The organism is Paenibacillus plantarum (genome assembly GCF_013141695.1).
Lineage (GTDB): Bacteria > Bacillota > Bacilli > Paenibacillales > NBRC-103111 > Paenibacillus_E > Paenibacillus_E plantarum.
The window spans coordinates 115,343-173,013 of record NZ_WHNY01000093.1; the positions used below are offsets into that span (position 1 = coordinate 115,343).

General features: G+C 47.6%; 43 protein-coding genes (1 of these 43 cut by a window edge). 13 read left to right on the plus strand and 30 right to left on the minus strand.

Annotated elements, in window-relative coordinates:
- Positions 1–114: 114 nt before the first annotated feature.
- The 3 genes from GC096_RS37465 to GC096_RS37475 all read right to left on the minus strand — a co-directional run bounded on the left by GC096_RS37465 (position 115) and on the right by GC096_RS37475 (position 4,386).
- Complete coding sequence (locus GC096_RS37465) at positions 115–1,164, minus strand: BMP family lipoprotein (RefSeq protein ID WP_171638262.1); 1,050 nt, start codon at positions 1,162–1,164, stop codon at positions 115–117.
- A 299-nt stretch (positions 1,165–1,463) separates the two neighbouring features.
- Positions 1,464–2,720: a threonine ammonia-lyase IlvA gene (gene ilvA, locus GC096_RS37470; RefSeq protein WP_246303273.1), complete on the minus strand. Its 1,257-nt coding sequence runs from the start codon at positions 2,718–2,720 to the stop codon at positions 1,464–1,466.
- Positions 2,721–2,883: 163 nt separating this feature from the next.
- Positions 2,884–4,386: an MDR family MFS transporter gene (locus GC096_RS37475; protein ID WP_171638264.1), complete on the minus strand. Its 1,503-nt coding sequence runs from the start codon at positions 4,384–4,386 to the stop codon at positions 2,884–2,886.
- Positions 4,387–4,599: 213 nt separating this feature from the next.
- Here GC096_RS37475 and GC096_RS37480 point away from each other — a divergent pair, with 213 nt between their 5' ends.
- The gene (locus GC096_RS37480) at positions 4,600–5,211 is read left to right on the plus strand and encodes a TetR/AcrR family transcriptional regulator (protein WP_171638266.1); all 612 of its coding nucleotides are present in this window, start codon (positions 4,600–4,602) and stop codon (positions 5,209–5,211) included.
- Between the two features lie 99 nt (positions 5,212–5,310).
- On the opposite strand, the gene GC096_RS37485 is transcribed toward GC096_RS37480, so the two are convergent.
- Both GC096_RS37485 and rluF read right to left on the minus strand, forming a co-directional pair.
- Positions 5,311–7,683, minus strand: coding sequence for a YcdB/YcdC domain-containing protein (locus GC096_RS37485; protein ID WP_171638268.1), 2,373 nt, complete (start codon positions 7,681–7,683; stop codon positions 5,311–5,313).
- 224 nt (positions 7,684–7,907) lie between these two features.
- Complete coding sequence (gene rluF / locus GC096_RS37490) at positions 7,908–8,621, minus strand: 23S rRNA pseudouridine(2604) synthase RluF (RefSeq protein WP_171638270.1); 714 nt, start codon at positions 8,619–8,621, stop codon at positions 7,908–7,910.
- Between the two features lie 125 nt (positions 8,622–8,746).
- On the opposite strand from rluF, the gene GC096_RS37495 reads away from it, so the two are divergent.
- Positions 8,747–9,367: an NAD(P)-dependent oxidoreductase gene (locus GC096_RS37495; RefSeq protein ID WP_171638458.1), complete on the plus strand. Its 621-nt coding sequence runs from the start codon at positions 8,747–8,749 to the stop codon at positions 9,365–9,367.
- A gap of 741 nt (positions 9,368–10,108) precedes the next feature.
- Here GC096_RS37495 and GC096_RS37500 read toward each other — a convergent pair.
- The 3 genes from GC096_RS37500 to GC096_RS37510 form a co-directional block, all read right to left on the minus strand.
- The gene (locus GC096_RS37500) at positions 10,109–10,420 is read right to left on the minus strand and encodes a hypothetical protein (RefSeq protein WP_171638272.1); all 312 of its coding nucleotides are present in this window, start codon (positions 10,418–10,420) and stop codon (positions 10,109–10,111) included.
- Positions 10,421–10,522: 102 nt separating this feature from the next.
- A complete protein-coding gene (locus GC096_RS37505) occupies positions 10,523–12,628 on the minus strand; it encodes an ABC transporter ATP-binding protein (protein WP_171638274.1) in 2,106 nt (701 codons plus the stop codon).
- Positions 12,629–12,690: 62 nt separating this feature from the next.
- Positions 12,691–14,442 (minus strand): ABC transporter ATP-binding protein, encoded by a 1,752-nt coding sequence (locus tag GC096_RS37510; protein WP_171638277.1) that lies wholly within the window; start codon positions 14,440–14,442, stop codon positions 12,691–12,693.
- Positions 14,443–14,987: 545 nt separating this feature from the next.
- Here GC096_RS37510 and GC096_RS37515 point away from each other — a divergent pair.
- On the plus strand, positions 14,988–15,161 hold the full coding sequence (locus tag GC096_RS37515) for a hypothetical protein (RefSeq protein WP_171638279.1): 174 nt from the start codon (positions 14,988–14,990) through the stop codon (positions 15,159–15,161).
- Between the two features lie 104 nt (positions 15,162–15,265).
- Here GC096_RS37515 and GC096_RS37520 read toward each other — a convergent pair whose 3' ends face one another.
- Genes GC096_RS37520 through GC096_RS37545 form a run of 6 tightly spaced genes read right to left on the minus strand, consistent with a single transcriptional unit; the run spans position 15,266 to position 23,680 of the window.
- On the minus strand, positions 15,266–16,858 hold the full coding sequence (locus tag GC096_RS37520; RefSeq protein ID WP_171638281.1) for a helix-turn-helix domain-containing protein: 1,593 nt from the start codon (positions 16,856–16,858) through the stop codon (positions 15,266–15,268).
- Positions 16,851–18,653, minus strand: a complete 1,803-nt coding sequence (locus GC096_RS37525) for a sensor histidine kinase (protein ID WP_171638283.1) — start codon at positions 18,651–18,653, stop codon at positions 16,851–16,853. Before GC096_RS37525 ends, GC096_RS37520 begins: the two co-directional genes overlap by 8 nt.
- Positions 18,654–18,689: 36 nt before the next feature.
- Complete coding sequence (locus GC096_RS37530; RefSeq protein ID WP_376769558.1) at positions 18,690–19,535, minus strand: carbohydrate ABC transporter permease; 846 nt, start codon at positions 19,533–19,535, stop codon at positions 18,690–18,692.
- Between the two features lie 11 nt (positions 19,536–19,546).
- Complete coding sequence (locus tag GC096_RS37535; protein WP_171638288.1) at positions 19,547–20,446, minus strand: carbohydrate ABC transporter permease; 900 nt, start codon at positions 20,444–20,446, stop codon at positions 19,547–19,549.
- Positions 20,447–20,450: 4 nt separating this feature from the next.
- Positions 20,451–22,274: an ulvan lysase-like protein gene (locus GC096_RS37540; protein ID WP_171638290.1), complete on the minus strand. Its 1,824-nt coding sequence runs from the start codon at positions 22,272–22,274 to the stop codon at positions 20,451–20,453.
- Positions 22,275–22,330: 56 nt separating this feature from the next.
- Positions 22,331–23,680 (minus strand): ABC transporter substrate-binding protein, encoded by a 1,350-nt coding sequence (locus tag GC096_RS37545; protein ID WP_171638292.1) that lies wholly within the window; start codon positions 23,678–23,680, stop codon positions 22,331–22,333.
- A 230-nt stretch (positions 23,681–23,910) separates the two neighbouring features.
- On the opposite strand from GC096_RS37545, the gene GC096_RS37550 reads away from it, so the two are divergent.
- The 3 genes from GC096_RS37550 to GC096_RS37560 all read left to right on the plus strand — a co-directional run bounded on the left by GC096_RS37550 (position 23,911) and on the right by GC096_RS37560 (position 26,474).
- Positions 23,911–24,588 carry a GntR family transcriptional regulator gene (locus GC096_RS37550; protein WP_171638294.1) on the plus strand — a complete coding sequence of 226 codons (678 nt, stop codon included), beginning with the start codon at positions 23,911–23,913 and terminating at the stop codon, positions 24,586–24,588.
- Positions 24,589–24,684: 96 nt separating this feature from the next.
- Positions 24,685–25,695: a zinc-dependent alcohol dehydrogenase gene (locus GC096_RS37555; RefSeq protein ID WP_171638296.1), complete on the plus strand. Its 1,011-nt coding sequence runs from the start codon at positions 24,685–24,687 to the stop codon at positions 25,693–25,695.
- Positions 25,696–25,712: 17 nt separating this feature from the next.
- Positions 25,713–26,474, plus strand: a complete 762-nt coding sequence (locus tag GC096_RS37560; protein ID WP_216626384.1) for a glucose 1-dehydrogenase — start codon at positions 25,713–25,715, stop codon at positions 26,472–26,474.
- A gap of 132 nt (positions 26,475–26,606) precedes the next feature.
- Here GC096_RS37560 and GC096_RS37565 read toward each other — a convergent pair whose 3' ends face one another.
- From GC096_RS37565 to GC096_RS37590, 6 genes are all read right to left on the minus strand, one after another.
- On the minus strand, positions 26,607–28,802 hold the full coding sequence (locus GC096_RS37565; protein WP_171638298.1) for a HAMP domain-containing sensor histidine kinase: 2,196 nt from the start codon (positions 28,800–28,802) through the stop codon (positions 26,607–26,609).
- A complete protein-coding gene (locus tag GC096_RS37570) occupies positions 28,780–29,481 on the minus strand; it encodes a response regulator transcription factor (protein ID WP_171638300.1) in 702 nt (233 codons plus the stop codon). The genes GC096_RS37565 and GC096_RS37570 overlap by 23 nt, the downstream gene beginning before the upstream one ends.
- Positions 29,482–29,761: 280 nt before the next feature.
- Entirely contained in the window at positions 29,762–30,016 is a 255-nt protein-coding gene (locus tag GC096_RS37575; RefSeq protein ID WP_171638302.1) for a hypothetical protein, read from the minus strand.
- A 102-nt stretch (positions 30,017–30,118) separates the two neighbouring features.
- Positions 30,119–30,700, minus strand: a complete 582-nt coding sequence (locus GC096_RS37580; protein ID WP_171638304.1) for a DUF2231 domain-containing protein — start codon at positions 30,698–30,700, stop codon at positions 30,119–30,121.
- Positions 30,701–30,841: 141 nt separating this feature from the next.
- Positions 30,842–31,681, minus strand: a complete 840-nt coding sequence (locus tag GC096_RS37585) for a M56 family metallopeptidase (protein ID WP_171638306.1) — start codon at positions 31,679–31,681, stop codon at positions 30,842–30,844.
- A 2-nt stretch (positions 31,682–31,683) separates the two neighbouring features.
- Positions 31,684–32,100 (minus strand): BlaI/MecI/CopY family transcriptional regulator, encoded by a 417-nt coding sequence (locus GC096_RS37590; protein WP_171638308.1) that lies wholly within the window; start codon positions 32,098–32,100, stop codon positions 31,684–31,686.
- A gap of 173 nt (positions 32,101–32,273) precedes the next feature.
- Here GC096_RS37590 and GC096_RS37595 point away from each other — a divergent pair, with 173 nt between their 5' ends.
- From GC096_RS37595 to GC096_RS39250, 3 genes are all read left to right on the plus strand, one after another.
- Positions 32,274–33,062: a pirin family protein gene (locus GC096_RS37595; protein ID WP_171638310.1), complete on the plus strand. Its 789-nt coding sequence runs from the start codon at positions 32,274–32,276 to the stop codon at positions 33,060–33,062.
- Between the two features lie 583 nt (positions 33,063–33,645).
- Positions 33,646–34,464: a (2Fe-2S)-binding protein gene (locus GC096_RS37600; protein WP_171638312.1), complete on the plus strand. Its 819-nt coding sequence runs from the start codon at positions 33,646–33,648 to the stop codon at positions 34,462–34,464.
- 80 nt (positions 34,465–34,544) lie between these two features.
- The gene (locus GC096_RS39250) at positions 34,545–34,676 is read left to right on the plus strand and encodes a hypothetical protein (RefSeq protein WP_281366877.1); all 132 of its coding nucleotides are present in this window, start codon (positions 34,545–34,547) and stop codon (positions 34,674–34,676) included.
- Between the two features lie 455 nt (positions 34,677–35,131).
- Here the strand turns inward: GC096_RS39250 and GC096_RS37605 are convergent, their stop codons facing one another.
- The 9 genes from GC096_RS37605 to GC096_RS37645 form a co-directional block, all read right to left on the minus strand.
- The gene (locus GC096_RS37605) at positions 35,132–37,654 is read right to left on the minus strand and encodes a trypsin-like peptidase domain-containing protein (RefSeq protein ID WP_246303274.1); all 2,523 of its coding nucleotides are present in this window, start codon (positions 37,652–37,654) and stop codon (positions 35,132–35,134) included.
- 95 nt (positions 37,655–37,749) lie between these two features.
- Complete coding sequence (gene fdhD / locus GC096_RS37610) at positions 37,750–38,559, minus strand: formate dehydrogenase accessory sulfurtransferase FdhD (RefSeq protein ID WP_312886425.1); 810 nt, start codon at positions 38,557–38,559, stop codon at positions 37,750–37,752.
- A gap of 2 nt (positions 38,560–38,561) precedes the next feature.
- Positions 38,562–40,919, minus strand: coding sequence for an FdhF/YdeP family oxidoreductase (locus GC096_RS37615; protein WP_171638316.1), 2,358 nt, complete (start codon positions 40,917–40,919; stop codon positions 38,562–38,564).
- Between the two features lie 232 nt (positions 40,920–41,151).
- Entirely contained in the window at positions 41,152–41,520 is a 369-nt protein-coding gene (locus GC096_RS37620) for a Na-translocating system protein MpsC family protein (RefSeq protein WP_171638318.1), read from the minus strand.
- A 204-nt stretch (positions 41,521–41,724) separates the two neighbouring features.
- Entirely contained in the window at positions 41,725–43,494 is a 1,770-nt protein-coding gene (locus tag GC096_RS37625; protein WP_171638320.1) for a methyl-accepting chemotaxis protein, read from the minus strand.
- Positions 43,495–43,713: 219 nt separating this feature from the next.
- On the minus strand, positions 43,714–45,927 hold the full coding sequence (locus GC096_RS37630; RefSeq protein ID WP_171638322.1) for an alginate lyase family protein: 2,214 nt from the start codon (positions 45,925–45,927) through the stop codon (positions 43,714–43,716).
- 12 nt (positions 45,928–45,939) lie between these two features.
- Entirely contained in the window at positions 45,940–46,809 is an 870-nt protein-coding gene (locus tag GC096_RS37635; RefSeq protein WP_171638324.1) for a carbohydrate ABC transporter permease, read from the minus strand.
- Between the two features lie 14 nt (positions 46,810–46,823).
- Positions 46,824–47,741, minus strand: coding sequence for an ABC transporter permease (locus GC096_RS37640; protein ID WP_216626385.1), 918 nt, complete (start codon positions 47,739–47,741; stop codon positions 46,824–46,826).
- Between the two features lie 55 nt (positions 47,742–47,796).
- Positions 47,797–49,353 carry an extracellular solute-binding protein gene (locus GC096_RS37645; RefSeq protein ID WP_171638326.1) on the minus strand — a complete coding sequence of 519 codons (1,557 nt, stop codon included), beginning with the start codon at positions 49,351–49,353 and terminating at the stop codon, positions 47,797–47,799.
- A 230-nt stretch (positions 49,354–49,583) separates the two neighbouring features.
- Between GC096_RS37645 and GC096_RS37650 the strand changes: the two genes are divergently transcribed.
- Positions 49,584–51,389 carry a sensor histidine kinase gene (locus GC096_RS37650; RefSeq protein WP_171638329.1) on the plus strand — a complete coding sequence of 602 codons (1,806 nt, stop codon included), beginning with the start codon at positions 49,584–49,586 and terminating at the stop codon, positions 51,387–51,389.
- Complete coding sequence (locus tag GC096_RS37655) at positions 51,376–52,989, plus strand: response regulator transcription factor (RefSeq protein ID WP_171638332.1); 1,614 nt, start codon at positions 51,376–51,378, stop codon at positions 52,987–52,989. Before GC096_RS37650 ends, GC096_RS37655 begins: the two co-directional genes overlap by 14 nt.
- 32 nt (positions 52,990–53,021) lie before the next feature.
- On the opposite strand, the gene GC096_RS37660 is transcribed toward GC096_RS37655, so the two are convergent.
- Positions 53,022–54,251, minus strand: coding sequence for a helix-turn-helix transcriptional regulator (locus tag GC096_RS37660; RefSeq protein ID WP_171638334.1), 1,230 nt, complete (start codon positions 54,249–54,251; stop codon positions 53,022–53,024).
- Positions 54,252–54,431: 180 nt separating this feature from the next.
- Here GC096_RS37660 and GC096_RS37665 point away from each other — a divergent pair, with 180 nt between their 5' ends.
- Positions 54,432–56,750, plus strand: a complete 2,319-nt coding sequence (locus GC096_RS37665) for a glycoside hydrolase family 2 protein (RefSeq protein WP_171638336.1) — start codon at positions 54,432–54,434, stop codon at positions 56,748–56,750.
- Positions 56,751–56,830: 80 nt separating this feature from the next.
- On the plus strand, positions 56,831–57,671 hold the 5' portion of the coding sequence (locus GC096_RS37670) for an MFS transporter (RefSeq protein ID WP_171638338.1). Its footprint extends 572 nt past the window's final position; 841 of the gene's 1,413 nt are visible here — the first part of the coding sequence; its start codon is at positions 56,831–56,833; its stop codon lies off the right edge, out of view.

The window sequence follows — 57,671 nt, forward strand, 5'->3', positions numbered from 1 at the left end:
TATTATTTGTTTCCTATTTCCCATTAAAACTAAAGAACAAGGCTAGTTAGTATAACTAGCCTTGTTTGTACAGAAGCAAACCTATCGTTCTACCAAGTAACGTCAGTTCGACGCTTATGGTTTTTCAGGAACTTTGATTTCGCCGCTAATAATTTTGGCTTTGTACTCGTCAACCTTTTTCAAGATGTCAGCAGAAACGTTTTTCTTGGATGTTTCAGGAAGGCCTACACCATCGTCTTTCAGACCCAACGTAACAACTTTGCCACCTTGGAATTTACCTGAAATAACATCTTTGGATACACGAAGCACCGCGGAGTCAACACGTTTCAACATGGACGTTAGTGTAACTTCGTCGCCAAACTCAAGGGATTGGTCTTTATCTACACCGATAACCCATACTTTTTTACCGTTTTTCGCGCGATCTTTCGCTTCGTTGAATACACCGTTACCTGTGGATCCAGCTGCGTGGAAAATGATATCAGCACCATCGTTATAGATCGTTGCTGCAGCCGCTTTACCAAGATCAGGCTTGTCGAAAGCACCTGTGTAGTTGATTTGAATCTTAGCATCTGGTTTTACCGCTTTAACGCCAGCTACGAAACCAGCTTCGAAACGTTTGATAACCGGAATATCGATCCCGCCAACGAAACCGATTTTATTCGTTTTTGTTGTAAGACCTGCTACCACACCAACAAGGTAGGAACCTTCTTGCTCGGAGAAAGTAACGGACTCTACGTTTGGAGCTTCTACTACGTTATCAATGATCGCAAGTTTTGCGTTCGGGTTTTGAGTTGCTACCGTTTTAACTGCGTCACCCATCAAGAAACCAATACCCCAAGTCAGGTTGTAGCCATCTTTAACGAATTGATTCAAGTTAGGCGTGTAGTCTGCATCGCTTTTACTTTCAAGGTTTTTCACGTTAGCGCTTGTTTGTTTCTTCAGTAGTGTCAAGCCTTCCCAAGCGCTTTGGTTAAAGGATTTGTCGTTAACCCCACCGATATCTGTAACCATGCCGATTTTGAAGTCCTTGCCTGTGTTGTCGCTAGCTACTGCACTTGCTGCTGGTGATGCGGATGAACCTGTCTCTTCTTTTTTGGCACAACCGGAAATCACTAATGCAGAAACCGTTACAGTCATCAGAACTGTTAAAAAAATCTTCTTCATCGATTTTACCCCCATCGTATCATCATTTAATTGAAACTATGAAGCCCACACTGTAGGTTGACCAAATTCAGTTAAATTATGTAAGTTGACTTCAAATTAAGTGTATCATTTTGATTCCAAACAGAGAAGCAAATCTAGCAACGATTCACGTAATTCGTCATGTCACACAAGTTAACATGTCCATTTTGTTTTTGCCGACAACATAGGTTCTAAGCCCCAATTATTGATTATACAACCAGTGGTTAATAAAATCTAGATTGCTCCATGTTAATTTTATGACACTCACGTGTCATAAAATCCTAGATTAGCAAATTAAATAGTTTTGGATCTTTATTGATCTCAATATAGCCGTAATCCTTACGAGAAAGGCGCTCGATAAGCCCTGCGTAATCGTCTTTATTCTTAAGCTCGATCCCTACCAGCGCGGGTGCATCGTCACGATTATTCTTCTTCGTATACTCAAAACGCGTGATGTCATCGGATGGCCCTAGCACTTCCTCCAAAAATTCACGCAAAGCTCCTGCTCGTTGGGGGAAATTCAAGACGAAGTAGTGCTTCAAGCCTTCATAGACAAGGGATCTCTCCTTGATCTGCTGCATCCGGTCGATGTCATTGTTTCCACCGCTGATGATACAGACAACGTTCTTGCCGCGAATTTGTTCGCGGTATGCATCCAGCGCTGCCACTGGAAGCGCCCCTGCAGGCTCGATAACAATCGCGTTGCTATTGTAGAGCTCCAGAATGGTTGTACACTCTTTGCCAGAAGGAATGATGACGATATCCTCTAGCTTTTCTTTACAGATGTCAAAAGTCATCTCACCCACTTGTGCGACAGCTGCACCGTCAACAAACTTCTCAATGGAAGGCAGTTTGACGACCGCGCCTTGTTTCAGTGCTTCCGTCATGCTGGCCGCACCCTCTGGCTCTGCGCCAATAATGCGCGTCCGGGGTGAAACGCTTGCCACATAAGTCGCAACTCCGGCAGCTAGTCCACCTCCGCCAATCGTGGCAAAGATGAAATCCGGTGTTTCCGGCATCTGATTCATAATTTCCAAGCCAACAGTCCCTTGCCCCGCAATCGTACGCACATCATCGAACGGGTGAATGAACACTTTATTCTCTTTCAGGCAGTACGCCTTGGCTTGGGTCGAAGAATCGTCAAAGGAATCGCCAACGAGGATGACTTCCACGAACGAGCCTCCGAACAGCTTCACTTGCGAAATCTTCTGACGCGGTGTCGTAGTCGGCATGAAGATCTTGCCCTCAATGCCTAGCTGCTTACAGGAATAAGCTACACCTTGTGCATGGTTGCCTGCACTTGCACACACAACCCCTGCTGCGCGTTCCGCTTCCGTTAAGCTCTGAATCACATTGTAAGCTCCACGAATTTTGAACGATCGCACGATTTGCATATCTTCACGTTTAAGATAAACGTTACATTCATACTGGTTAGAGAGCAGCTCATTGCGTTGCAGCGGCGATGGTTCAATCACCTTGCTGAGCACATGATTGGCTCTAATAATATCTTCCAAACCCACTTTACCAGATACAACCATCTTCTCAAACACCCTTTCTTTGATGAAGCTTCTTTTAAGTTTTAACATCAATTGTAACATATGTGGTGCGTTCTGTACGCAAATATCGTAGTCAGCAAAAAAGCCGCCCCCCCTAGTCAATTGACCTTGAGGAGCGGCTCCTATATACGTCCAAATTTACGGATTAATGACCAATCATCATCGGAATTTCAGCCGTATTCTCTGAATCGCCTTCAATTTTCTTAGGCTTCTGCAGCATCAAACCAAGCAGACCACCAACAACAGCGATACACAGCAAAATGAGGAACGTATGTCCGAATGCAGAAGCATATAAGCCTACATCTGGTTTTTGTGCGCCTGATTCAACCATCAAATCCTTAAACTTCGTACTGAAAATCGTCATCAAGATCGCAATCGCGAAAGACATCATGACTTGCTGCGCCGCGTTCGTCAAGGACGTTACACGACCAACCAAATTCTGTGGTGCCGATTGAATCAAGTGATTGTTCAGCGGCATCATGAATAGTCCCATACCCGCTCCCAGAAGCGTAAGCGGCAGCATAACCGTACCCACTCCGGAATCACCGGAAATATTGGAAAGCAAGAATGCCGAAATCGTTGTTAGTACCATTCCCGCTACAACGAGCGGACGAGAACCGAAACGGTCGGACAGCTTACCCCCGATTGGCATGAACAATCCGGAAGCCAAAGCTTGAGGAAGCATGATCAATCCTGTTTTCAATGGGCTGTAACCATGTGCTTGTTGTAAGAATAGTGGGACAAGGAACATCGTACCGAACATGGCAATTTGTGAAATCCATTGTACGACAATCCCTTTAGTGAAGTTCCCTGAACGGAATACGCGAAGCTCCAAAAGAGGATTCTTCTGTTTCAATTCAACAATAATGAATAGGATAAGTGCAATGACACCAACGCCAGAACCGATCAGCGTATCTGCATCTGTCCATGTGGATTTCCCCGTAATTGGATCAATACCACCGTTGGAAACACCATAAACAAGTGCCGCGAAAGCTAAAGGCCCTAACAACATACCCAACAAATCTAGAGAAGCAACGCTTTGACGCTGCATATTTGGCAATGTACGAATACCTAAAATAATACCAATAACACCAATAGGCAAATTAATAAGGAAAATCCACTGCCAGCTGTGATACTCAACTAACCAACCTGCAATAACAGGACCAAGAGCAGGACCCAGTAGAATCGGAATCCCCATCATCCCCATAACAGTCCCTACTTTACCTGGAGGAGATAGACGATAAATGAATGCCATCGCAATCGGCACAACAACACCGCCGCCTAAGCCTTGAATGATACGGTAAGCAATCAACATTTCAACCGAGTTCGCTAGCGCACATAGACCAGAGCCTATTGTGAAGAGACCTACGGAAATCAGGAAAATTTTCTTGGCACCGAAACGATCCGATAACCAACCTGCCAATGGAATAACCGCGGCTTGTGCTAAGGCATAACCAATGACCGTCCACTGAACGAGTGATAAGTTCAACAGATTGAATTCTTCTTGCAGCTTAGGAAGTGCAACGTTGACCGCTGTTCCGTCCAAAATAACCATGAAAATACCTACGACAATCGCGATCAGCGGCCCCAGAATGCTGCGCATTGAGAACGGGGCTTCTGTTTCTTTCGATGTTGCTTGTGAAGACATGTAATCCCTCCATCCTTTTAATTTCTCTCTTTTTGTCTATCGTTGACCGTATATAGTATACCCTGTACAATACAATAGTGGCAGACATACACGAACATCAATAACTTCCGTTGTAAACGGACAAATGTCCGTTTACATTCCTGATGCTAACAGAAATTTCGTTTCTTTGTCAATACGAACACAATAAATTCACATCTAAAGAGGTGGTTACAGATGTCCATTCGTCATGAACGCAAGGACGCCATGGAAAATCGCCAATTAATACTCCAAACCGCCAAACAACTCTTTCATGATTATGGCGTTCAATCGGTCAGCATGCATCAAATTGCCAAAACAGCGGGCATTGGACAAGCAACCCTCTATCGCAGATATGCGCATAAAGGGGACCTTTGCTTCGATGTCCTTCAACATTATGGGAAGCAATTTATAAATGACATTATGATGTATCTCGATAAACATAGCCATGCCGCGCCTATTGATCGATTGACTGGCATTTTGGATCTATGGATTGATGAAATTGAAGAAAAAGCCGAGCTAATCGTTGCCATGTCGACCAGAATTGATATCAACTGCGAGGGGGAGCAAGGCAACTTCTTCCTATCCCCTATTTATCATTTCATACGCGGTAAGTTGTCGGAGCTTATTCTCGAATGCATTGGGCCTAAACAAGAGCCACAAGCAGAGCCCGATTTTGCAGCCCACACGATCATCTGCTCGATGTCACCGATTGGCTATTTTCACATTAAAAACGAGAAAGCCTATACGAAAGAGCATATGAAGGCCCATTACCGTCAGTTGTTCTACTTTCTTTTCAAAAGAGACTAGCTCTCTTGCTACAAATGCCTAGACGGCTGAATAAAGACCTCTCAATCATGCATTGAGAGGTCTTTTGTCGTTTCACTTATGCGATTCACGTTAGAAAGATTAATAGTAGTATCGCGGCTTATCTTGCAATTCGGCTCTCGTTTGCAAGAAGCGATAGAACGCGCTAGCCGCCTGTGCTTTCGTCACTTCATTCTGAGGGGCAAAGTAGCCATCGCTGAGCGTCATAATATTCAGCCCTAACACGATTGCAGCGTCGCCAACGTTAGACACTTTCCCAGCATCCAAGAAATCCTTGTTAAATACACCGTCAAATTTCGTTAGGCTGTGATAACCCAGTGCTTTCACGATCAATTGTGCCATTTCTTCACGATTCATCGTCGCTTCCGGATTGAACTCTTTCCCTACATCTAGCAGACCGCGATCAACGGCATTTTCCACATAGGCAAAATATTTGGAGCCATTGCCCACATCCGCAAAGGATGCAGCACGCTCAGCTCCGTAATAGATGCCGCCGTTGCCGCCATTCATGGCGATGACCAGCATTTTGACCAACTCACCGCGCTTAATCGTTTGGTCAGGGTTCACTTTGCCGTCCTTCACATCCAAAGCTTGATAATCAAGCATCAGTTGCAGTTCATTTTGTGCCCAGTGCTTATCAATATCACTTACAGTCACTTTATCCAACGAGATAACCTCGCCGGTTTGCGCACTGCGCCATTGACCCGATTCGGCATCCAGAATAAAGTTATCGCGATTCACATTTTTAGGAACAAGGGAATACACAAGCTTCGCCTTTGGCTGCGCTTTGGCATCCGTCACTGCAGATGGAGGTATCTCCCCTGCCGCCACCATTACGCGGTATTTCTCGATTGGTATAGCGCCTGTGTATCCGTTGCTCTCCAATACATAGCCAAGCTTCACGTCGAACTGTGCCAGCCACAGAGCTTTGGCCTTATCAGTGGAAATTACCTCAGGCTTTTGAGCAGGATAAGCGATATTATCACTTAGGGATACATAATAGTTCGAGATGGCTCCCGTTACACGGTCGATGCTTACCCGTACCTCTTCATTCCCCACAGCAACGCCGTCAATGACGCGTTTATAGCTAATCTCCCATGTGCGCATTTGCTTCAGCATGTCCTGTGAGTACTCTTTCTGAACATTCAGCACGAGTTGATCCGTGGAAGCAGGAAGCTGCGCTTTGACAAACTCCGTGCTCTTCGCAATCGCATCATCTAAGGAAACCTTGCCTTCGATAGGCTTATCATTCTCACTGCTAAAAGGAACATAATAGTTGAAATTAGTAATAACGCCAGTTTTACTGTTAACGGAGGCCCAAACGTTATTGCCTGCCCCAATTTTGCCAGTAGCTGCTGTATCCGACGTTGCCTTGGCCCAGCTCATGTTCCAGCTCGATAAGGTCTCACCCGTCTCAGGATTCTTCGATTCATTATAGGAAGCTTCTTGCAGCTTGTACTCAGCGGATAGGTTAAACGTCGTTGTCACTTTCTTAACGGCTTCTTCCTTCGTCAAATTCAAAGTAGCTGGCGGTTTCGTTCCCAGTGGCTTATCTGTTAATGGCTTATTGTTACCATTCAAGCTAGGAAACGGTTGCCAAACCTCGCCTGTTGCCGCATCCAAAGCAACACTGTTCATGAAGTAGGAAATAATCGGTACTCTTTTCCCTTGCGTGTTATACGGGATTTGATATTGTAAGGCAAGCTCCATCTTCTCACGGAAAAGCTGATCTGCCTTCTCTTGTGAAATCGGCGTGCTCACCTTATCAAAAGTCACCTTATCGTCCCAATTGTACCAATAGCTCGTAACCTGACCCTCACCATTGACGTTGACATTAAGTCCATTCCCGGAGAAAGGAACTCCCCCAACAGATCGATCATAACGAATGTTATATTGATAATTGCCGTCAAGCGGGGTGCGGAACGATTTCTCTACCGAGTCATCGTACAGCAGTTCCTTCTGCTTCGATGGATTTACTTTGGCTACAAATGCTGCAGCCAGCTCCTTCGCAGCCTGGAAATCCACCTTAGGCGGATACGACGGTTTATGTTCAGGATCATTGTCATTCATATTGTAAGACGTGAGTGTTCCATCCAAACCATTGATGGCGATATTAGCTGAGCCATAGTAACGATCTTTCACTTTCTTCGAATAGCTAATGTTCCACGTTGGGATATTCTGTCCATTCTGGCCATAGAAAGCGTTTAAACTTATCGATTGGAGAATATAATCCGCAGGTAGTGTTATGTAAGCTTTGGCATACTCAAGCGCTTGTTCTTTCGTAATTTTGGCATCTTGCGCCGAGACGTCAGCTTGCCCTGGGTAGGCAGGGGATGACATCGCGGACGTAGCTGAACCAGATACACTTTCCGCAGCCCATGCCCCCATTGGGGCAACTGTCAGCAACAATGTTGAAGCGAGTACCATTGTGCCTGCTTGTTTCAATAATTTCAAAGTCATCTTCCTCCTCAAGTAGATCTCCATACGACATGTGGACCCACATGCTTGGACGCGTCCAACTGCCATATAGTTCTTGACGGTGTGCTCTGGAAAAAGGTTGCAACTACGCGAGAAAAAAATACCAATATTTATTCTCTGATTCATTCTCGAACTTCATAGAAAAAGACCTGAGCATCCTAAACGGAATGCTCAAGTCTATTCATGCGATTCATGTTCAGTTACGGATTCGTCTGCGACTTCTCCTGGCTAAGCATTTGCATCAAATCCGTTAATTCTCCTTGCGTCAAATCCCGCCACTTCCCAACTTTCAACGCGCCCAAATGAATATGCATGATGCGCACACGCTGCAAACGCACTACACGATATCCGAACGCTTCGCACATCCTACGAATTTGTCGGTTCAGCCCCTGTGTGAGAATGATACGAAATATACGTTCGTTGACTTGAATAATTTCACAAGGCTTCGTCATCGTGCCCAGAATCCGCACCCCACTAGCCATTCCCCGCAAAAACATTTGCGTAATCGGCCGATTCACCGTTACGATGTATTCTTTATCGTGATTGTTCTCCGCACGGAGAATCTGGTTAACAATATCCCCGTTATTCGTCAGTAGGATAAGACCTTCTGAGTCTTTGTCCAATCTGCCAATTGGGAAAATCCGCTCCGAGTGCCCCACGAAATCCACGATATTCCCACGAATATGCGCCTCCGTTGTCGAGGTAATACCCACAGGCTTGTTAAGCGCGATGTAGACGTGCTCTTTTTTCTCTCCAATTGCCCGCCCATCGACCTTCACTTCATCACCGGGACCTACAACGCTGCCAAGCCCCGCAATCTCACCATTGATCGTCACACGCCTAGCTTCGACCCATTTGTCCGCCTCACGTCTGGAGCACACGCCGGTTTCGCTTATAAACTTATTAATTCTCATGCCCCTGAAATTCCCTTCTAATTCCGTATTCACTTGGATTCAATACCTTCTATTATGATGGATTCGAGGCAACGGTTCAAGTTTGTTATACTAGGAGAACAAATGACATACGAAGGAGTACGATGATGCACTTTCTACTATTAGGAGCAACTGGCCGTGTAGGTCAGCGCGTTCTAGCTCAAGCCTTGCAGGATAGTCATGAGGTAACCGCAATCGTGCGGAGTATGGATAAAATATCACTGCGTTCCGACCGACTCACCTTGCTGCAAGGTAATGCTTGTTCCGCAGAGGACCTCGCCGTCGCCATGACGGGCGTAGACGCCGTCGTGAGCTGCCTTGGCACCGATGGCGGCACGGTGCTGACCGAGGCGACGCCGCTGCTCATCGCGGCGATGAAGGCCGCCGGCGTGAGCCGCGTGGTCACCGTCGGCACAGCCGGCATCTTGCAGAGCCGGGAGCATCCGGGTCTGCTGCGCTTTGAAGCGCCGGACACGCGGCGCTCGTCGACACGCGCAGCGGAGGAGCACCGCCAGGCGTGGGCGCTGCTCGCTGCGTCGGGCCTAAGTTGGACAGTTGTGTGTCCAACGTATTTGCCCGACGGCGAAGCGCAGGGTCAGTTCCGCGCGGAGCGCGATTTCTTGCCGGACGGCGGCACGTCCATCTCCGTGGGCGACACCGCGGCGTTCACCTACCGCGTCGCGGTGCAGGACACGTATATCGGCTGCCGCGTGGGGTTGGCGTATTAGTGAGGGGACGAATAGTAGCTCCTAAATCGCAACCGCAAGTGCAAAGTCAACCTCAACTTAAACCCAACCTCGGCCGAGCAACTAACTGGATTTTATACAGCTAATTCCGACGAATACCTCAACTTTCAACGAATAACTGGATTTCCTGTAGCTAATTTCGAGGTTTCCTTCCAAATTTGCTGTTTGAGCAAAATTTAGCTGTAGGAAATCCATCTAATGTTCATTTATATCCATATTGGGTGAATTTAGATGTAGATTTTCCATCTAACCAGGATTACTCCAGCGGTAGAGAGTGGGGTGTTGCAGGGTGTTCACCTACCGCGTCGCGGTGCAGGACGCGTATATCGGCTGCCGCATGGGGTTGGCGTATTAGTGAGGGGACGAATAACGCGGAGCCGCTCCTGTACTCCACCCTCGTCTAACGGACACAGATGACGTTAATCATTCATTTAACTGGATTCGCCTGTGCTATCGGACAACACGGCCGTTATTCTCGTGTTTTGGGCGTAATATTGCCTCTCAAATAGTAAATAACGGCACTGATGTCCGTTACACGAGGAAACAGTCTGCTTTTTTCGAAATAGCGGCGCTGGTGTCCGTTAGAATTACACAGGTCATGGGAGCGAGCTAAAGCGGAGACTGCCTAAATCGACTTCTCACCCATACAAATTAGCTATATTTCCTGTTTAACAAAAAAAACGGATGCGCGCCAATTCGGCGCCATCCGTTTTTTCACTACGTCTAGTAGTTGTTTCTTCTCTTGGACAAGTCTCTCATATTCAAGCCCGACACGACGATACCGCCAAAGCGGAATACATAACCGAGCAAAGGAATGAGACTTAAGAAGGCCAATGCGATGTTGATGATCGTTTTCAGCGTAGTCCCATTGCCCGTGAGGATGGCAAACACCAAATTCACGAACACCAATGGAATGACCCAAGCACATGACCATGCATACACGAATGGGATTAACCCAAGTAAATACCCTACTGCAATGGCTACTTCTGATAATAGCTGCAGCAGATTAAGCAAACGAACCGTATCTGAACGCATAAATTCTCCTCCACTTCCCATAAGCATCAATTTGCTTTATTGTAGCATATTGGAAAGTCAGCGTCGTTAGCCTTTTGTCGAGATTCGTCTACGACTCGCGACCTAGATCTTATGCCCAATCGACTCGCCGCTCTCCGCAGCAGCGGCAATCTCCGGATGTCCAGCTTGCAGCTGGTACATCTGGTAGTACCGCCCGAGGAGCCCCATGAGCTCCTCATGCGTGCCACGCTCGACGATCTCGCCGTGGTCGAGCACAAGAATCAAGTCGGCGCTGCGAATCGTCGACAGCCTATGGGCAATGATGAAGGTGGTCCGCCCCTTCGCAAGCACTTCGAGCGCGGCCTGAATGATGGCCTCGGTCTCCGTGTCGATGGAAGCCGTCGCCTCATCGAGAATCAAGATCGCCGGGTCGAACGCCAGCGCCCGGGCGAATGAAATCAGCTGCCGCTGCCCAGCAGACAGCGTGCTGCCCTTCTCGATGACAGGCTCATCGAGGCCGCGCGGCAGCGCCCCAAGCATTTCCGCTGCGCCAACTTCGCGCAGCGCCGCCTCCACCCGTTCCCGGGTGATCGACGGATCGTCCAAGGAGACATTGGACGCAATCGTCCCCGTGAACAGGAACGGATCCTGCAGCACGATACCCATGTGCTGCCGAAGCTGCTGCTTCGACAGCTCGCGGATATCGCGGCCATCGACCGTGATGCGGCCTTCGCTGACCTCATAGAAGCGAAATAACAGATTCAAGATCGAGCTTTTACCCGATCCGGTGTGCCCTACCAGCGCAACCGTCTGCCCTTGTTTGGCCTCGAAAGAGATGTCTTTCAGCACATCCTCCCCTTCTTTATAGGCGAAGCGAACGTGTTCGAAGCTCACGTGACCTTTGTAGCGGTCTGCTTTTTCAGCGACAACGTCAATGCCCTGTTCATCCAGCAGCTCGAACACGCGGTCAGCCGACACAAGCGCTCGCTCCAAATTGGGCAGCTGATTCACGATACCTACCATCGGATGGAACATCCGGTTGAGGTAATCGACGAAGGCGTAAAGCACGCCCACAGTTATCACCGCATTGATAGAGCTACCGCCCACATACCAGATCAACCCGAAGAAGAACAAGTTCCGCACCACGTTCATCAAGTTATGAGAGGTTAAGGAATTCAAGCTGAGCAGTTTATTTTGATAGTGCGTGTATTCTTCATTCAAAACCTCAAATTCCTCAGTCGTTTCCTTTTGCCGGCGAAAAGCTCGAATGATCGTCATTCCTTGGATCGCCTCATTGATCATCCCGTTGATGCTACTAATCCGTTCGCGAATTTCATGATTAATCGTCGACGCATACTTGCGGTACACGATAATCCACGCAATGAGCAGCGGAATGATCGGCAGCGTGAAGAGAGCCAGACGAACGTCGAGAATGAAAATGGCCGCGATAATTCCCAGAATGTAGATGGTGCCTGTAAAAAAGTTCGCCAGCACCTGCACATACAGATCTCGGACCGACTCCGTGTCGTTGGTGATGCGTGAAACGATTTTGCCTGCAGGCTGATTATCAAAATAGTTGATCGGCAATCGCTGGATTTGAGCGAACACATCCCTGCGCATGCGCTGAATGATGCGATTCGCTGCCGCTTGCAGCAAATATCTCTGCCCGTAAGTAAAGCCGGCTCCCACGAAAATCAAGATCACATAAAACCACGCTAGCTTCATTAACTCTGCAAATTGCGGTTGATAAAAGCTATACAGCTCCTGCACACTCAGCTTTCTAACGGCATACTCCGCCCGCTCCGTGCCCTGCGTAACCAGCAGCTTGCCATCATCCGTCAGCTTGCGGACGCCATCCCAAGGGAGAGCTTGATCCAGCCACACGAACTTGCTGCCGACTTGTAGGATTCGGACCTCTTTGCCCTTCGGTTCACCCTCTGCGTAGTTGTCACCCCGCTTATAAAACGTCTGCTCAAAAGCAACAGCCTTCTCACCCTTCTTCGCCGACTGTGTCTCAAACCATGGCTTCTCGATGCCGAGAATATGGGTGTCGATCATGTGCTTGGCAATGAAAGGTCCCGCCAGCTCAGTAGCGACAGCCAAGGATAAGAATAGCAGCGCGATGAGCAAGGTTTGCTTGAATTTGGCCGCATATTGGAACAACCGTTTTCCGGTTTGTTTCGTTGATGTTGTTTGTTTTGTTTGTTTATTTTGTTGCGTTTGTGTCATCAGGAGTCTCACCTACTTTTCTTTTGTCTCGTATCGTTGGGGGCTCGCTTTGCCCCCATCATCTATTCCATTCCAACCGTCTGCTCCTCGAGCTGTTGACGGTCATATTGCTCTTTATACCAGCCGCCGAGCGCAAGAAGATGCTCGTGCGTGCCTTCTTCGATGATATAGCCCTCATCGAGCACGACAATCCAATCCGCATGCTGCACGGCGGAGAGTCGGTGCGTGGTGATCAGGGTTGTTTTACCCGCACGTTCGGTGCGAATGCCGCTAATGATCTCGGCCTCCGTCTTCGCATCGACCGCAGAGAGCGCGTCGTCGAGGAGGAGAATCTCCGGATCGACGTACAACGCCCGCGCGATGGAGACGCGCTGCTTCTGACCGCCGGATAAGGCGACGCCTTTTTCCCCGACGAGGGTCTGCAGACCTTCCGGCAGGAACTCGACGTCCTTGCGGAACGCAGCTAGATCAAGCGCGCGATGTAATTCTGCTTCGGTGCCTTGCCCCTTACCGAACATGATGTTTTCGCGCACGCTTTTGGAGAAAAGAATCGGCTCCTGCGGCACATACCCGATCCAGCCATGGAGCGTATCGATCGCGATCTGTTCGATTGGCGTATCCGTAATCGTGATCGCGCCTTGACCGACAGGATACTCGCGAAGCAGCTGTTTTAGCAGGGTTGTTTTGCCACTGCCAGTTCGGCCGACAATGCCGAGCGTCTGTCCGCGTTTTAAGCGAAATGTCATGCCAACTAAATTATCAATGGATGAGGACGGGTAACGGAACGTTACATTGTCAAAGGTGATTGAATCTGGTTGTAGCTGCGTCGCAGCTTTCTGAGCTTCTACGACATCCGGCTTGTAGCCAAGGGTCTCATTGACCCGATCTAGCGATGCATTCCCGCGCTGCATAATGTTCATCAGCTCACCGATCGCAAACATCGGCCAGATCAGCATACCCAGGAAGGTATTGAAGGACACTAGCTCTCCGAGCGTCAGCTCACTGTGGAACACGAGATAGCCTCCGTAACAAAGTCCGATCAGGTAGGAAATACCGACCAGAATTTTGACCGTTGGTTCAAAAAGAGCATCAATTACCGCTACAGCGATATTTTTACGATAAACGTCGTCCGTCATCGTCGCAAAATTGTGCTCACTCGCCTTCTCCTGCACGAATGCTCGGATGACCCGAACGCCTGCGATGGTTTCCAGGACGCGGTCATTCATTTGACCGAAAGCATCCTGTGCGAGGATGAACCTTTCATGGATACGGCCGCCAAAAATCGTAATCGCAACAGCCATAATCGGCAGTGGTAAAATCGAGGCAAGCGTCAGCTTCCAGCTAATGAAGAAGCCCATCATGCTCAGAATCGTTAGCATAAACAAGGTCGAATCGACGAAGGTCAAAATCCCAAACCCGGCAGTTGTCGATACCGATTGCAAATCGTTCGTCGCCCTAGCCATCAAATCGCCCGTACGGTTGCGCTCATAGAAGGTAGGCGTCATCCGCAGCAACTGCCGCATGAATCGGGAGCGCAGCACACGCTCAAGGACGAAGGCTCCGCCGAACAGCTGGTATAGCCAAATGTAAGACAGCCCATAGCTCACGACGATGAGCGCTCCCCAAAAGGCGAGTAATTGCCCCAATTTGGCCCCCGTTAAGGTGCCCATGTGTATACCATCAATCGCGTATCCTATCAGCTTCGGCGGTAACACATCAATGATGCCGACGATGATCAGAAGCCCAATCGCGAGGCTGTAGCGTTTCCAGTTCATTTTGAAAAACCAAGCTAATTTCTTTAATACAGTAAACATACGATCTTGTCACTCCTCTCAAATGGCGCATAGACACCCAAAGACGCAAAAAGACACACCGCGCGCAGCGATATGCCTTCTATAGAAACAGAAAAGCGCTCGTTACGAACTTCGTAACCCGCGCTTCACAACTTAACGTATGGGAAGGGGTGCTAACAGCCGAGCATGCGTATGCAGTCGCTCTGGCTATCCAGCGGGTTACCATCTATGAAATTAGGTTGGACGTGTGTCCGTTTATGATGTGCGCTAAATACAATAACCATGTTATCCATAGTGAACCCCCCTGTTTCGTTTAATGAGCCCGGCACTTTAGGTACCTGTTAACTTTTCCAAAAGCTGTCTATTCGTTTCCTTACAGGGTGATCTTACCATCCCTCTTCTGAACGTGTCAATCGGAGAAAAAGATTAAAATGCAACTTTCCCAGCCCGATATTTCCGATGTCTATACTCGTGATGAGAAGGCTTTCAAATGTCACACATGTTTCAAATTCATCGGGCATATGGATAGATTAGGAGTTCATCGCGCCTCAAAGGAGTGAATGCACATGGTCGATCAAGTGTTTGCATTGATGGGATGGATTGTGGGATTCGGAACGATTATAGGCGGTGTTATTACAGCTACAGCAAGGTTTGTCTCGAAGGATTCAACAGCGTATGACATGATTTTTTTGTGGGACAACCGGTACACCTTGGAGGAGTTGGAGCTTGAGCTAAAATAAAAAAAGCCATCAACACGTGGATGATTTTCTGTGCAAAAAGACATCTGCCGGATTCACTCCGGAACAGATGTCTTTTTTAACGAGCTGCCACGGTTTCGCATCAGCTACTCTGACCGGTGTCGCCAAACAGCTGGTTGTGTACCGATTAACCGTCGAAAGGTGCGAATAAAATAACTTTTGCTTTCAAAGCCAAGCCGCTCGGAAATTTGATCGATACTCACATCGCTATGATCCAAATATTCACAAGCCTTTTCCATTTTTAGCCGCAATACATAATCCATAAAATTTTCACTGGTTTCCTTTTTGAACAACCGACTGAAATACGCCGCATTTAGATGCAACCGTTGAGCTACAGTAGACATCGAAATTTTTTCATGCATATGCTCTAGTACATAGGTCTGTGCTTCTACAATTTCCCTCCTTTTTGAACCATTATTAATATGTTGCACAATTCTAAGCAAGTCACTCATATACAGCCACATCAGCTCATGCAAATGATCGAGAGACTCCGTATGAATGAATTGTTGATGCACAACCTCTTCAGAAAACTTCGTTTCAAAAAAATGTAACGATTTAATTTTCACTCGCAAATCAAGTAAAATTTTGATACCCCATTCACGAACAAGTTGCGGCTTATAAAAACCTCTTCGCAGCTCCTCTATCCAGTCTGCCAGCAATTGCTGTAATTTGGCACGGTCTACCTTCATTATCAAATGCTGAAACTGCCCAATCGCCTCGACATGCTGGCTGAACAACTCTTCATCGCAATAGGATTGGTGAAGCTGTTCCAGCTTTACAATTACGCCTTCTTGCAAATAGAAGCTGCGTTCCTTGCCCTTCAGCAACTGCTTCATATGCTCCTTTAGCTGTAACGGCTTCTCGCATATTTGTCCAATTATAAAAGTTGCCGATAGTTTCAAGAAAACCTGCAGAGATTCGCTAATCTTCTGCAAAATTTCACTGATCGCTGCATAAGCGTTGTTTTTTACAAAATCGCTATATTGAAAAAGCAATACCGTTTTATCCCCATGATTAGACAGTTTAAAAATGGTTTGATCGTCATACGCCTGAATGATTTCGTCAATGACATTGTGAATCGCAAAGGCAAATAGCTTTTGCGTAGAGTAACGTTGCTCAGCAGCCAGCGGACGATTGATAAAGCAAAGTACTGGAATATAATCATATTGCATAAAATCAAGCCCGGTTCTCTTCGTCTGCTCAGCCCAATCGGTTTCACTCATCATGGGATCATCCGTCAACGATGCAAGTAAGTCGTGGAATACAGGCTGTTTTCGCACTCTTTTATCTGTATCGAGCTTCTGTTTTATTCGCAAAAGCAACGTAATAAATGCCTCTGGCTCCAGCGATTCCTTCAATATATAATCATCGACGTTCAACCTGATGGCTTGACGGGCATAATCAAATTCATCATGACAAGATAAAATAATCGCGTGGATATCTTCTTTATGAGCCAGCAAGCCATCAATCAACTCCAAGCCGTTCATATGCGACATTCCTATGTCCGTTACGATAATATCAGGCATGCTAGATGGCATATTAGATAGAGCAAAATCGTAAGCTTTTTTTCCATTATCAAATTCGCCAATCACTTCCATATTAAGATCTTTCCAAGGGATGGTCTCTTGCAAAAAATCAATAACTGGATAGTCATCATCAACTAACATGACCTTATACATAACGGGCCTCCCCCGCAACTACAGGAATTAGCAAAGTAATTTTTGTCCCTTCTCCCTGTTCGCTCTCAATTAAGAGTTTAAAGGCAGGTCCATAAATAAGCCTTAGCCGCTCATAAACATTTTTCACTCCAATGCCAGTAAAGCCACTTCTCTTATATTCAATCTGCTCCTCGGCTCCATCATGCTGCAAATGATCCAGCAGTCTCATTCTTTCTTCTTCGTTCATTCCTTTGCCATTGTCAGCTACTTCAACAATCAACTGCTGATGTTCAACCCTGGAGGAGATCATAATTGTCCCCCCGCCTTCATTAAAGCCATGAATATAAGCATTTTCAATAAGCGGCTGAATAAATAATCGCGGTACTTCTACCATCCCTGCATCTTGGGGGATATGAGCCTCATACATAATGGGCTGTTTCTGTCTCATATTCATCAGTTTAATATAATGAGTAACAATTTCTATCTCTTGGTATAAGGGGATATATTCATTGTTTCGATTAATAGTCATGCGTAATAAATGGGCAAGCGATTGAATGAATAAAGCATTCTCCTGGTCATTTTTCTTTAAGATTTTCAACCGGATCGAATTCAGTACATTAAACAGAAAATGGGGATGAATTTGCGCTTGCAGCATTTCCAGTTCTAGCATGCGTTTTTTGGTTTGATCCAACACGGCCTTGTTAAGCATGATCTCAATACGGTCAAGCATTTTATTGAAGGAACGACCAACCTTGGCTATTTCATTACCACCGACAATTTGAGCGCGAATGGATAAATTACCTGCTTCTATTTCATTGGCTACTCGACCTAATCTGGCAAGCGGCTCCGTCAGTCTTCTAACGAGCACTACAAGAATAATAAGAAAAATAGAAAAAAAAGAAATTTGTATAAACAAATTCGTTTGCTGAATAAAATTGATTTTTTGTGTTGCTTCCTTATAGCGAGTCAAATTGACCAACGACCAATCCGAATAAGTAAGATCATGACTTGTTAACAAATAATGTTCACCGTCTATTGTGGTTACTTTCGCATCGTCTTCCTGAAAGTGTATCCGATCTGCATAGGCAAATCGTTGGCCGATTTGCTTCGAATCCGGATGTGATAATATGATGCCCTTCGAATTCACAAGCATGATTTGTGAGTTACCAGCAAGCTTAGCAAATGATTCATGAAAGTCCGTTTCTTTCATGCTTACAATCACATAGCCAGATGGACGCGTAGAAAATTGGATTTTTCTAGCGATCGTTATTAGGTGCGAACTGCTCGGTCGAGAGGACAGCAGATAATTAGGCTGACCTCCAAGCCACAGTGTTTCATAACCATTCATCGCTTTCAACTGCTTGAACCAATCTTCTTCATAAAATAATTCATAGTTGTAATCATAGGCAGAATAGTTCGTATATCCGCCATGCTCATCTGTCAAAATCGTAATGTAAGTGTCGTTCAGTAAACTGGTTATACTGCTAAGTTTGGCTGTTATTCGGGTTTGATTCAACACATGCTGAGCTTTCGTTTCGCTTTCCTTGCCTTCTCTCAACAAGGTATTCAGTTCACTGTCAAACTGCACATTGTTTGTAATATACAAAAGGTTATTAATTAAACTGGTCAAATTAAGCTCGACCATCTGCATCGAATCCTGCGAATTGCTAATCGCATTATCCATCAGCACATCCTTCGCCATGTAATTAGATACAATAGTCGAAATTAGCAAAGGCACCAGCAAACAAATAACCGAAACGGTTACCAGCTTTTGCCTCAGCGAAATGTTTAACCATTTAATAAACCTCATTTTCATTTTACATGCACAACCCTTTATACTTTTTACGACAGTCTATCCTTTCACGCCTCCAACAGCAATACCAGCAATAACATTTTTTTGCGCAATTAGAAACACAATAAGCAGCGGAATAATCGCAGATACTGCACCGGTCATCGTTAACGCATAAAATTGACCCTCTCCATCGGCAAACTGGCTCATCCCGATTTGAATGGTATACAAGGCCTCGTTACGAATAAAAATCAATGGCGTCTGGTAATCATTCCAAGTCCATATAAAGCGCAGAATGGCATAGGTAGCGATAGCTGGACGTACAAGCGGTAATGCAATTCGCGTAAATATTTTATAGTATCCGGCTCCGTCCATCTTAGCAGACTCTATAAATTCAGGATGAATCCCGACAAAAAACTGACGTAGCATAAACGTACCAAATACACTAAAGCTATGCAATAAAACCATTCCTAAATGAGAGTCGTACAAATTCAACCATTTAAACGTTAAAAACTGTGGCACGAGGGTCGCTTGAGCCGGCACCATATATAGCAACAAAATTAATAAAAATAAAAAGTTCTTCCCTTTAAACTGCAGCTTTCCAAAGGCAAACGCCGCCAAACTAGAAACGATAACGGATACGAATGTCGTTGCAACAGCAACTTTCAAGGAATTCCAATAATACAAAGAAAATGGATACTTCCCCATCCACACTTCTTTATAATTTTCAAAAATATGCCAACGCACCGGCAGCCATTGAATTGGATAATGAAAGACATCCTCTTCAAACTTGAAGGAGGTGACCAGCATCCAGACAAAAGGAAGCAGGAAAATGGCGCCGACCAATAGCATAATCAATGTAACGAGCAGTTTTTTTATGCTCAAGCTTTGCAGGTTATTCGATTTCATCATGCTTCCTCCTATTCATTCACCCATTTTTTTTGACCATACCACTGAATCAGGGTAATGACGAATACGAATAGCAGGAGCACCAGTGCAATTGCTGAAGCATAGCCTGATTTCAAATTAATAAATGCAGTTTCATATAAATAGTATACGGTGACAGAGGTTGAATTGGATGGACCGCCTGCAGTCAATACGGCTATTAAATCAAATACTTTAAAGGTTCCAATTACACCAATAATTAGTAGAAAGAAATTTGTCGATGATAGCATCGGAAACGTAATTTTTTTGAATTTTGCCCAACCGCCCGCGCCATCGATGTCTGCCGCCTCATAAAGATCGCGCGGAATATTCTGCAACCCCGCCAAATAAATAATTAATTGGAAGCCGATTTGCGTCCAAATCATAATGAGCATAACCGACGGCAATGCAAAATGAATGTCCGACAGCCATTTAGGTGGGTTATCAATGCCAATAGACATTAAAAACTGATTAACAGGACCAAAGGTTGGATGAAAGAGTACCTGGAACACGACAGCCACCGCAACCACGCTGGAAATATACGGCATGAAGTAAATGACCTTCATTGTATCCTTCAAATACACATGATTATTAATAATGATCGACAAACACAAGGAGACAGCCATGCCGACCGGAACTACCAACAACAAGAACAAGTTATTTTTCATAGATTTAATAAAAATGTCATCTTCAAGCAGCGCCTTAAAGTTATCTAAACCAATAAAATGCAATTGATCAAAGCCCGCCACAAAATTCCAATCTGTGAAACCCATTATTATCGTCATGAGCACCGGAATAAATAGCAATATCGTTACACCGATTAACATAGGTGCCAAAAAGATATAGCTGGCAATCGTTTCTCTTCGTGCTGCCTTTCCGGGCTTATACTCAGTCATCACATTATTCACCTTCTTCTAGCTGTCTTTGGGGCCTTGTTGTTATTCTAATCGTCATTTCATACATGCCAGCAGCTACATCATAAAGCGACCAGCTTAGCGGTACGCACCGGACAGCAGGAAAGACAGCTGCTATCAACTGCTCTGTTCCATGACAGTGTGCAGGAAAAGTATCGCTTTGAGCAGTTACCTCAAGACTGTATTGTTTCGCAGCCATCTGGATACCGCCTTCGATTGATTCGATTTGGGCATCCACAGGAAAAACGATTGGCTCGACAATAGAGAGCTGCTCAATTGCTGTCTGCACATCTATGGCATATCTTTTTTCCATAAAACTGTCAAAAAAATGATAAGAAATAGCATAGGACACTTGACAATCCGTTACAGCTGACTGCTGCTCATGCTTTAATTTTCCATAGACGTTCGCAACAGCAGAATCTTTGTGAGCTATGATTTGTGCGTCATGCTCGTATAGGTTGCAATAGGATAGTCCGCCAGCCATCGCTTCTATACGAGGGGTGGTTGTCCCTTCATAGGGTTCCGGATATACCGGCATATTGATCATCTCTGTCCGCTTATAGCGAGTTGCCGAACCAATCTGGATCGGACCAAGCGCGTTATGCCACAAATAAGACAGCGCTCCACCAGTCGGCGCATTCAAACTGCCATAACCCGTTACTGTACCCATCAAATTGTCCGTTCGAATATGACAAGTATTTAACGATGGATAATACTTTGTACCAAATGGTTCATCGGAAGGAATAGCTGTTTGATCTTCTTTATGAGCGGCGCTATCCCCCCATATCCCATACACTAATGCAACTGCCAAACTATCTGCCCGATTGAATGTACTGTGTATACATGTTTCAGTAAATATGTGGTCATGCTGTGGACCATAACCCACCAAACCTGTTTGATCGACGCAGCCTGCTAAATATCTCGCATTACGTGCCGCTGCCTCGGCAAAAGCGGGATCTTGATCTGCAAGCAGCATAAGCGCCATTTGGCATCCATGCGCTGTTTTACTGCCATACAACGTCCATTTATAGCTTCGACTTCCAAATGAATTATCCATTGATCCGTCCGGATATATCATCTGCAGATGGCCCCGCAACGTGCGGCATGCTTCGGCTTTAACCCGGTCATCACGAGTCAGCATGGCATATTCTGCCATCGCTCCTATACTCATGTCGAAGTTGTAACCAATATCGATCTGGTCATAGGGATGGTGCGGGAATTTGGATTCTCCAACAAGGAATCCATCCCGATTTATACGGTGCAACTCCACCTGCATAAGCTTCTCAGCTTCCAGTGCGTAGTCAGGCCGGTTTAATATTTGTGCGCACCATTGCAAAGCTGCAGCAGAAGAAATCATATAATTGATATTATTTCTCGGAATTCCCCCCTTGCAGAAAGCCCATATTAGCCATTCCGCTGCTTTCGAAATCATATCTTTCAAGCTCTGTGCCTCAGTATCCTCGCCCATTTTGGCCAAATAGTCATAAGCATGACTTAAAGACAATACTTGAAAAACAGTAGTGCCCTTCCAATCGGAAGCTTCATCATTCAGCCAGGAGCCGTCTTGCAGCTGCCTTCTCTTCATATATTGAACAAGCTCTCTTGCAGCATCCATATAGGACTGCTTTCCGCTCTCTACCGCCGTGTAATACATTGGAAAAATAGCATCTCCACAGCGACCGTGAATACATTTACATGCAGGGCACGCAATCCCCCCCTGCCAGCTTGGCAAAAACCCTTGAACTTGATAATTCAATAAAGTATCACAAAACTGTTCAACCATCTGTTTCATTTGCGCATAAGCGTTCAACTTGTTCCTCCTATAACTCCAGACAGCCTAACTGCCTGGAGTCTTCATAAAAAGTTCTATTTGTTAGAAGCAATAATTTTGGTGATCTTCTCTTTGATTTTGCTCATTGTTTTATCAATATCCTGAGTTCCCAACAAATATAGCTGCGCTTCATCAACAAATGCTTTCTCGGCTTCAGTAATATATACTGGCGCAATCATGGTTTTGGAAGCGAGTGTTTGATCAAGCGATTTTAGCAAGGATGTTTTATCAATCGCATTCGGATTTTTTGTACTGGCTACAAGAGCGTCGACAGCTTTAACTCGATCTGATTGCTTCCAGCCCGATAAACTTTTCCCTTGTACATCAAGCCCTTTAGTGGTAAACCACCGAACAAACTTGTAGGCTGCTTCTTTATTTACAGATTTTTTGGCAACACCGATCATGTCACCCTGCGGAATAGAATAAACTTCTTTGCTGTCTGGCAAAGAGGTCGGCATTGGTGCCCACGCAATTGGGAAATCAGGCGTGAAATTGCCCCACTCCGTAATCATCCAACTGCCAGCTGGCATCATACTTGCTTTCCCTGTAAAAAATTGCTGACGGTAATCAAGCTTCTGTGAAATCGTTTCCGATAAAGGAACAGCTGATTTATCTATATTTTCCATCTGATTACGCAGTTCCAAGGACTCTCGGAAAGATGGCTGGTCACCGTTATAAGTAGAATCATCATTTACAATGTAGTTTTTCTCCGGCAGTCCACTCACCTTTACGGCATAATGTGGATAGGAATCGCGTAAGAACGTACCGTAGCGCTTAGCTGCTCCTTCTCCCTTTGTCAAAGCTTTTGCATATTGCGCATACTCTTCCCATGTCCAGCTTTCAGGAACCTTTAGTCCAGCCTCATCCAAATGTTTTTTATTCAGCATCATCATCGACACAACATATTTAGCCGGCAGTCCGTAATATTTCCCATCAATCTTTGGATCAAGTAAATATTCTTTAGCAACATTAATGCCATCCTTGCTTAGAAACTCATCCAGCGGCTCCATCATACCGATTTTAACCCTCTTGGAAAACTCGCCGAGAGAATGGAACATCACAACGTCCATTGCATCGCCGGATGCTGTCATTAAATCGAGCTTTTTCAAGTAATCAGTAGCATTTACATTATCAACAAGCGGCATGGATTCCACTTTGATGCCAGGGTTTTCTTTTTCAAACTCCTTAATAACCTTGTTCCAATTGCCCGTTTCTTCATTGTACCAATGTAAAAACTTGATCGTTACGGGCTCTTTCCCGGAGCTCTGACCGTTATTGCCTTTAGCCCCTTCTGACTCGGCTGGCGCTTTCGAGCATGCCGATAAAACCAGCGATGCAATTAACAAGACGATTAACATGACTGTAAAAGCGTTTCTTTGTTTCACTTAAACGACCTCCCTTAAAATTGTAAGATAAAAGTCTATCCCAGTGGTAAACTTAGTCGTAGTATACTATTTAGCAATTACTACTCGAAAGTTCATTCCATCTACTTTGTTGAGATTATTTTGACATATTACTTCGATGCTAGTTTTCCTCACGGCAACGTTTTCATTCGAATTATGGCATGTCCGGCGACAATGTATTAGAATGCTAATAGAAGGGGGAGACGATCGTTATGCAATTTCCTGAGAAGTGGCTCCAAGGAAAATCTTTGGGCGAGAAAATCTCGTGTGTGTTACGTTTGCGGATTATCGATGGTTCGACCCCATCTGGAACAGTGTTATCAGAAAATATGCTCGCCTCCGAATTCGGAACGAGCCGTTCGCCAATTCGGGATGCACTCAAAATTTTGTCTAATGAAGGCTTGATCCAGATGGAACGAATGGGAGCAGTTGTTCTTGGTCTAACTCCGCAAGATTTGGAGGAGCTGTATGACGTCCGATTTATGTTCGAGAATTTCGCCATGCAGAAGCTGGCTATCGAAAACGATGAGACAACAATACAAGAATTGAGCAAGATCATCGATAAGATGGAAATGGCACTACGACATAGTGATCCGTCGCAGTTCGCTTATCATGACTTGGAATTTCATGAAACAATCGTACTCAGTGCTGATCATAAGCGAATATCATACTTATGGATCAATATCCGACATGTTATTCTGGCAGCTTTGTTAGTTGCTACGGAGCGCAGATTTTCCGAAAAGGAAGAGATCTTGTTTCTGATTGATCGACACAAACGGGTCGTAGAAGCTCTCGTATCACGCGATGTGACTTATATCAACAGGATCGTTAAGGAGCATTATCACGATACAAAGCGGACGGTCGAAGAAAGTTTGTTCAAGAGGAGATAACTAGATTGTATTCAATTAAGTTATTTACAACAGTAACATTCTTCTCTATGATTAAGTTGTCGACAAGTATACAACTAGAAAAGAGGTTATTACTTTATGAGAGCAGGATTATTCCTTAAGGCGAATCATGTAGAGGAGGGCGAGTTGGACAAACCGACAGTCCGGGAGGGAGAAGCCTTACTGAAAGTATCGCTAGCCGGAATCTGCGGTACCGATATGATGATTTATTCCGGTAAGCACCCCAGAGCTAAGGCTCCTCTGGCGATGGGACACGAATTTTGCGGAGTCGTAGAAGAAGTGCGGGCTGGCAGCGACTTTGCTCCGGGAGATCGAGTCGTAGTTGAGCCGACGATAAGCTGCGGTGTATGCGAGGCTTGTAAAGCTGGGCAATTCCATGTGTGCCGAACGCTCCAGCTGATTGGCATCGACAAGCATGGCGGATTCGCTGAATATGTTGCCGTTCCGCTGAATCGGCTGCATCGCATTCCGGATAGCCTTTCGGATGAGCAGGCAGCACTAACCGAGCCGCTGGCTGTGGCTATACATACAGTGCGGCGCTCGGCATTGCAGGTAGGAAATTCCGTCGTGATTTTGGGAGCCGGACCTATCGGGCTTCTGATCGGCATGATTGCCAAGCTATCTGGCGCTCAAGATATTTTGATTTCCGACATTAGCCCTTATCGGCTTGCCAAAGCGAAGGAGCTTGGTTTTATCTCAGTAAACGCTGCCGAAGAGGATGTCGTTGCCGCTACCATGGCACTCACCGGCGGCAAAGGAGCGGATGTTGTCTTTGAAGTTGCAGGCACACAGTCGACAGCACAGCAAATGGTCGAAATGATCAAAATACAGGGGCAAATCGTCGTCGTCAGCGTATTCAAGACGCCCCCTGCTATCGACTTGGCCAAAATGCATTTTAAAGAGATTAGTTTGACTACGACCCGCTGCTACAGCAGCTCGGATTTTACTGCTGCCATTCAAATGATGGCTAGTGGGAAGATAGATCTCTCCACGTTGATTTCACATCAACTGGAATTGAGTGAAATCACTTACGGATTTGAATTAATGAAAAATTCGGAAGTATCGTTAAAAGTACTCATAAAGCCCTAAGGGCACAGGAGAAACGCATGATTCTGGACTTATTTAAATTAGACGGTAAAATAGCCGTTGTCACTGGCGCATCGCGTGGTATCGGAGGCGCCATGGCTGTCGCGTTGGCCGAAGCTGGCGCGGATATCGCGTTGCTTCAACGCACCCCCGATCAAACGGAGGTCGCGGATCAAATCCGAAGGCTCGGCAGAAACTGTCTCATCATCCCTTGCGACATGGAGAAATCGGACGAAGTAAAATCGGCCATACCCGCAGTTATTTCGCATTACGGACAAATCGATATTTTGGTCAACTGCGCAGGCATTCAAAGACGCTCGCCAGCGGTGGATTTTCTTGAAACAGACTGGGATGATGTGATTCAGGTCAATCTGAAAAGCGTCTGGTTGCTTTGCCAGGAAGCCGGCCGCTTCATGGTCGAGCGACAAAAAGGCAAGATCATCAATGTCGCTTCGCTATTGTCCTATCAAGGGGGTATTACCGTTCCCGCATATGCGGCGGCCAAGGGCGGAGTTGCCCAATTGACCAAAGCGCTGGCCAACGAGTGGGCGCAGCATAACGTTAACGTCAATGCCATCGTTCCGGGGTATATCGCGACTGACATGAATACGGCATTGATGCAGGATCCCGTGCGCAGCACCCAAATATTGAGCCGGATTCCTGCCGGTCGATGGGGATCACCGGAAGACTTCAAAGGCTGCATCGTTTATTTGGCATCCGAAGCGTCGAATTATGTGCACGGCTCGCTGTTCGGAGTGGACGGGGGCTGGATGGGCAGATAAACTGCCCTGGATTATAAGGAAGTAGGAACAACAATAAAAGACGAAGTTGTTTAAGAACAACTTCGTCTGATAATTTCGAGCTTTGGCACTCGTTAAGGGTTCACCACAAATTCTGACTGCCTTTATAGTCAACTACGCTTCCGGCGCTATCAGCAACTCCCGTTTCTCAAATTCGGCAATAACCTTGAATTGGTCACCGTCAATGTCAATTGTGAGCGTACCGCCTTGCAGCTCAACGATGCTCTTGGCAATGGCCAAGCCGAGTCCAGAGCCTTCTGTTCCGCGAGACTGATCGCCGCGTTTGAAGCGTTCGAACAGCTCCTCTACGCCATAATTGAGCTCATGGAGCGAGATATTCTGAATGATGAGGATCACGCGCTCTATATTTTCCGTCAACGTGACGTAAACCCGAGTTCCCGGCAAGGCATATTTCAAGGCGTTACCGATGAGATTCTCGAAGACGCGCCACGTTTTTTTGCCATCCAGCATCGCATACATATGCGGGCTTTGCACGTTTACGCGAAATGTCAGCGTGGACGCCTCGATTTTGTCGCTGAATTCCGCCAAGGCCTGCGTCAGCAGGGCGGCAACGTCGACTTTTTCCCAATGAAGCTCTGTAGCTCCACTTGCCATCTTCGATGCCTCGAAAAGATCTTCGATCAGCACTTTGAGCCGCTGCGTTTTCCGATCGAGCACCTCGAGGTAATGGGTGGATTGGTCAGCGGACAAGCCATCCTTTTTAAGCAAATCCACATAATTGATAATGGAGGTTAACGGTGTTTTCAAATCATGGGAAACATTCGTAATCAGCTCTGTTTTGAGACGATCACTGACGCGTTGTTTCTCCAGCGAAAGCTGCAGGCCGTACTTCAAATTGTTAATGTTCATCGCCATCCGGGACAATTGGCCTTTGCCTTTGGCAGGAAGGGTCACATCAAAGTTACCTTGCGACATTTGTTCCACACCTTTGATAATGGCACGAATCTGCTTAATCTTCCGCATCATGTAAGGCAGTACCACGAGTAGGAACAGGATGTACCAGACGAACGTAAAGACGATAACAGCCTCTTCTCCGCTAGCAGCTACCACACACACGGGCAAGAAGCCCATGATCGCGATGATCGCCATAAAGACGACTAGCTTGAACAGCAAGCCTCTTTGCTCCAGCGTGTCCTTCAGGGTGTGCCAGAATGATGAGGTTAAGCTACTTCTCCATTCCATAGCGAGATTGTCCGGATGTTTCAGCAATGCAACTGCACCGCGAAAACCACTGTACACCATCACAAGTAAAGTTGTTGCGATGAGTACGATACTTATTTGATAAATGCTGATATAGGTCGGAGACCAATAGTAAAGATCAGCATCGAAGAGGATACCGAACAGGGCAGCTGCCGCAATAAAAGTTGTCCAAGCCCGAACATCGATCGGTAGACGTTCCCTTACCATCCTTTCGATATCGATTAGCGATATGGTATCTCCCCGATATTTTCTTGCCAAGTAGGTTGTCGCAATTGCGAGAACCAAGAGTGCTGCTAGCCAGAAAACCGTTGCTGTTGCTTGATTTTTCACGGATTGGTAAGAAAGATAATCTGTTTGAATAATACCCGTGCCTTGCGAGGGGTTTAAGATATAATATGTAGCACTGACCTGATCATAGTTCATGGCGTACAACATTCTGTTCGGTTCATCTAACTTGGGTACTGTTAGTGTATACATGAACGCCTGTTGATCTACCTTTTTTTGCAGCGCCTCAGATGAGATATTGCTATAGGTTTCACCGGTTTTCAGGTTTTTCACGACGTAGTAAAGTGATTTGAGACGGTTATCCAGATTCGTCTTGGCGGCCATGAATTGCTTTTGCTTAGCTGTGATGGCTGTCTTTAGATTTTGTTGAAAAGTAGCATCCTTCTCCTTATTCAGCTCCGCCATTTTCGCGTCTCTTTCGGCTTCCAGCCGATCAACGTCTGCATTTGTTTCATGATTGCGAGCCGTGTCGATACGCTGGCTGTACTTCTGCTCCAGATTTCTGACACGCTCCTCTACGGTCCGCTCCGCATCACGTTTCACGTTATAATAGTCATTATTGCCTAGCTGCTCTTCTGGCGTTTTCTCACTAAAATGCGGAGCCTCCAGATGGTACAACTGAATATTCTCATAGACGGAATTCATTTCCCTCGCGAATGCCCCGCTTTTGAAATAAGCGTCCTCGCCGAAGTACACACTGTTCTTATAGACATTCGTTGCCGCGAATAACGTCAATGTCCACATGATGAAAACACCGACCAGCAGCACCAGGGAGAGTGATCTACTTCTCCATTTTATAGCCAACACCCCACACCACCTTCAAATATTTAGGATCCTTCGGATTAATTTCGATTTTCTCGCGAATTCTGCGCACATGCACAGCCACGGTATTCTCCGCGTTAAAGGCGGGATCTTTCCACACCTTTTCATAAATATCGTCGATAGAAAAAACACGTCCCTTATTCACCATCAGCAGCTCCAAAATTTTGAATTCTGTTGGTGTCATACGTACTTCCTCGCCATCAACTGTGACTTCCTTGGTGACTGGATTGAGCACGAGGCCGCGGACGCTTAACTCTTCGTTTGCCGTCTTTTCCGTTCCAAATGGCCCTAGCGTTGTGTAGCGACGCAGCTGCGACTTCACTCTGGCGATCAGCTCTAGCGGATTGAAAGGCTTCGTTAAATAGTCGTCAGCTCCCACATTCAGGCCCATAATTTTGTCCATATCTTCTGTTTTCGCGGAAAGCATCAGGATGGGGACATTACAGCTTTCTCTAATCTTGAATGTCGCTTGAATCCCGTCCATCTTCGGCATCATGATATCGAGGATGATCAAATGGAATTCCTTTTCCTCCAGCAAAAGCAGTGCTTCCAGACCGTTGTTGGCTTTGCTGACTTCCATCCCTTCGCCTTTCAAATAAATCTCAATCGCTTCCTGAATGTCGATATCGTCATCGACGACCAGCACTTGGTATTTCGTCACGTCCACGCACCCTTTTCATCATCTCACTTCAAGCCACCGTACTAGCCTAATGATAATAGACACTAATTACAAAATAGTTACCATAATTCTTACGAAATTATGAAGACAGGGCTAACAAGCTATTTGTCTCTTTAGTGTAGCATGGAAATGCTCGTTTCAGCATGAGGTCTGTTGGACAAGTAGAAGGCGGACGGAAACGCCAAAAAGCCGCATCCTCTGTAGTTGTAAACTACGGGATACGGCCTTCATCATCATTTCGATATCTTCATTGCAATTGTGTTTATTCCAAATCCGCAAGTCGTGCCTTATCTTCGTCCAAGGACTCCATAGCTTGCTGCACCGCAGGGCTGTCCGATTGGAGACTTGCCTGTGCTACAGCATTTTCAGCTTTGGAAATGGCATTTTGAGCCTCTTCCGTTGTTTGCTCAGTTGGGTGAGATAGGGCATGGTTTACGGCTTGGTGAACGTTATCGACGGAATTTTGTGCGGATGAGATCGGATTTTGCGATTGTAAGCTTGAATCAACCTTTGTCATATGGTGATCGTTACCTCCTGAAGCGTTATGCAATACCTCTGCTAGGATGAGGTATAAGAGGGAATTTTATTCGTAGCTTACTCGCAGCTAATCTCCCTTTTATTATTTAGCTGGTGCAGGTGACGTTTGAGCACCTGGTTGCTGCTGTCCTTGGCCTTGGCCACCTTGACGCTGGCCACCCTGCGTTTGACCTTGGCCCCCTTGGCCATTCTGGCCGGGTCCTCCTTGCATGCCAGGAGCGCCGCCAGGCCCACCCTGCATACCAGGTCCGCCACCTGGGAAGCCTTGCATGTCGCGATGTACCATTTTACCACCAAGATGGCCTGTGTAGCTAACGAGCAGTACCGCGACAAGAGAGGCAACGAGAAAGATTGGGTTGCGGCCGAGCTCGAGCTTTTTCCAAACAAGCAAACCTACACGTACTACGGCTAATACAATAGCAAGGATCATCGTTAGCCTAGCATAGAATTCATGTGAGCCAACGAGCGTATTCCGTGATTCTGGCCCTGTAAGTACGCTGGCAATCGCACCAAGCGCACCAACGACAAGACACAGCATACCCGCTGAGTGCCACTCCTTCTTTTTAAAAATAAGGGCCACAACATCAAAAACAAAGCTGAAAATTAATAGCGCAATTGGAACGTGAGTGAATATAAAATGTAGATTTTTCATTATGTAGTCCATGCTATTCGCTCCTTTATGTACCCTAAATAGCTTACACTACAAAGCGTAGTGTAAAAGGTTGAAATTGTCAATTCTTTTTCTGACAAGCCCATTATCCAAGCAAATTTGAAGGGTAAAAGGTGAAAAAAAAGGACTTACTGGTTAGATAAGCCCCATAACGACTATGAAGATAAGTGCAGATATCGCCAACCGAATAAGTGGCCAGCGCAAGGTAACTTCCCTCTCGGGGTCCAAAATATGCTGAATACGCACATTCATCGACGTCTCCGCAAAGGAAGCGTGTGAGAGTGGAAACCGCGGTTTCCCGGTTTGTTTGAGCAGTTTCAATAGCGCACTGCCTAGGTCTGTCGCTTGCTCCATCCGTTCAATGGCGTACTTGTCCGCACGGAGCTCGATCATCATCGGATATTTGTGGGCAATCCATGCAAAAATAGGGATATACCGCATCGACTTCGAGATTAGCGCCAGCAGGAATATCGCCGCAGGATCCCGGTGCTGTACATGGCATTTCTCATGCTCAATCACCGCACGAAGCTCACCCAGCTCCAGCATATCCATCAGTCCTGTTGAAACCAGTATACGCGGCTTCCATAACCCGATGGTCATGGCAAGTGGTGCTGGGTAGCGGACGATTTGGAGTTGCTGCTGCGCGAGATCGAAGTTCGCAGCATACGCTTCGGAAAGAGCGACATCATGATATCTCTTCACGAGCTTATTCGCTTTGACCACATCATAGCTGTGCTTTACCGTAAACCAGACCATTGTCCCCATCGTGTAGAGAATCAAAAGATTGACCAAGGTCATAGGCACGTGCCCTGGCACATGCAGATAGTGAAGGAGAATCATACACAAATCAAATAGATTCCGAGAGGGCCTCCAGTGGAACATGTGCCCTAGGAGGAAGGACACCATTTGCCACAGGATCGTGCCCCCAACCACTAGCGCAGCCGCGTACAGCCATTTGAATCGCGATTCCTTCATCGTTATCGATCCCTTTTCAGAAGTAGAATATGCTGCTCCAACTGGTCAAGTAGCTCAGGGTCCACTTTATCGAGCGCATCAACCATATGGGTTACTGCCAACGAGCCAAATTGTTCAATAAGGTCATACGTCAGCTCTTTGGATTGCGTGTCCATGAACTCTTCAATCGTGATAACAGGCTTATAGTGGAACGACCTGGCAACAGAACGCTTTTGTAAAATCTTTTTGTCCACGAGGCGGTTCATCACCGTCATCACGGTATTGAAATTAATCGCTTTGTCTTCGTCCAGCTTTTGTTGGACGTCTTTGATCGTCATTTCCGAGGGGCTGGTCCAGAGAATTTCCATAATTTTAGACTCTAATGGACCGAAAAAGCGGTTAAGTCCGCTTTCCTTTAATTTAAAGTTTTGCATTTTCACGTTAGCCACACTCCTTACACTATAGATTGTAGTGTGATCATAGTACGGAAGTCAAGAAGCATCGCGTTGCTTGAGCGATATGCTTGAAATTACTTTGACTTCTTCTTGCATTCGCGATATAATACTTACATAAAGTAAGTTATTAAAAATAATATAGTAATGGAGTGATTCTGATGAGCATTCATATATATTCGGTAAATGAACAAGGCGTAGGCGCATTCGATGGAGGTAAATTCGTCGAACAACGGGCTATCAGCTTTCCAGGCGAAAAGACAGCGGTAGATCGTGTCGGCCCTCTATTCTACTGGGCATGGGGCAAAGCATCCGATGTATCGGAAATCGGCATGCACCCGCACAAAGCGTTCGAAATCGTCACGTACGTGATCGACGGACTTGTCGAGCACCGCGATTCCCTCGGATCTTTGGAAACCGTGACGAACGGTGGTGCGCAAGTGATTCAAGCGGGTTCGGGCATTTATCACGCTGAGGCCTTCCGCAAAGCGGGCAGCGAGGCGATGCAAATTTGGTTTGAACCTCATTTGAGTGAAACTGGGAAAAAGCCGGCTACCTACCATCAATACCAGCAGGAGTTATTCCCCGTTAGCCAAGCTGCTGGTGCAACCGTGAAAAAAGTAATCGGCGGAGAGGCTCCCATCCAGTTGGATACAGATGCGCGGATGTATGATTGGGAGGTTGAGCCTGGTGCGTCGTTCAGCTATGAGTTGGAGCTGGGACGCAGGATGGCGTTCCTCGTGATTCGCGGGGAAGGCGTGGGGAGCGTTGTTCGCCAAGAGCAAGGGCTAGAACAGGAGCGGAAATCCCTGTCCCACAAGGATTTTGTGGTAGCGCAAGCAGCAGGTGAGGGCGAAGCTCTTCACCTAGTCGCGGGCAGCGAGCAAGCCCTGCGGATCATTGCCATTGACGTACCTGAAGATCCAGGCTATGCCCTGTATCGGAAATAAGCATTTTTCACACGCACCTCTCCATCCGTAAGGATGGGGAGGTGTTGTGTTTATAAGAGCTTCACTCCTCGGCAAACATCCACTCTCCTTCTTTTCCTATTTACTTCATACCTGTTACTCTAACACGACCTCCAGCAATTACTTCCTAATACCTCCAACTCCAACACATCTGCCAACAATTACTTCTTACCTCCAACTCCCGTAACTACCGCCAACAATTACTTCATACCTCCAACTCCAACACGAGCTCCAACTAGCCAGCACTCCCCTCCAGAATAACTGGATTTCCTCCAGCTATTTTGAGCCTTTCCGCCTCTTTTTCAGCAATAGATGGAAAACATGCAGCTAATCACACTCATATCCGTCCGAAAGGCCCAAACCAGCGAAATTAGCTGTACTATTTCCATCTAACCTGGAGAATCAGAGAAATCGGACTAAATTACATGGACTTTTTCCATGTATTTGTAGGATTCGCCTTCCTTTTTTGGAAGAAACCAAATTGACACTTTCATCACGTCTCTTGTATGATCAAAGGAATTATTATGATAACGATAATCATTCTTATACTTGGAGTGTGCTGACGATGCCCATCGAAACAAACGTCGATTTTTCGCTAGTCGAGATGTACTTTCATATTTCACCAAAAGGAATGGAAGAACCCCTCCTGCACATTCCTGCGCGGCAGCTCCTAGATGGACCCGTGATGCTGGACGTCCTTCAGCAAGGGCAAGCGTTGCTCCGCGGCAAAGGATTGGACATTTCTGCTTCGTATTTGGGACTCACGCTTTTCAATCTGGTGGCTACGATCCACCTGTTTCTCGCTCAGTACAATCAATGGTTGGATTTGGAGTTAGATCATCTCGCACTTGAAGTCGAGAATCATGCCGACCATGCACATGTCGGATATAAGCTAGTAAACGTACAATGGAAGGAAGTTCCGACAGAAGATCGTGACCTGTTCATTGAGTTAGAGATGCGCAAGCTGTTCGCAACCCTCATCACGCCAATGATTACGGTCATCGCAGAGCAAGCGAAAGTGAATCAAGCTATGATCTGGAATCAATTCGCTGCGCGCATGACATTCGTACGTGACTATGTGTTGGAAAATGACCCACGTCCCCACGTCCGCGAACAGTTCTCTGCCGATTATGAGGTGTTGACGAAACAGTTGACGGCCGATGTTTTTGGTCGCAAGCTCAATCCGTTCGTCCATGAGCCAAAGTACATAGATAGCCCCTATCAAGAAGGCAAAAAAATTCTGATGCGCTCCTCCTGTTGCATGTACTACCGCCGCGAAGAAGGAACAAAGTGCTTCAGTTGCCCGATCCTCAAGGAATCGCAGCGCGAGGAAATGTTCATTGAGATCAAAAGCAAACAGGCGAACGCGGCTACAGCTGGATAAGAGGACTTGAATAATTCAAAGCCCCTGAGGAATTTTCCTCGGGGGCTTTGGTCTGTTTAGCTAGTTGGAAGGGCATTGGGTTGGGGTTGGGGTTGGGGCTGGGGTTGGGGCTGGGGTTGACGTTAGCGTTGGGCTTAGCATTGGTGTTCGCGTTAGTTGGGTCGGGTGCGAATGCGGGTTCTGTGCTGGTAGGACTGGCGCGGGGAGAGTAATCAAATTGGATGTCGTCCCTGAAATACGTACAAGTTTCTTAAACACAAGCTGTTATTCCCACGTAACGGAACGTAGATCCCCTATTTGGGCGAAAACAACGAATCTCGCCTCGAAACGGAACGTCAGTACCTTATTTGTTCAAAAAGCGGCGCTAAACCCACCAAAAGTGGAAAATAGCGGATCTATGTTCCCTTAACCCCGGAAAAGGCCATTTCTTCAACAAATAGCGCACTGACGTTCCGTAACTGGCGAGGATTCTTACTGGCCGGGGGAGCAACTTCCACGAAATGGCGAGTGTAGAATCCTGTTGGCTGCGCTTATCCTTAAAAGCATGCTCACTTAGAAGTACGCCCCAGCACACCCGCAGCACAACTGCCGCACATCCCCCAAATAGAAAAAGCAGCGGGATTCCCGCTGCTTTTTCCCTCCTCCACTCGCTCGAGCGAGGCCCTACCTACTTCCCACCCGTACCGTTCACCAAGGTGAACGAAGCGAACGCCTTGTTCAGCCGCGCCACATTCGCATCCGTGCTCACTGCAGCATCCATACGAAGCGTCACCGTATACGTGACTTGCTTGCGATTAAACACATAGACCGTCTCGGCGTACGGAATGTGCGCTTTTGAATAGCTCACCGTATACTTCTTCGCCTTCACATCACCGAATAGCGTAACATCCTCTGACGAGTATGTGTAATCACTATCATTGGTGTGACTGACCTTGTGCTCCTCTTCGGCATCCTTCAAAACTTCGGCGTAAGCCTTCTTGCTGTCTGCCTCTACACGTAAGTAACCACCTGTGAAGGTAAAGGACTTCGTCGCCTGATCGATACCATCGTAAGAGCGGTTCGTTGTCCAATTTTCAGGAATACGCACGGTATAGTTGAACTTCTCGTTCTTGTACAGCGTTGTACGATCCGGATCGGAAAGCTCATCTAAATCCTGAATAAAGCCAAGCTCCCCATCCATCGTTTCTTTATCCACCGAGATTGACGCCACCACGTTATCCCAGATCTTCTTCAGCTCATCACCTTGATCATCTTGCGGATAGGTCATTTGCACTTCATATTTGTACTTGTCTTTGATGAAAAAGAGCGAACTTCCCGCATCCCACTCGTCCCCCAAGGAACTCGCAAAATCTACTTTCCACGCTGGCACACCGTCTACTGTTACCTCTACTGGCTTGTCTACACGGCGATAATCCGCCTTGTATTGAGCTTCAAACTCCTTAATCTCTCGGCCAACCCAGTCCGACAGGGTATCACCTGAAGACGCTGAGGTAACATACACATGGATCGTTTGCGAATAATCCTCATTGTAAAAGGAGTTGCTTCCACGATGATCCTGTTCCCAATCCGCAGGCAAATCGATCGATAACCCATACTCACTCGTATAGGTCACATCATCAGAATTAAAGACAGAAATGTCCTTAAGAGAGTTATCTGCCGTATTAAAAGCAAGCTTAAAGCTATCTAACAAATCATTAAAGCTGTTTTGCTTGGAACGATTCGTGTATTGTTCTTTGGTCACGAAAAGCTTTACCGTATACAAACGACCACCATGCAGGTAGCCTCGCGTCTGAATATAGCCATCTTCGCCGGATCGGCTCACGATTTTGGCATAAGGACTTTCCGCCCGCTTCACATATTGACGTTCCAGAATCGTCGCGCTATCCCCATAACCCGAATATTCACTGCTATCATCACCTGCGAGTTTGTTCAAAAGAGCCGCTGCCGACAGCTCATCACTTTGGTCGCTGTCCACGTGAATGGAAAGCGCGAATTCGCCCTTCGCGTCAACGAAGCTTACGGTATCACCGTCGTCGGATTGTTGTCTTTTGACAAGACCCGCTGGGTACTTCATGGACCAACCGAAGTGGCTGTCGCCAATCTTCGTTTTGCCGCTGTCCGCGTCCAAGGAACTCCCTTCGGCATCTTCTGTTAACGTCGCTTCTGCGCTATGCAATTCACCGAGCTTCACCGTTTTGGTCAGCGTCGCGCTTCCCGATTGAAGCTTAATATCCACCGATTGGCCTGGCAAATACTTTTTAATCGCCTCGTTGTAATCGACGAGTGTTTTGACCGAGTTAGGGCCAACAGAAACTAAAGTTTCATCTTGTTCAATTCCCGCTTCTGCCGCCGGTGAATCTGCGTCCACGTAGGTTACTCGGAGCCCCGTCGAACTCGGCAAGCCAACAACGGCTTCCCAGCTCTCTTCTAATTCCAGCCCTGTATAAGCGCGCTTCACTTTGCCATACAGTTCAAAATGTTTCAAAACATATTTCACCGTATCTACAGGTATAGCGAATCCTAGATTTTCTACACCAATATCGGCGTATTTCATCGTATTAATCCCAATGACTTCGCCCTTCATATTGATCAAAGCGCCCCCGCTGTTGCCTGGGTTAATGGCTGCGTCTGTTTGAATCAGCTGATACTGCGAGCTCACCGAGCGATCTAGACCGCTGACAATGCCCACAGTTACAGAGTTACGTAAAGCGAACGAAATCGGGGTACCAATCGCAGCGACCGTTTCACCAACTTTGATGTCCGAGGAGGAGGCAAAGGTGGCCGGTTGGAGGCCAGAGGCGTCGATTTTGACAAGCGCCAGATCGCTCTCCTCATCAATATTCGAGGCATGCCCGCGATAGGTTGTCCCTTCGGAGGTCACGACGACGATATTTTTCATATTTTTCACCACATGAGCATTCGTAACAATCACACCGTTGGAGGCCACAATGACACCCGTCCCGTGTGCAAGGTTAAAGCGATTCTTCTCTAATGACTTATCCATCTCCGAGGATGGTTTTCCTATAATGGCGACCACGGAAGGTGAGGCTTTCTCGATAACCTGCGGAATCTCTGCGTTAATTTCAGCAGCGTAAACATGCGAAGACATCGGCTGTGCATACGTCACAAGTACGAAAGCTGCGACCAGCGAAATGCTCCCTTTTTTCATCCAAACTTTCCAATTCCCCATTATGTCGTTCCTCTCTTAACAAAAGTTGGCAATAGCTAGAATCTAGCACAATTCTGGTAGAGAGACAATATAAATATTTCCACAAAAAGGTAACTTTATCGACATTCTGCAATGCGCTCGGGATGCGTGTACACAGTTAAATGGTCCTTCCGAATGAAGCCAACCACCGTAATGCCAAGATCGTGAGCAAGACGGAGTGCTAGATCGGTTGGTGCTGATTTGGACAAAAGAAAGCCGACGCCGATTTTCGACGTCTTTAACACAACCTCGGAAGAGACTCTTCCGCTGAAAGCGAGAACCTTATCCCGAACCGGAATCCGGTCCCGAAGGATATGTCCGTATATTTTATCAAGCGCGTTATGCCTGCCGATATCAGCTCGGGTAACTCGAAGCTCACTGACCGTGCACAGCGCTGCGTTATGCAACCCGCCTGTCGCCCGAAATTCCGCCGATTGCTCCTGAAGTTCGCTCATTAGATGAAAGCATTGGGGAATCGTCAGACTGAGCTTCGTTGTCACCGTTTTGGCCGTGCGCATATCATTGTGAAAATAAAACTGGCGGCTTTTTCCGCAACAAGATCCTATGAATCGCTTGGACACCATCTGACGGCTCAGTTGATGAAGATGTCGCAGCTTCACATGCGCGAAGCCGCGATCCTCCTCGAGGGATAGGGATTCGATCTGATCGACGAAACGGATCATCCCTTCGGAAGCAAGAAAGCCCGTAACCAAATCGATCGTGTCGCTTGGTGTGTAGACGAGTGTAGCAAACTCTTCACCATCGAGCAGAATCGTCAGCGGCGCTTCGACAGCAATCGTATCCTCCGCAGGAAGCACCTCCGAACCGTTATAACGGTGAATCGACCATGTTGTAGTCGCAGGCGATGGAAGCTCTACATCATCCACGCTCATCCCTCCATCTCCGTTTCCAGCTCTAAAATGCGTTTCTCTACATAACGAGTGTCTTTGTGTGCGTGATACGTTTCTGCCTTTTCAACAATGACGGCCGTGTTATACTCCGGAATGCCTGCAAAAGGCTCATATACCCCCTTGGGTATCAGGCTGTTACCCTCAGGCCAATGCACCTCGATGTTACCCTGCTTGACATCCGCTTGCTTCACTCTGCCGTGCATGCTGCCAAAACCATTGTAGACCACGATCGCTTCCCCTTCTTTTAAGGCAAGTCCCTTCGCGTCTTCTTTATGAATGAGCACATCGTAGCGCTCCGCTTCATTGAACGGATCAACGTCGCTGTAGATCATCGAATTGAACTGTTTGCCGCGGCGCGTCGTCACCGCGAAATGCCCCTCCGGCTTCCGCAACTCCGGAAGCTCGATCGGCAGCAGTCGGCCGCGGCCATCCGGCGTCGGACAGACGCCGTCTTCGCACAGCCACGCGCCGCCGGACTGAAACACATCCCCGCGCTCCCGCAGGTGCTGGATGCCGTCATAGCTCGGCGCGGCCTGCGCGATCTCCGCGCGGATCGCTTCCGCGGAGCCGCAGCCTAGCAGCGCTGCGGCCTCGGGCTTCACCCGGCGGGCGAGATCGACGTAGATGTCCCACTCCGCACGGGCTTCACCGATGCGGGGACCGGCGATCTCGGGCGAGAAGTACACCATCCGCTCCGTGGAGGTGGATGTGCCTCCCCCAGGCTGCTCGTAGCGCGTCATCGCGGGCAGCACTACTACAGCCTCCCGCGCGTCGAGCAGCGTGGAGGTGTTGAGAATGATGTCCTGGTGGACACGGATGTCCATATTCGTAAGGGCTTGTCGGACGAACACTGGGTCCGGCATCGTCTCGAGGAAGTTGCCTCCGGATGTGTAAAACAACCGGAGCTTCCGCTCCTGCTCCTCCGGCAGGAGCGCGTTCTCGAGGGTGACGCCGACGATGTCGCCCTGCCAGCTCGGCAGCTCGAAGCCCCAGAGCTGCTCGATGCGCTCGCGGTCGGCGGCGCTGCTGATCTCGCCGCCCGGCAAGGAGAAGGGATCGGCGCCCATCTCGCCGGACCCCTGCACGCCGCTGTGGCCGCGGATGGGCATCAGCCCGCAGTGCTCGCGGCCGAGAAAGCCACGCAGGAGGGCGAGATTCGCCACCTGCGAGATGTTGTCCGTGCCGAAGCGGTGCTGTGTGAGCCCCATGCTCCACACGAAAACCGCGCTAGCGGCACGCGCCAGAATGGCCGCGAGCTCGCTAATGCGCTCGCGGGTGAGCCCGGACGACTGCGTGAGCGTCGTCCAATCCTGCTGCGCCACGTGGGCGCGCAGCTCTTCAATGCCGCTCGTGTGCGCAGCCACGAACGCATGGTCAATCGCGGAGCCGGGCTCGCGCGCCTCCATCTCGAACCACACCTTCATGATGCCGTTCATGAAAGCAATATCTCCCCCGATGTTGACTTGGTACACATCGTCAGCCAGCTTGGTGCCGAATAACGCTGATTCGGCAATCGAAGGGATCCAGTACTGCTCCATCGACGGCTCGTAGTACGGGTTAATGACAATGATCTTCGTCCCTTTGCGTTTGGCCGCATACATATACTTCGTCGAGACCGGCTGATTGTTCGCGGCCACGCTGCCCCAGAACACAAGGACGTCCGTGCCGATCCAGTCCTTGTAATTGCAAGTCGATGCGCCCACGCCTACGGAGCGCTTGAGTGCCGTCTTCGACGGCGAGTGGCAGATGCGCGAGGCATTGTCGATATTGTTCGTGCCGAGCAATCTCGCTACCTTCGCTGCCACATAGTACGACTCGTTCGTAATCCCTCTCGCCGTTAAGTAGAACGCCATCTGCTTCGGGTTCAACCCGCGCATCTTCGCCGCAATCGTATCCAGCGCTTCGTCCCATGTCGCGCGGCGGAAACGTCGCTCACCTTTCTTCCGAATGAGCGGATACGGAATACGTCCGAGCTGGCGAAGCTCGGTGGAGCTCATGCGGCTGAGCTCGTCGATGTCCGCATGGAGCAGCTCCTCGCGAATGGCTGGCATCGTATTAAGCCTCAGGACGTTCAGCCGTGTCGTGCAGATATGCGGCCCCGCCAGCGTCTGATCGTAAAGCCCCGACACGCCCAGCGCGCAGCCATCGCACACCCCTTGTGTCAAAATCCTCACCGCATAGGGCAGATTATCCCGATTTTGCCATGCGATTTTGGCTGTTTCTCGAATATGTTTCGGCTTCACTTTACCAAGACCGAACGGTATCTTACTGACCCAAAGCTTCGGGTCTGGTTTCGCGGGCAACTTGATCGGCCCTGTGTGCTTCGTTTTCCCCAATTGAAGCGCCTCCCATTATGTCTATCTATGTTATTTCTTGTCCTGCCCACCTTGAATTCTCTCCTCTTGTGCACCCATATCTCCCTTAGAAGCAAAAAACCACCGCAAAACAACCCCAAGCCCCTCTTTACGAGAAGAGTCTCGGATTGTCTCACAGTGGTTAGTCTCCGGCAGGTTCGCTACCAAGTGCCAAGCACCTTACTTATGTATATGTAGATGTACGAGCGGATAGTTATCCGTGTCTGGTACCAAACTTCTGTTCCAAATCCTCATCAAAGACGAATATCGACATCCCTATATCCTGCGCAATATCGATATCAACGAACAGCTGAACGAACTTCGCGCCAAGCAGCGCTTCCATTTCAACAGGTGGATGATCCTTGTAGATCTCTTTGACCATTTCCGTGCGTGCCGTGCGGAGCATTTGCCTGCCATCGCCCGTCTTCGCCATAAATTTCTCCACTGGGGAGAGGTTTCCCGCCATTTCGCAGATTGCCCAGCTTTTGCAGAAGGTCGTTGTTACGCGCTCCGGCCCTTTGCCCATATGCCTCTTGCGATACGCTTTTACCAAGTTACTGAATTCGGCCTCCATGCGATTCATTGGTCAGCCACCTTTATGTTTACTAGCTTCATCATAGCAAGAAAGCCCTTACCTGACAACATCATAAAGGCCTATCCGTGTGGCTACCGTTTACCACTCCCCAGGCCATATAATTTCTAGCGTGTCAAAAAAGAGCGATCAAGACATTCGTCTTGTCGCTCCACCGCTCTGTTCGGCCGTTCACCCCCGTGAACCGCTAACATCTCATTCCTTAATCTGAAACTGATGTGCCATCTCCTTAAGTGCTGTCGCCATGTGGTTAAGAGAACTGGAGGATTGCGCAATCTCGTCAATCGTGGCAATTTGTTCTTCCGTTGCAGCGGTGATCGTCTCCGAATTTTTGGCCGACTGCCCGGCAATGCGGTCCAGTTCCTGCAAAGAGGCAGTAATTTCTTCGGAACTTGCCGACATTTGCTCCGCCGCCGCCGAAGCCTCTTGAATTTGGCTCACGACCCCTTGAGCTGTTTCCACAATTTTCGCAAATGCTGTTCCCGTTTGCTCAATCGCCAACATGCCTTGCTGGAATTCGTCGATGCCATAGACAGTCGAACTGGAAGCGGACGCAATGTCCGCCTGCACTTGACTGACTAGCTCGTTGATCTGCTCGGAAGAGTTCTTCGACATTTCCGCCAGCTTTTTCACCTCGGACGCAACAACCGCAAAACCTCGGCCTTGCTCCCCGGCCCGTGCCGCCTCAATAGATGCATTTAGTGACAACAGGCTCGTTTGCGAGGCGATATCCGACATCATGGTGACAATGCCGCTAATTTCCTGGGAGCGCACATTCAGCGTCTCCATCACCTTGGAGATATTGTTGACTGCTTCCTCCACGGACTGCATTTTGGAAATGGACTGCTCAATAAGCCCGAAGCCGTATTCCGCTTCCGTCTTTGATTGAATGGATGTTTCATAAGCCTGCGAAGACGTATCGGCAATTCGCAGAATTCCCTGCGTCATTTCTTCCATCGCTCTGGAGCTTTGCTCCGTGCTCATCGCTTGTGTTTCGATGCCTGCCGCAATACGCTGCGTGGACTCTGCAATATTCCTTGAAGCTTGTGTCGTTTCATCAATGGAGGATTGCAGCGTCTCCGAAGCTGCGGAAACTTGATCCGAGCTGTGTATCACTTGCTTCACCAGCGTTTTTAAATTCGTCCTCATCGTCGTAAAATCACTGGCCAGCTTGCCGATTTCATCCCTGTTCTTAATGTACAGTGCATCCGAAGTCAGGTCGCCAGTCGCAACCTTTCGGGCTTCAGCCGCAATTTTTTTAATCGGTTTGGAGATATGATTGGAGAACAGGATAACGCCCAGCGTCCCCAAGACCAGACAAATGAGCAGCGTCGTAATCGTGGCATGCAGCATGCGCTTCTGACCATCATTGTAGTCCTGGTAATAGGAACCAGCTACGATAATCCAATTCCAATCCGGCACTTTGAGGGCATAGGCTATCTTCAGCGCCTCTTGGTCACTGTTTGGCAGCGGCCAGTCATAGAAGGTAAACCCGCCGCCAATTTGAGCCTGGCGAATCATGTCCTGGATGTAATAAACTCCGTCCGACGACTTTTTATCCCAGATGTTCTGACCTTCCAGACTCGGATGCGCTTGCAAATCCCCTTTATCGTTAAGGACAAAATAATAGCCGTTGGCGCCCATGTTAATATTACGATTAATCGGTCTTGTCCCATCTGCCTGCTTGCTGCCCAGCATGATGAGCTTCGCGTCTTCTTCCGCCTGCTGCATCGTTAATTGACCGTTCTTGACCAGCTCATTTAGCTGATTAATATTTTGAACCATCAGTTTGACGCTGTTCTCCAGGTTTTTCTCAATGAGCTTATCCGTCTCGTCTTTGGCGTTAAAGTAACTGTCAATAGATATAGACAGCGTAGGGATCAATAACAACAATAGGCAAAAGAGCAAAAGCTTCTTTCGAATTGTAAAGCCCCATTTCAAGGAGATATTGCCAACCTTCTGCATGTGTTCTTCGCCTCCTGAGCAGCTCGCAAGCATAGGATTATAAGACTAGGTATAAATAACTGAATATCTAGATCTTTATACCCCCATTATACTTGGGATTCCTTTTAGCTGAGCACGCATGTGTTACGAAAACAGTAATTTTCGTAACACGTTGGCTAGTGCGGGTGTGCGGCTCAAGTGCACAAAAGGCCGCCAGCATTCGCTGACAGCCCTATCGTCTTACTCTGATTTGAGAATTACATCCTCGCTGTGCAAATCCCCGGCAAAGATCAACCCTTCGATTGCTCGTGGTTTGGGCAGCAACGACGCACTCACGATATTCCCCGTGTGATCGAGATACGAAGCAACATCCACATGACCATGGTAGAGACAAATCTCATCCGACCAGCCCTCTCCCTCGATCCGCAAAGCCGTCGCTTCCCATGGCGCCAACTCTCTCCCCTGCATATGTGCCGATGTCCGATGAACGACTACACGTGACTGTGTTCCGCCTTCCTTATTCGGGACAACGACGGTCTCCATCGATGCTTTCCCTCGAACAGATAACGACCGCTTAATGACGGGATTCGTGTAGTACTCCCCTTGAAGGAACAACAGACCAGATTCTACGGTCAATACATCTTCCTGCCCTGCTTGCGGAGGGTAGAGTAGTTGCACATTTGCTCCTTCTAGATGCGTACGAACCCTTTTCCCTTGCCAATCACAGATGGCTTCGCCACAAGGCAGGTGATAATACTGCTCGTAGCGATGCAGATCTTTGGCCTCGAACAGATCGACGATGAGCCAGTACCGGTTTTTCACAAACAACACTTTACGAGAGTGAATAACCGGATCATCGTACCGGGTGTAGCCATAGTGACTTGCAAACCAATAGTCATACTGCGCTTTACTGCGCACATCCCAAACTTTGCAAGCAGCCGTCGGCGGCGCATTCCAATGCAGTCCTCGGACATGCTGATCCTGTCCATCTACGACAACTGTGTTATGTGCCCGTGTGGACACCGTATATTTGCGCTCTTTGTTCCACTCGAAAAGACCCATACCCGAGTCCGGCAGCAACTCCTTGCCGCCAGCATACATGATCAGGCTCAGCGCATCGGAATGCGCATGACCGTTGATCCCAACGCCAGCCCGCATCCCCATATACAGCGCGTCCTGCTTCCAATCCTCCCGCGAGAGGATATACCCGCCAATCGGGAAACAGGCAAGTGTTTCCTTCGGCATCTCGGCGGTCAATTGTTCGTACCTTTCCACCGCCTGAGGGCCTAGCCTCCATAATAAGGAGAAAGGTAGTTTAGCGTGTCCGCCATACTTAAAATCAGCCCGATTGTACAAATACGCCCCCAAGCTCATCGTCGTACGCAGTTCACTCGGTACATGAACATCGGTATCTCCGAAGCGCGGCAAGTTCCCCTCCGGCGTCAGCATATGCAGGAGAACGACATACATTTGCTCAAGTACTTGCTCATACGATGATTCGACCTCCACATCCAGTGTCTGAAACAGAGGCACCAATTCAAACAAGTCCCGCATAACGACCAAATGATAGTTGGGACTCGCTTCGAACTGGACACCATCTTCGTACACATTTTGCTGAATGTAGCTCGGTAATTCCTTCAATCCGTAGCTTAGCCACGCGGACGACACCTTCAGCTCTGGCAGCAGCAGAGCGACCTGAATGAGCCCGCGAAGCTGCATGGTCGCATGGTTGCCGTGATGGGCGTGGAAGCTGCGCACATAGCAGCCATGCTCGTGAAACGATTTGATCATTTTCATTTTCACTTCCGGCGTGAACGAGGCCGAGCCCCAGAACGTCATGAACGCTTCTGGCAGCATGAACAACCGTACCCCAACGGACAACGGATCCCACGTACAGTGCTGTGCACGGAACGTGTCGTCGACAGGTACAGGGTTATCATCGATGAAATCTCGCATCATTTCATTCCAGCATGCGGCATATTTCTCATCACCAGTCACACAATAAGCCCGCGCCAAATGCTTCACATAAACGAATCGCGTCAAATGCAGCTGATACTGCGAGCTATCATACAGCCAGCTGTTCCAATCATACTGGCCAGCCTGAAACTGAACGCGTTTGCCTTTAAAAAGCGGAATATCCCCCGCCACAATCCGGTCAGCTTCTACGACAGACAGCTTTGCTTCCTCGTCATCACCATAGCGCTCTCTAGCATAGGCCATCAAGCTCGGCACATCGCCGACGTTGAAATAGTACCGTTTGGTGACACTGGCATCGATTAACGCCAAATACGCATCCCGCGCGCCAACTACATCACCGAGATCCATGCACTCGCGTACCCTCTCCATACCTGGTCGCTCCGCATCCAGCTCTTGCCGAATAAACGCTTCATCGGACATTTGCGGTTGTGTAAAATCTGGATTATGTCGTAAATCCTTATATCCTATCTCGATCATACGTTCACCTTCTTATTCCTTAATAGAGCCTAGCATCGCGCCTTTGGCAAAGTACTTTTGTAGAAAAGGGTACACGGCCACGATAGGCAACATCGCTAGCAAAATCGCCGCATTCTGTACATTCGGTCCGAGATTGACCGCCAGCTGTGCATCGATGGCGGCATCAGGTGATATGTTGGAGGCGCTGATCGCGACCATTTGCCGCAACAGCGGCTGAATCGGCCAGCGGTTCGTATCGTTGATATAAATAACAGCTGAGAAAAACTCATTCCAATACTGCACCATGAAGAATAGGGTGAAGGTCGCGATAATCGGCTTCGATAACGGAATGACGACGGAGAATAGAATACGGAATTCCCCCGCCCCGTCAATGCGCGCTGCTTCGTCCAGACTTTCCGGCAAGCTTTGGAAAAAGGAGCGAATCACAAGCACGTTAAACGCACTTGTAGCCGCAGGCAGTACGATCGCCCAATACGAATCGAGCAAGCCTAAACTTTTTACGACCAGATAACTCGGAATCATGCCACCATGAAAAATCATGGTAAAGAAAATAAACAGCATCATGAGACGGCGGCCTGGCACAATCCGTTTGGAGAGCGCGTAGGACAGCGTGATCGACACGATGAGATTGACGCAAGTGCCCAATACCGTAATGAAGATCGAATTTTTGATTGAATTCAGGAAAGTCTGCGCATTGAACAAGTAGCTGTAGGCATCCAGCGTCCAATGCTTCGGCCAAATAAAGAAGTTGCCGGCCATGGAATCCCCCGGGGGGCTGAATGAAACCGCAATGATATAAAGAAAAGGCAGAATCACCGTCAAGGAGATGAGCACAATGATGACGGTAAGGAGACTGTCGAACCAGGTTACGCGTGCTTTCATGATGTCACTCCTCTCTAGAAAATACCCTCTTCGCCGAGCCATTTCGCTGCATAATTCGCGGTGAGCACCAGAATGAGACTAGCTACGGACTTAAACAGCCCAACGGTGATGGCGAAGCTGTAATTAAATTGCTCCAACCCGATGTGATACACGAAGAGGTCAAACACATTGGACACGTCCAGATTCAAGCTGTTGGTCATCAGGAAGATTTGCATAAAGTTAGAATCGAGTGATGAACCTAGCTTGAGCAGCATCAGAATGACAATCGTGCTTTTGATCCCAGGCAGTGTAATATTCATAATATTATGGAAGCGGTTCGCCCCATCTACTTTGGCAGCTTCGTACAGCTCTGGATTAATGCCCGCGAGCGCAGCGAGGAAGATAATCGTCCCCCAGCCCGCATCCTTCCAAATCGATTGCAAAATAATAAGCGGACGGAACCATTCATTGCTGACAAGGAATAACGTGTTCGAACTGAACCATTGCTCCATGTAATGATTAATGACCCCTGACGGGCCGAAAAACGAAATCGTAATGCCGTATATGACAACCCAGGACAAGAAGTGTGGGAGATAGACGATAGTTTGGGAAATTCGTTTGAACAGCTGAAGCCGCAATTCATGCAGCATAATGGAAAGCATAATCGTAAACGGGAAATAGACGAACAAATTGAGAAATGAGAGCAGCAGTGTATTTTTGAAAAGGATATAAAAGTCCGACGTACTGAAAAAGTCTTTGAAATTCATAAGGCCAACCCACGGGCTATCCCATACGCCGACAAAAGGGCTGTAATCTTTAAAAGCTAACACTAGTCCCCACATCGGGGCGTAGTGAAATACGATAAAGTACAGGAGGCCCGGTGCTGCCAGCACGTAAAAAGGCCACAGTTGTTTGAATTTATTTGGTTTATGAAGTCGTATCGTTCTCTCCAAGCCGTTCCCCTCCTTACTAAAAATAGAGGGGGCTAGCCGCGCCCCCTACTCCGTCTTACTTATGATCTTCGTTATATTGATCGAGCAGTTCTTGCGTGATTTGTCCGCCTAAGCCGTTCGTCCAAGCATCCACTTCCTTCTGAACATCGTCCCATTTGGACTCGCCCAGGACGTATTTCGTCATGACAGCGCTCATTTTTTTGTAGCTGTCTGGACTTTTGCTGGCAACCTGCGAATTATAACTCAGGAATGGATTGACAATACCGGCTTTGCTGATAATATCCAACGATGCCTTTTGAACCTTCAAAATCGCTTGATCCTTCGCAGTTGCATACGTGTAAGGATCGGCTTTGTTTTCGAGAACAAATTGCGATGGTTTATCTAGATCAAATTGCTTCTTCTGCTCGTCCGTTTGAACGGCAACGCCATCTTTCAGCTCACTGGCATGCAGCCCGAGTACGCCGGTTTTCGCGAATGCTGCGTTCTCTTCAGAAGCGCTGAAATCCAGGAAGTCGACGATTTTTTGAACTTTATCTTTTGGCACCGAGCTCGGAATTACCCAAAGCCCGTAATAACCGCCGCTCACGTTAACGCCTTTTTTACCACTTGGGCCCTCTAACAGGTCAATGATGGCGATTTCCGCATTCGGGTCAACTTGTTTCAGTTTAGCCACATTGGTTTCGGTTAAGTCACTCGCATTGCCAGCAAAAACACCAGCTACACCCGCCAGGAATTTGCTTCGTACCTGCTGCTGGTTTTTCAAAACCGGCGCATCCTTGTCAATCAAGCCTTTACTCCAAGCGCCCTGCAACCAATCGAGGTACGCTTTGTACTCTGGGGTTTGGAAATCCCGAACCGCTTTACCGTTATCCAGCTTCCATACGTTAGGTACACCGAAAGCAAATTGCATTGGATTCGTACCCGCAAATGGACCTGGCGTTCCGATCGCATCTACACCATTGACCGAAAGCGGAATCGTTTTGCCGCCGCCAGCCGGATCTTTTTCCTTAAACACTTGAAGCGCTTTGGTCAGCTCGTCCATCGTTTTCGGCACAGGTAAGTTATATTTATCCAACCAGTCTTTCCGAATGATCAGGTTGCCATCTCCGCCACCGTATATACCGCGTGGTCTTGGAATCCCGTATGCCTTCCCTTTGACTTGTGAGTTGTTCCACACGGCCTGATCAATCAGTTTTAAATTTTTGGTATTGTTCAAATAAGGGGTAAGGTCATGGAACGCACCCATTTTGACCAAATTAGTAAATTTGTCGTCCTTACCGCCATCCATCAAAAGCAAGTCATAGGAATCTCCCGCTGAGACTGCAACAGAAAGCTTATCTTTGTAGGCTTCGGACGGAACAAACGTAACGTCAAGCTTCACGTTACCTCTTTTCTCCAGATCCTCTTTCGCCTTATTGTTGTCTGTCGCTGGCGGGTTGCCGAACAAAATGGTCATCGCTTTAATCGTCGTAGGCGCTGCTGAGGCAGCGGGTGATTGCGAGCCCTGGGCCGTGCTGGCTGGTGTCTTCGAATTGCTAGAGCAGCCTGCTGCCACAGAAGCCAAGAGCAATGTAGCCGCGAGAACGGGTACAAGCGTTTTTTTACTAGTCATGTATATTCCCCTTTTCGTTTTTACTGACGCGTCGTATGTGGTACATTTTGAATTATAGAAGATCATAAGGAAGCAAGAACATGTCGAAAACAAGTGAAAGTGTCACCATTTTTAAGATAACCGTCCGAAGCGCTATCCCCCATACTCCCCTTGTACTATAATTCAAATACAAAGACCCCCCGACCCGGACGGAGGGAGATCAACTATGCCAAACGGATGTGATGAGCACCATGATGTTGCCCTTCTTCGGTTTTCTAACCCGTAGCTTTTATATCAAAATGATTCTAGTCATGCTGGCTGTCTCCATCATCCCGCTGATTGTATTGTCCTATATCTCCATATCCGTCTCCAGTTCAACAGTGGAAAAACAGGTCAATCGGCTGAATGCCCAGCTCGTCAATCAAGTCGTGGACCGCATTGAACTGACGATGTCGAGGTTCCGAGAGCTTAGTGAGCAGTATTCCCGCATTTCATCGATCCAAAGCGCACTGGTGTCGCCCTCCTCCCAATATTTCGAAGAGGTCGTCCGCAAAAAGGATCTCATCTCGGTCCTCAGCACCGCTTCCGCCGTGATCGGCAATGTCGAAGGCTTGCAGGTGTACTCCAACATTACCGGCGAAGTCTTATCATCGGATGAGGCTCCCTCAACTTTGGAAAACTCACCTTTCAAACCCTTGATCCAAGAGTTTCTGGCCAAAGGCCCATCCAGCATGTTTCTGGATAAGAGCTCACACCCGGATTTAAAAATACTGCAAAACTCAACCTACTATATCGGCCGTATCCCTTTCGAAGTCTACGAGGACATGCGTGGGGTACTTCTGATTTCAATGAATAATGCGCAGTTTCAGCAGCAAATCGAGAATATTCAGCTTGGCTCGCTCGGCTCCGTATCGCTCCTAACACAGAGTGGCGTTACCATTGCCACAACCAGCAAGCTAGAGCGCAGCCAAGATAACGTCCGTACCCGTGGTATCTTAGACCATTGGATCTCCTTAGGGAAACCGACACAATTCGAGATGGACACGTCCATCATTTCCGTAAAGCAAACGAAAACCTATGATAAATGGATTGTCATCTCCGAAATTCCATCACGTGAGTTGACGCAAAGCGCTGACATCATTCGCAAGACCGTTACTTATTTCCTCCTTGCGCTTGTCACGGTGGGCGGGCTTTCCGTCATGGGCTTCGGCTACCAATTATATCGCCCTCTGCAGGCGGTCAAACGTCAGGTCGATGCGATCAAAAAAGGGAACTTCGATGCCCGCGTCACCTATTTTGCCAATAATGAAATCGGCGATTTAGGACGCATGCTTAATGCGATGGCTGTCCGTATTCAAGACTTGCTCTCCGAGCAACAGGAATCCGAGGATATGAAGCGCAAGCTGGAGATCAGGGCGCTACAGTCGCAGATTAATCCGCATTTTATGTACAATACACTCAATACCATTCGCATGTTTGCTATGCTGAAGGATTACGACAATATTAATACGCTGATGGGGAAATTCGTCTCCTTGCTGCGTTACAGCATGGAAAATTATGATCAGAATGTGCCGCTGCAGCAGGAGTTGGACTATCTGCAGGATTACGTCGGTTTATTGAATATGCGATACAAATATCAGACCAAGCTTCATTTCGACATCGCACCGCCGCTGGAGGCCATGTACATCCCTAAGCTAAGCTTGCAACCACTCATTGAAAATGCCGTGTTTCATGGGATTTTACCGAAAAAAAGGGCTGAAGGCCACATTCACATTCGCGTGTATACGCGGTCTGATGATGCTTATACCGTTATTGAAATTGAAGACGATGGGATTGGTCAGGATGAGACTCAGCTGGAGAAGCTGCGCGTGCACATGCAGCAAGAACAATTGGGCGAAAATATCGGTCTCAAGAATGTCTGGTTACGTATGAGGCTGATGTTCAGTAAGGAAGCGCAGATGGAATTATTCTCTCCAGGCGATACAGGCTTGCTGATTCGTTTCCTGCTTCCCCCGGATACCGTACGTTTGAAGGAGGTGCAGCATGAGCAGCTATAAAGTGCTATTAGTTGAGGACGAAATACCGGCAAGAACCGTTTTTCGACACATGATCGAGGGACACAGCGACAAGTTCGCACTCGTTGGTGAAGCGGAGGATGGACTCGAGGGCCTTGAACTCTTTTTACAACATAAGCCGCAGATGATCGTGACAGATATTACGATGCCTGGGATGAACGGGCTGGAGATGCTCCACGAAATCGAAAAAAGCGGTGCAGCGATGCCGCAAATGATCATTTTAACGTGTCACCAAGACTTCCACTATGCGCAACAAGCCATTCAGTTAAAGGCCGACGCCTATTTAATCAAAGATGACTGCCTCTCTGATCCCGATTTGCTTGCCCGCACCATGGAGGGGCTTGCCCGGCAGGCGGTTTCATTAGATGAAACTCGGGAGAAGCAGATGCTCCTAGAACAAAAGGTCCGTTCGAACGAAATGGAGATTGAGCAGAGTACCTTTCTCGATATGCTACGATCATCGGACGCTGAGTCTGATTGGCTCCAGAGCTTGGAAGCAGCCCGTATTCCCGTAGCCAGCGGAAACTTTCATGTGCTGCTGCTGGAACTCGACCGAAGCTCGCTGCGGTTTTCGATTGATCAGCAGGAGGAGCTGAAGCTCTGGCAGTTCGCCGGCGTCAACGTTTTGAAAGAGCTGCTCACGGCCCGTGGGGCGCATAAAGTCATCGCCTTGGATAAAGGGCGGTTCTTTGCGATCTATGCGCCAGAGGGCAACGCCTCCCAAAGAGAGCCGCTCCTTGAACAGATCATCCAGTCCTTTACGGCTTATCTGAAAATGAACCCGCTCACGCTGGAATTCCGCATCGAGCATGGCATGGGAGAACGGCTGGCGGAGCTGAAGAAGTTGGTGACAGCTGCCTATCCGTTCTTCTATCAGTGCAATATGACCGTCTCGCGATCCGCTTGGGCCGAGATGGTCACGTTTCAACACATCCCAGAGAATTATAGTCGGCTCTGGGTGAAGATCTTGAAGCAGGCTCTGCTAGAGCCGCTTCGCAGCGCAGCCGCCCTGGAGCAGGAGCGCAACTCCTTCTTCCGGCAAGCAATGGAACAGCGTTGGGAGCCGGAGCAGATCAAATCCTTATATCTGCGTGTATTTCTGGATATTAGCCATTTCACGGCTGATTCCGAAGAAGCCGTGGAGCTAGAGGCGGCGTTCCGCAAGAAGCTTGAACAATGTCAAACGTTCCACGCCGTGCATGAAACGACGTTCCTTTTCTTCCGTAACCTGCAGAAACTGCAGGGTGATGGCAAGACGATCGACGCCTCGATCTCCCGTATGATCCAGAAGATGTACGAGGATCTCAGCTATCCGTACAAGCTGGAAGAGCTGGCAGAATCGATCAATTACAGCGTGCCTTATTTCAGCAGCATGTTTAAGAAAACGACCGGCGAAAGCTTCGTTCAGTACTTGACCCGCATGCGCGTGGAGAAGGCCAAGCTGTTGCTCCTGACAACGGATCAGAAGACGTTTGAGATCGCCGAGTCCATCGGCTTCGAGAATTACCGTTCGTTTAATCGGATTTTCAAAAGAGAAACTGGCGTGACGCCTTCGGATTACCGACGGGTGCAGCATGAGTAACCGTAGCAGCGGATTGGCCTACAATCTGCCGCTTATCTATTAGCGAGTATGTACTGGGAAGGCGTCATGGCCGTGCACTTTTTGAACACTCTTGCAAAATAATTAAGATCATTAAAGCCCACCATGAAAGCAATTTCCGTAATTGGAATGTTGCCTCTTAGCAAATAAATCTTAGAAGCTTCCACCCGTTTCAGATTGATATAATCGATCAGATTTATGCCGACATCCTGCTTAAACTTCCTTGAAAGATGCGAAGCATTGACATGAATATGTGCGGCAATCTGCTGCAAGGTCAGAGGCTTTTGCAAATTTAAATCGATATGATTGACCGCATTTTTCACAATACTGCTATAGCTCTTCGTGGAATAGACATGTACAGCCTCGCAGTACTCTTCGATGATAACCGCCGTTAATTTCTTCAACTGCGGCAGATTCGTCGACCTCTCAATCGTGATCGAGAATTTCTCCGATATATTATGTACATAAACCGGATGCAGGCCACCCTTCTCGGCGGCAATCCGGCATAAGGTATTGAGTGTAATCAGTAAATTTTTCGTTGACCTAATTGGGCTCTCTGGAATGCGATCCGGGAGATTAAAATGGCTTCCTATTTCTGCGGTTATCCGACGAATTTCCTCTGTATGTCCCCTTGCGACTGCATCCATCATCTCTTTCTCATAGCGATAGCGCAGCTCAATCACAGAGATACTCTCCGCGATTTGACTCTCTTGCTCCTCTTTACGAAGAACGGGCGGAATGATAGCTGGACTGACCAATTGGCTGTCTGCATGCGGATGTGCACATAGATTGACAATGAAATCCCCCATCATGTTGGAGTCATTACTGCTCATAAACGATAAGGATTGGTAAAAAGATTGCAGCTGCTTGCGCTCACTGATCGGCAGATTGCTTTTCACAATGACATCACTTATAAAATCCGCATTCGGGATACTTGAAAGGAAAGGTCCCGCTAGCACGAATCCGCAATAGGTCTGTTCCCGCCATACACCCACCGCAAGATATTCAAGTCCAACCTCATTGATGTAATAAAAGCAACTCGTAGGACTTAACCCTTGTACAATCCCTTGTAGTTCCGGGTACGCACGGCCTACTGACTGAATCACAGCGGGAAGCTGATGGTCCACCAGTTGAATAGCAACCTGATCCTCTGAGTCAATAAATCGGACATCCAACTTAATAAAATGGTGCAGCAACTGCAAGGTTTTATTAAGGGCTTGTAGATCAAAATGACCATCTCCCAACTAGCTCATCCCCTTCTTATGAATACCCTTAGTATAAATCCGCCTCAAGACAAGAAGCAATACCCGTGCTAATCGAATCAAAATCGTGCGATCTCAAACAAGGTAAATCATTTATTATAGATTTGTAATCGTTTTCAACTTTATGTAATCCATAAACTCACAAAAGGATGGGATCTATCCATGAGACAACTTATAAATATGAACCAATCTTGGTCTTTCAGCAAACAAGATATCGCCGTTACGAATGATGTTATTTGGGATGCGAGCAATTGGGAACCGATCGACCTCCCCCACACATGGAATGCGATTGACGGCGCGAACGGATTTGATTTTTACAAAGGAGCTTGTTGGTATCGCAAAAGCTTCTTCGTTAGTACAGCGGCACATGGCAATCGCGTATTCATTGAGTTCGAAGGTTCCAACAGTATCACCGACGTTTATGTAAACGGTCAACATTTGGGACAGCATCGCGGCGGCTATTCCACCTTCCGTTTTGATATGACGGACGTGATCACCATCGGTGCTGAAAATATACTTAGCGTGAGAGTCGACAACACGGTTGTGGACGATGTCTACCCGCAAATGGCTGATTTCACGTTCTTCGGTGGTATTTACCGGAATGTGAACATGATCATTGCTAGCCCGGTCCATTTTGACCTGCTGGATTACGGTTCCACGGGTGTCTATGTCATTCAAGAGGACGTTAGCCATGAAAAAGCCGTTCTTACGATCAAATCTAACCTAACGAATGATGAAGCTGCAGATAAAAAAGTAAGACTATGGGTGGATATCCTCAATGCAGCTGGTCAGCATGTGGGTTATGCAGCCAAAGAAGTGGTGCTAGCCGCTGGCGAAACACAAGTCGTTGAAGTGCCAGTCGTGATCAAGAATCCAACGCTCTGGAACGGTCGCAAGAATGCTTATCTATATAACGCCCAAATGTCCTTGATCTCATATAACGATACGATTGATGCGCTAAGCATTCCGTTTGGTGTGCGCTATTATGAAGTCGATGCGGACAAAGGCTTCTTCTTAAACGGTGAGCATCTGGCCTTGAATGGGGTTTCTCGTCACCAGGATCGCAAAGATATGGGCTGGGCGATTACACCACAACAACATGAAGAAGATATGGCGCTAATCAAAGAAGTGGGTGCAACGTCCATTCGTTTGGCCCATTACCAGCATGATCAACATTTCTACAACCTATGCGATCAAGAGGGGATGGTCGTGTGGGCCGAGATCCCGTTCATTTCGATCATGTCCAAAACCGAACTAGAAGGCATCAATGCCAAGCAACAGATGATCGAATTGATCCGCCAAAACTTCAACCATCCGTCCATCATGTTCTGGGGCATCCAGAATGAGATCCAAATCGGCGGCGATACACCTGCGCTTCGCAAGCTCGTCAATGAATTGAACGAGTTAACGAAGCAAGAAGATCCTACGCGTTTGACGACGATGGCGAACGTGATGTTCGTTGAGGATAACGACGACTACAACCGGACAACTGACATTATTGGCTATAACAAATACTATGGCTGGTACAACGGGAAAGCGGAGGATTTTGCCGCGTGGATTGATGGCTTCCGCCAAACGAACCCGACAGCGAAGCTTGGGATCTCCGAATACGGGGCTGAAGGGATTATTCAATACCACAGCAATGATCCGAAGGTGAAAGATTATACCGAAGAATACCATGCGCTGTACCATGAAATCGTGTGGGATATTTTCGCCAAACGTCCTTTCCTGTGGGCAACGTATGTATGGAATATGTTCGATTTCGGCGCTAACATTCGGGACGAAGGCGGCGTGAAAGGCCGTAACAACAAAGGCTTAGTCACTTACGATCGCAAGATTAAGAAAGATGCCTTCTACATGTACAAAGCGAACTGGTCCGATGAGAAATTCGTTCATATCGCAAGCAAACGCTATATTGACCGCGCAGATGACGCGATTAACGTGAAAGTCTACACCAACTGTGACACGGTTACGCTTTATGTAAACGGTACGGAATTAGCTTCGCAATCAAGCGAGAATCGAATCTTCCTTTTCAACAACATAGCCCTTCTTGCTGGCCACAATGAGATCACCGTTATCGCCCACCAAGATGGTCAGACGTTCGAAGATACAGCCTTCTTCAACAAAGTAGCTGTTGCTAACCCAAGCTATGAAGCGCCAGAAGAAAAAGGCGGCATCGTCAAGAACTGGTTCCAAGTTCCTGATCTTGGTGATATGCAAGTCGAAGAGCTTGTTATCACCGATGACGTCTACTCGACTCGCTGTTCCATGGGCGAAATGATGGAGAACGACGCAGCGCGCGCGGTACTTGAGAAATATTTGGGCAACTTCTCGGAGCATCCGATGTTCGGCATGGCACAAGCGATGAAAATTGATATGCTGGCTTCGCTGGCAGGCGACATTTTCAACGAAACACTGCTATATGCACTGAATAAAGAGTTGACACAAATCCGGAAACAATCCGAAATCGGTACGCATTAGTTCCTATTAATAACCGTATAGATGGGGCGGCCTTCGCCCCTCTTCTTGTATACCACCTTGTCCACTTGGAGGAATAACCTATGAGCACCATGACGAATGTACACAAGCAACACATCGAAGCAGCCGTTAGCGAGTCAAGGAAGTTTGGTATGCGTGATAAAATCGGGTACTTGTTCGGGGATTTTGGAAACGATTTCTTTTTCATACTAGTGAGTTCTTTTCTCATGGTCTACTACACCGATATCTTCCACATCAGTGCGGCGACTGTTGGTCTCCTCTTCCTCGTAGCTCGTATTTGGGACGCGGTTGCGGATGTAACTTGGGGCCGATTTATTGATACGCGCAAGGCGAGTAAGCATGGTAAATTTAAACCTTGGATTCTGCGAATGTCATTCCCTCTGGTCGTATCCGGTGTGCTTATGTTCGTTCATATTCCTGGCATGTCGAATGGCTTCTATCTGACTTATGCCTTCATCACCTATATTCTCTGGGGAACCCTCTACAGCACCGTCAATATTCCTTACGGATCCATGGCCTCATTCATCACGAGTGATCCTGTTGAGCGTACTAGCTTGTCTACGTTCAGAACGATGGGCGGACTGTTCGCCAGCTTGATTATTAATGTGGTTGGACCGCTGGTTCTATTCGTGAATAACAAAGCTGATGCGAACCACTTCATGATGGGTGCCATCCTCTTCGGTATCCTATCCATTTCTTGTTATTTGGCTTGTTATACCATGTCTACGGAACGCATCACGACATCAGCAGCACAAGAGAAGAATACGAATATCAAGGTAACCTTGAAAGCATTAGGCAAAAACAAACCATTACTCTCGATTCTAGCCATCTCACTGATGTTCATGATGTTGAATATGCTAACTGGCGCGGTTAACGTTTATCTGTTTAAAGACTATTTTGGAA

Coding starts and splice junctions, on each gene's coding strand:
- GC096_RS37515 (WP_171638279.1), top strand. CDS start 14,988: ATGGTCGATCAAGTGTTTGCATTGATGGGATGGATTGTGGGATTCGGA.
- GC096_RS37665 (WP_171638336.1), top strand. CDS start 54,432: ATGAGACAACTTATAAATATGAACCAATCTTGGTCTTTCAGCAAACAA.
- GC096_RS37585 (WP_171638306.1), bottom strand. CDS start 31,681: ATGAAGGAATCGCGATTCAAATGGCTGTACGCGGCTGCGCTAGTGGTT.
- GC096_RS37650 (WP_171638329.1), top strand. CDS start 49,584: ATGATGTTGCCCTTCTTCGGTTTTCTAACCCGTAGCTTTTATATCAAA.
- GC096_RS37495 (WP_171638458.1), top strand. CDS start 8,747: ATGCACTTTCTACTATTAGGAGCAACTGGCCGTGTAGGTCAGCGCGTT.
- GC096_RS37500 (WP_171638272.1), bottom strand. CDS start 10,420: ATGCGTTCAGATACGGTTCGTTTGCTTAATCTGCTGCAGCTATTATCA.
- GC096_RS37625 (WP_171638320.1), bottom strand. CDS start 43,494: ATGCAGAAGGTTGGCAATATCTCCTTGAAATGGGGCTTTACAATTCGA.
- GC096_RS37535 (WP_171638288.1), bottom strand. CDS start 20,446: ATGACTGAGTATAAGCCCGGAAAGGCAGCACGAAGAGAAACGATTGCC.
- GC096_RS37480 (WP_171638266.1), top strand. CDS start 4,600: ATGTCCATTCGTCATGAACGCAAGGACGCCATGGAAAATCGCCAATTA.
- GC096_RS37595 (WP_171638310.1), top strand. CDS start 32,274: ATGAGCATTCATATATATTCGGTAAATGAACAAGGCGTAGGCGCATTC.
- GC096_RS37550 (WP_171638294.1), top strand. CDS start 23,911: ATGCAATTTCCTGAGAAGTGGCTCCAAGGAAAATCTTTGGGCGAGAAA.
- GC096_RS37520 (WP_171638281.1), bottom strand. CDS start 16,858: ATGTATAAGGTCATGTTAGTTGATGATGACTATCCAGTTATTGATTTT.
- GC096_RS37605 (WP_246303274.1), bottom strand. CDS start 37,654: ATGGGGAATTGGAAAGTTTGGATGAAAAAAGGGAGCATTTCGCTGGTC.
- GC096_RS37655 (WP_171638332.1), top strand. CDS start 51,376: ATGAGCAGCTATAAAGTGCTATTAGTTGAGGACGAAATACCGGCAAGA.
- GC096_RS37530 (WP_376769558.1), bottom strand. CDS start 19,535: ATGAAATCGAATAACCTGCAAAGCTTGAGCATAAAAAAACTGCTCGTT.
- ilvA (WP_246303273.1), bottom strand. CDS start 2,720: ATGGTTGTATCTGGTAAAGTGGGTTTGGAAGATATTATTAGAGCCAAT.
- rluF (WP_171638270.1), bottom strand. CDS start 8,621: ATGAGAATTAATAAGTTTATAAGCGAAACCGGCGTGTGCTCCAGACGT.
- GC096_RS37465 (WP_171638262.1), bottom strand. CDS start 1,164: ATGAAGAAGATTTTTTTAACAGTTCTGATGACTGTAACGGTTTCTGCA.
- GC096_RS37620 (WP_171638318.1), bottom strand. CDS start 41,520: ATGAATCGCATGGAGGCCGAATTCAGTAACTTGGTAAAAGCGTATCGC.
- GC096_RS37475 (WP_171638264.1), bottom strand. CDS start 4,386: ATGTCTTCACAAGCAACATCGAAAGAAACAGAAGCCCCGTTCTCAATG.
- GC096_RS37580 (WP_171638304.1), bottom strand. CDS start 30,700: ATGGACTACATAATGAAAAATCTACATTTTATATTCACTCACGTTCCA.
- GC096_RS37555 (WP_171638296.1), top strand. CDS start 24,685: ATGAGAGCAGGATTATTCCTTAAGGCGAATCATGTAGAGGAGGGCGAG.
- GC096_RS37560 (WP_216626384.1), top strand. CDS start 25,713: ATGATTCTGGACTTATTTAAATTAGACGGTAAAATAGCCGTTGTCACT.
- GC096_RS37575 (WP_171638302.1), bottom strand. CDS start 30,016: ATGACAAAGGTTGATTCAAGCTTACAATCGCAAAATCCGATCTCATCC.
- GC096_RS37630 (WP_171638322.1), bottom strand. CDS start 45,927: ATGATCGAGATAGGATATAAGGATTTACGACATAATCCAGATTTTACA.
- GC096_RS37645 (WP_171638326.1), bottom strand. CDS start 49,353: ATGACTAGTAAAAAAACGCTTGTACCCGTTCTCGCGGCTACATTGCTC.
- GC096_RS37635 (WP_171638324.1), bottom strand. CDS start 46,809: ATGAAAGCACGCGTAACCTGGTTCGACAGTCTCCTTACCGTCATCATT.
- GC096_RS37505 (WP_171638274.1), bottom strand. CDS start 12,628: ATGACACAAACGCAACAAAATAAACAAACAAAACAAACAACATCAACG.
- GC096_RS37600 (WP_171638312.1), top strand. CDS start 33,646: ATGCCCATCGAAACAAACGTCGATTTTTCGCTAGTCGAGATGTACTTT.
- GC096_RS37510 (WP_171638277.1), bottom strand. CDS start 14,442: ATGTTTACTGTATTAAAGAAATTAGCTTGGTTTTTCAAAATGAACTGG.
- GC096_RS37525 (WP_171638283.1), bottom strand. CDS start 18,653: ATGAAAATGAGGTTTATTAAATGGTTAAACATTTCGCTGAGGCAAAAG.